General features: G+C 51.7%; 52 protein-coding genes, 1 rRNA gene and 1 other RNA gene (1 of these 54 running past the window's edge). 12 read left to right on the forward strand and 42 right to left on the reverse strand.

Going from position 1 to position 57032, the window contains the following annotated elements; all coding sequences use genetic code 11:
- The 7 genes from MUB23_RS14820 to ffs all read right to left on the reverse strand — a co-directional run.
- Window positions 1-61, reverse strand: a 16S ribosomal RNA gene (locus tag MUB23_RS14820); the annotation flags it as partial.
- 448 nt (window positions 62-509) lie between these two features.
- A complete protein-coding gene (locus MUB23_RS14825) occupies window positions 510-1217 on the reverse strand; it encodes a CvpA family protein (protein ID WP_244801428.1) in 708 nt (235 codons plus the stop codon).
- 166 nt (window positions 1218-1383) lie between these two features.
- Window positions 1384-3615: a tetratricopeptide repeat protein gene (locus MUB23_RS14830; protein WP_244801430.1), complete on the reverse strand. Its 2232-nt coding sequence runs from the start codon at window positions 3613-3615 to the stop codon at window positions 1384-1386.
- Between the two features lie 24 nt (window positions 3616-3639).
- Complete coding sequence (recR, locus tag MUB23_RS14835) at window positions 3640-4239, reverse strand: recombination mediator RecR (RefSeq protein WP_244801431.1); 600 nt, start codon at window positions 4237-4239, stop codon at window positions 3640-3642.
- A complete protein-coding gene (locus MUB23_RS14840; protein ID WP_244801432.1) occupies window positions 4239-4589 on the reverse strand; it encodes a YbaB/EbfC family nucleoid-associated protein in 351 nt (116 codons plus the stop codon). The genes recR and MUB23_RS14840 overlap by 1 nt, the downstream gene beginning before the upstream one ends.
- A gap of 11 nt (window positions 4590-4600) precedes the next feature.
- The gene (gene dnaX, locus MUB23_RS14845; protein WP_244801434.1) at window positions 4601-6175 is read right to left on the reverse strand and encodes a DNA polymerase III subunit gamma/tau; all 1575 of its coding nucleotides are present in this window, start codon (window positions 6173-6175) and stop codon (window positions 4601-4603) included.
- A 76-nt stretch (window positions 6176-6251) separates the two neighbouring features.
- An RNA gene (ffs, locus tag MUB23_RS14850) (signal recognition particle sRNA large type) lies at window positions 6252-6514 on the reverse strand.
- Between the two features lie 163 nt (window positions 6515-6677).
- Between ffs and MUB23_RS14855 the strand changes: the two genes are divergently transcribed.
- Complete coding sequence (locus MUB23_RS14855) at window positions 6678-7364, forward strand: anaerobic ribonucleoside-triphosphate reductase activating protein (RefSeq protein WP_244801435.1); 687 nt, start codon at window positions 6678-6680, stop codon at window positions 7362-7364.
- Window positions 7365-7412: 48 nt separating this feature from the next.
- Here the strand turns inward: MUB23_RS14855 and MUB23_RS14860 are convergent, their stop codons facing one another.
- From MUB23_RS14860 to MUB23_RS14870, 3 genes are all read right to left on the reverse strand, one after another.
- Window positions 7413-8543 carry an aldo/keto reductase gene (locus tag MUB23_RS14860; RefSeq protein ID WP_244801436.1) on the reverse strand — a complete coding sequence of 377 codons (1131 nt, stop codon included), beginning with the start codon at window positions 8541-8543 and terminating at the stop codon, window positions 7413-7415.
- A gap of 42 nt (window positions 8544-8585) precedes the next feature.
- Window positions 8586-8996, reverse strand: a complete 411-nt coding sequence (locus MUB23_RS14865) for a MerR family transcriptional regulator (RefSeq protein ID WP_244801437.1) — start codon at window positions 8994-8996, stop codon at window positions 8586-8588.
- Window positions 8997-9313: 317 nt separating this feature from the next.
- Complete coding sequence (locus MUB23_RS14870) at window positions 9314-10222, reverse strand: BRO-N domain-containing protein (protein WP_244801438.1); 909 nt, start codon at window positions 10220-10222, stop codon at window positions 9314-9316.
- Between the two features lie 465 nt (window positions 10223-10687).
- Here MUB23_RS14870 and MUB23_RS14875 point away from each other — a divergent pair, with 465 nt between their 5' ends.
- Window positions 10688-11905, forward strand: a complete 1218-nt coding sequence (locus MUB23_RS14875; RefSeq protein ID WP_244801439.1) for a hypothetical protein — start codon at window positions 10688-10690, stop codon at window positions 11903-11905.
- A gap of 22 nt (window positions 11906-11927) precedes the next feature.
- On the opposite strand, the gene MUB23_RS14880 is transcribed toward MUB23_RS14875, so the two are convergent.
- The 11 genes from MUB23_RS14880 to MUB23_RS14930 form a co-directional block, all read right to left on the reverse strand.
- On the reverse strand, window positions 11928-12878 hold the full coding sequence (locus tag MUB23_RS14880; RefSeq protein WP_244801440.1) for a hypothetical protein: 951 nt from the start codon (window positions 12876-12878) through the stop codon (window positions 11928-11930).
- Between the two features lie 10 nt (window positions 12879-12888).
- Window positions 12889-14451 carry a COG1361 S-layer family protein gene (locus MUB23_RS14885; protein ID WP_244801442.1) on the reverse strand — a complete coding sequence of 521 codons (1563 nt, stop codon included), beginning with the start codon at window positions 14449-14451 and terminating at the stop codon, window positions 12889-12891.
- Window positions 14448-15122: an ATP-binding cassette domain-containing protein gene (locus MUB23_RS14890; RefSeq protein ID WP_244801443.1), complete on the reverse strand. Its 675-nt coding sequence runs from the start codon at window positions 15120-15122 to the stop codon at window positions 14448-14450. Before MUB23_RS14890 ends, MUB23_RS14885 begins: the two co-directional genes overlap by 4 nt.
- Window positions 15123-15131: 9 nt before the next feature.
- On the reverse strand, window positions 15132-15773 hold the full coding sequence (locus MUB23_RS14895; RefSeq protein ID WP_244801444.1) for an ABC transporter ATP-binding protein: 642 nt from the start codon (window positions 15771-15773) through the stop codon (window positions 15132-15134).
- A gap of 14 nt (window positions 15774-15787) precedes the next feature.
- Window positions 15788-16699: a hypothetical protein gene (locus MUB23_RS14900; protein WP_244801445.1), complete on the reverse strand. Its 912-nt coding sequence runs from the start codon at window positions 16697-16699 to the stop codon at window positions 15788-15790.
- Window positions 16692-17456: a hypothetical protein gene (locus tag MUB23_RS14905; protein ID WP_244801446.1), complete on the reverse strand. Its 765-nt coding sequence runs from the start codon at window positions 17454-17456 to the stop codon at window positions 16692-16694. The genes MUB23_RS14900 and MUB23_RS14905 overlap by 8 nt, the downstream gene beginning before the upstream one ends.
- Window positions 17457-17591: 135 nt before the next feature.
- Window positions 17592-19025: a DUF6034 family protein gene (locus MUB23_RS14910; protein ID WP_244801447.1), complete on the reverse strand. Its 1434-nt coding sequence runs from the start codon at window positions 19023-19025 to the stop codon at window positions 17592-17594.
- A 68-nt stretch (window positions 19026-19093) separates the two neighbouring features.
- Window positions 19094-19621 (reverse strand): peptidoglycan-binding domain-containing protein, encoded by a 528-nt coding sequence (locus tag MUB23_RS14915; protein WP_244801448.1) that lies wholly within the window; start codon window positions 19619-19621, stop codon window positions 19094-19096.
- Window positions 19622-20020: 399 nt separating this feature from the next.
- A complete protein-coding gene (locus tag MUB23_RS14920) occupies window positions 20021-21391 on the reverse strand; it encodes a M56 family metallopeptidase (RefSeq protein ID WP_244801450.1) in 1371 nt (456 codons plus the stop codon).
- The gene (locus MUB23_RS14925; RefSeq protein WP_244801451.1) at window positions 21375-21755 is read right to left on the reverse strand and encodes a BlaI/MecI/CopY family transcriptional regulator; all 381 of its coding nucleotides are present in this window, start codon (window positions 21753-21755) and stop codon (window positions 21375-21377) included. The genes MUB23_RS14920 and MUB23_RS14925 overlap by 17 nt, the downstream gene beginning before the upstream one ends.
- 199 nt (window positions 21756-21954) lie before the next feature.
- Window positions 21955-22857, reverse strand: a complete 903-nt coding sequence (locus tag MUB23_RS14930; protein ID WP_244801452.1) for a DUF6034 family protein — start codon at window positions 22855-22857, stop codon at window positions 21955-21957.
- Between the two features lie 268 nt (window positions 22858-23125).
- On the opposite strand from MUB23_RS14930, the gene MUB23_RS14935 reads away from it, so the two are divergent.
- The 3 genes from MUB23_RS14935 (at window position 23126) to MUB23_RS14945 (ending at window position 25748) form a co-directional block, all read left to right on the forward strand.
- A complete protein-coding gene (locus MUB23_RS14935) occupies window positions 23126-23326 on the forward strand; it encodes a DUF2508 family protein (RefSeq protein ID WP_244801454.1) in 201 nt (66 codons plus the stop codon).
- A gap of 78 nt (window positions 23327-23404) precedes the next feature.
- On the forward strand, window positions 23405-25324 hold the full coding sequence (gene glgB, locus MUB23_RS14940; protein ID WP_244801456.1) for a 1,4-alpha-glucan branching protein GlgB: 1920 nt from the start codon (window positions 23405-23407) through the stop codon (window positions 25322-25324).
- A 187-nt stretch (window positions 25325-25511) separates the two neighbouring features.
- Entirely contained in the window at window positions 25512-25748 is a 237-nt protein-coding gene (locus MUB23_RS14945) for a helix-turn-helix domain-containing protein (RefSeq protein WP_244801458.1), read from the forward strand.
- Between the two features lie 337 nt (window positions 25749-26085).
- Here MUB23_RS14945 and MUB23_RS14950 read toward each other — a convergent pair whose 3' ends face one another.
- From MUB23_RS14950 to MUB23_RS14985, 8 genes are all read right to left on the reverse strand, one after another.
- Window positions 26086-26412 (reverse strand): type II toxin-antitoxin system RelE/ParE family toxin, encoded by a 327-nt coding sequence (locus MUB23_RS14950; RefSeq protein ID WP_244801459.1) that lies wholly within the window; start codon window positions 26410-26412, stop codon window positions 26086-26088.
- Window positions 26409-26717: a type II toxin-antitoxin system RelB/DinJ family antitoxin gene (locus MUB23_RS14955; protein WP_244801461.1), complete on the reverse strand. Its 309-nt coding sequence runs from the start codon at window positions 26715-26717 to the stop codon at window positions 26409-26411. Before MUB23_RS14955 ends, MUB23_RS14950 begins: the two co-directional genes overlap by 4 nt.
- Window positions 26718-26868: 151 nt before the next feature.
- The gene (locus tag MUB23_RS14960; protein ID WP_244801462.1) at window positions 26869-27642 is read right to left on the reverse strand and encodes a ZIP family metal transporter; all 774 of its coding nucleotides are present in this window, start codon (window positions 27640-27642) and stop codon (window positions 26869-26871) included.
- A gap of 10 nt (window positions 27643-27652) precedes the next feature.
- Window positions 27653-28189: a chromate transporter gene (locus tag MUB23_RS14965; RefSeq protein ID WP_244801464.1), complete on the reverse strand. Its 537-nt coding sequence runs from the start codon at window positions 28187-28189 to the stop codon at window positions 27653-27655.
- Window positions 28176-28745 (reverse strand): chromate transporter, encoded by a 570-nt coding sequence (locus tag MUB23_RS14970; RefSeq protein ID WP_244801466.1) that lies wholly within the window; start codon window positions 28743-28745, stop codon window positions 28176-28178. Before MUB23_RS14970 ends, MUB23_RS14965 begins: the two co-directional genes overlap by 14 nt.
- 116 nt (window positions 28746-28861) lie before the next feature.
- Complete coding sequence (locus tag MUB23_RS14975) at window positions 28862-30208, reverse strand: glucose-6-phosphate isomerase (protein WP_244801468.1); 1347 nt, start codon at window positions 30206-30208, stop codon at window positions 28862-28864.
- Window positions 30209-30286: 78 nt separating this feature from the next.
- On the reverse strand, window positions 30287-30916 hold the full coding sequence (locus MUB23_RS14980; protein ID WP_244801470.1) for a hypothetical protein: 630 nt from the start codon (window positions 30914-30916) through the stop codon (window positions 30287-30289).
- Window positions 30917-31034: 118 nt separating this feature from the next.
- Entirely contained in the window at window positions 31035-31736 is a 702-nt protein-coding gene (locus tag MUB23_RS14985) for a 5'-methylthioadenosine/adenosylhomocysteine nucleosidase (RefSeq protein WP_244801471.1), read from the reverse strand.
- A 264-nt stretch (window positions 31737-32000) separates the two neighbouring features.
- Here MUB23_RS14985 and fic point away from each other — a divergent pair, with 264 nt between their 5' ends.
- Genes fic through MUB23_RS15000 form a run of 3 tightly spaced genes read left to right on the forward strand, consistent with a single transcriptional unit; the run spans window position 32001 to window position 33973 of the window.
- Window positions 32001-32606, forward strand: a complete 606-nt coding sequence (gene fic / locus MUB23_RS14990) for a protein adenylyltransferase Fic (RefSeq protein ID WP_244801472.1) — start codon at window positions 32001-32003, stop codon at window positions 32604-32606.
- Window positions 32607-32633: 27 nt separating this feature from the next.
- Complete coding sequence (locus MUB23_RS14995; RefSeq protein WP_244801598.1) at window positions 32634-32882, forward strand: TIGR03905 family TSCPD domain-containing protein; 249 nt, start codon at window positions 32634-32636, stop codon at window positions 32880-32882.
- 11 nt (window positions 32883-32893) lie between these two features.
- Window positions 32894-33973, forward strand: coding sequence for an undecaprenyldiphospho-muramoylpentapeptide beta-N-acetylglucosaminyltransferase (locus MUB23_RS15000; protein ID WP_244801474.1), 1080 nt, complete (start codon window positions 32894-32896; stop codon window positions 33971-33973).
- 101 nt (window positions 33974-34074) lie between these two features.
- Here the strand turns inward: MUB23_RS15000 and MUB23_RS15005 are convergent, their stop codons facing one another.
- The 3 genes from MUB23_RS15005 to MUB23_RS15015 all read right to left on the reverse strand — a co-directional run bounded on the left by MUB23_RS15005 (window position 34075) and on the right by MUB23_RS15015 (window position 39213).
- Window positions 34075-34905 carry a helix-turn-helix domain-containing protein gene (locus MUB23_RS15005; RefSeq protein WP_244801476.1) on the reverse strand — a complete coding sequence of 277 codons (831 nt, stop codon included), beginning with the start codon at window positions 34903-34905 and terminating at the stop codon, window positions 34075-34077.
- Between the two features lie 200 nt (window positions 34906-35105).
- The gene (locus tag MUB23_RS15010; protein WP_244801477.1) at window positions 35106-37949 is read right to left on the reverse strand and encodes an acetate--CoA ligase family protein; all 2844 of its coding nucleotides are present in this window, start codon (window positions 37947-37949) and stop codon (window positions 35106-35108) included.
- A 64-nt stretch (window positions 37950-38013) separates the two neighbouring features.
- On the reverse strand, window positions 38014-39213 hold the full coding sequence (locus tag MUB23_RS15015; RefSeq protein WP_244801478.1) for an aminotransferase-like domain-containing protein: 1200 nt from the start codon (window positions 39211-39213) through the stop codon (window positions 38014-38016).
- Window positions 39214-39639: 426 nt separating this feature from the next.
- Between MUB23_RS15015 and MUB23_RS15020 the strand changes: the two genes are divergently transcribed.
- The 3 genes from MUB23_RS15020 (at window position 39640) to MUB23_RS15030 (ending at window position 44480) form a co-directional block, all read left to right on the forward strand.
- Window positions 39640-41751, forward strand: coding sequence for an acetate--CoA ligase family protein (locus MUB23_RS15020; RefSeq protein ID WP_244801479.1), 2112 nt, complete (start codon window positions 39640-39642; stop codon window positions 41749-41751).
- A gap of 80 nt (window positions 41752-41831) precedes the next feature.
- Window positions 41832-43052, forward strand: coding sequence for a hypothetical protein (locus MUB23_RS15025; protein ID WP_244801480.1), 1221 nt, complete (start codon window positions 41832-41834; stop codon window positions 43050-43052).
- A 51-nt stretch (window positions 43053-43103) separates the two neighbouring features.
- Window positions 43104-44480 carry a sodium-dependent transporter gene (locus MUB23_RS15030; RefSeq protein WP_244801481.1) on the forward strand — a complete coding sequence of 459 codons (1377 nt, stop codon included), beginning with the start codon at window positions 43104-43106 and terminating at the stop codon, window positions 44478-44480.
- A 116-nt stretch (window positions 44481-44596) separates the two neighbouring features.
- Here MUB23_RS15030 and MUB23_RS15035 read toward each other — a convergent pair whose 3' ends face one another.
- The 9 genes from MUB23_RS15035 to MUB23_RS15075 all read right to left on the reverse strand — a co-directional run bounded on the left by MUB23_RS15035 (window position 44597) and on the right by MUB23_RS15075 (window position 55625).
- A complete protein-coding gene (locus MUB23_RS15035; RefSeq protein ID WP_244801482.1) occupies window positions 44597-46219 on the reverse strand; it encodes an FAD-dependent oxidoreductase in 1623 nt (540 codons plus the stop codon).
- A 15-nt stretch (window positions 46220-46234) separates the two neighbouring features.
- The gene (locus MUB23_RS15040; RefSeq protein ID WP_244801483.1) at window positions 46235-47521 is read right to left on the reverse strand and encodes a TRAP transporter large permease; all 1287 of its coding nucleotides are present in this window, start codon (window positions 47519-47521) and stop codon (window positions 46235-46237) included.
- Window positions 47518-48039 (reverse strand): TRAP transporter small permease, encoded by a 522-nt coding sequence (locus MUB23_RS15045; protein WP_244801485.1) that lies wholly within the window; start codon window positions 48037-48039, stop codon window positions 47518-47520. The genes MUB23_RS15040 and MUB23_RS15045 overlap by 4 nt, the downstream gene beginning before the upstream one ends.
- 24 nt (window positions 48040-48063) lie before the next feature.
- Window positions 48064-49155, reverse strand: coding sequence for a TRAP transporter substrate-binding protein (locus tag MUB23_RS15050; RefSeq protein ID WP_244801486.1), 1092 nt, complete (start codon window positions 49153-49155; stop codon window positions 48064-48066).
- A gap of 174 nt (window positions 49156-49329) precedes the next feature.
- Window positions 49330-50769 carry an aldehyde dehydrogenase family protein gene (locus MUB23_RS15055; protein WP_244801487.1) on the reverse strand — a complete coding sequence of 480 codons (1440 nt, stop codon included), beginning with the start codon at window positions 50767-50769 and terminating at the stop codon, window positions 49330-49332.
- Complete coding sequence (locus MUB23_RS15060) at window positions 50762-51562, reverse strand: N-acyl homoserine lactonase family protein (protein ID WP_244801489.1); 801 nt, start codon at window positions 51560-51562, stop codon at window positions 50762-50764. Before MUB23_RS15060 ends, MUB23_RS15055 begins: the two co-directional genes overlap by 8 nt.
- A 125-nt stretch (window positions 51563-51687) precedes the next feature.
- Window positions 51688-52866, reverse strand: a complete 1179-nt coding sequence (locus MUB23_RS15065) for an iron-containing alcohol dehydrogenase (RefSeq protein ID WP_244801492.1) — start codon at window positions 52864-52866, stop codon at window positions 51688-51690.
- A 36-nt stretch (window positions 52867-52902) separates the two neighbouring features.
- Window positions 52903-54066: a mandelate racemase/muconate lactonizing enzyme family protein gene (locus tag MUB23_RS15070; RefSeq protein WP_244801493.1), complete on the reverse strand. Its 1164-nt coding sequence runs from the start codon at window positions 54064-54066 to the stop codon at window positions 52903-52905.
- A gap of 308 nt (window positions 54067-54374) precedes the next feature.
- Window positions 54375-55625, reverse strand: coding sequence for a DUF362 domain-containing protein (locus tag MUB23_RS15075; RefSeq protein WP_244801494.1), 1251 nt, complete (start codon window positions 55623-55625; stop codon window positions 54375-54377).
- A 335-nt stretch (window positions 55626-55960) separates the two neighbouring features.
- On the opposite strand from MUB23_RS15075, the gene MUB23_RS15080 reads away from it, so the two are divergent.
- A complete protein-coding gene (locus MUB23_RS15080) occupies window positions 55961-56653 on the forward strand; it encodes an IclR family transcriptional regulator (protein WP_244801495.1) in 693 nt (230 codons plus the stop codon).
- Window positions 56654-56740: 87 nt separating this feature from the next.
- Here the strand turns inward: MUB23_RS15080 and MUB23_RS15085 are convergent, their stop codons facing one another.
- On the reverse strand, window positions 56741-57032 hold the 3' portion of the coding sequence (locus tag MUB23_RS15085) for a LarC family nickel insertion protein (RefSeq protein WP_244801496.1). Its footprint extends 524 nt past the window's final position; only the last 292 of its 816 coding nucleotides appear in the window; its start codon lies off the right edge, out of view; the stop codon is at window positions 56741-56743.

Below are 57032 nucleotides of genomic sequence, written 5' to 3' on the forward strand. Positions count from 1 at the left end.
CTTGCATGTGTTAAGCACGCCGCCAGCGTTCATCCTGAGCCAGGATCAAACTCTCATGTTTAAGTTTGCTTCCTTCCAGAATCAACTTGCTAGCTAATTCTTTCCGTCTTTACCTTTTTAAAGGTTTTTGTTCTTCCGAATAATTCTTTTCGAATTTTCGGGGTTGGATACATTGTTCATTTGTCAAGGTTCTGTGTTGTTTTGTTCTGAGGCGAACTTCTCAATGTTACCATATTTGGTTCGCTCTGTCAAGAACTTTTTTCAACTTTTTTTTTGCTTTTCTGCGCCGCTCTCGCGGAGCTTCTATAGACTACCACGAGGAAACGCCTTTGTCAACCATTTTTCCCGAAAAATTTCGGATTTTTTTGGCGTCTTGTGTACCTTCCAATTTCTTCCACAATCTCTTGTGGTTCGACGCTTTCTCCCTAGAAACACTTTGCGACAACATTCCGCCGGGCAGCATTCGAGGCGTCATTCCGGACGCCATCCTTTCCGCCTTCGGCGATGTCTTACAGGAACGTTTTTCCCAGATTCAAGACGTTCCCAAGGGAAAGGCAGCCGTCGTAGACCATGCTGAGCAGAGAATTTTTTTCAATGGTCTGCAGCATCTCCTGTCCCAGCGAAGTTCCGGAAAACACGGTAACCAGAAAACAGAACAGCCAGATCAGGACCAGGCCCTGGAAAAATCCCAGTATGCCTCCTCCTATCTTATTCAAAAGATGGATGCCCGGCAGATTCCCAACCGTTCCCAGCAGCAGGAACGCCAAACGAAGGATCACAAAAGACAGCACAAAAGTCAGCAGTACGCCGCAAATGTTCACGACAACTCCGGCTAAATATTTGCTGACGTATCCGAGGAAGCTGTCAACTCCCAACATTTGGTACATCCCTTCATTATTATTTTCCAAAAGTGTCTCTTTTAATACATTGGGAAGGGAAGAATTTTCCAAAGCCTTTTGCTGCTCTTCTTTCGTCTCCTCCGCTTTTACTTCCAGCATCTCCGCCATCACTTCTTCGATGGTCTGCGACGTCTTTTCATAGAGGGGTGTCTCGGTCCTCAAAAGACGGCTGACCGTCGGGCTGAACAGCACCACAAAAACCAAAGCCAGGACCAACGCCAGCATCCCCAGCGCCGTCTTTAAAAAACCCTTCCACCAACCCCGCAGCGTGGCCAGCGCTAAAACCGCCCCCACAAAAATCAATAAACCCATTTCCATTGCTCAATCCCCCGTTTTAAAGCCAAATCCGCCTGTCCTCGCGTTGCAGAAATGAAGATGCCATTCTGAGGGCATGTTCTACCCAGGAAACCAAAAAACGGTCTCTCTGCCCAAAAACGGGCTCAGAATGGCAAATGATTACCATGAAATGCAGCGCATAAGCCGCTTAATACTGAAAGTGCTTCTCCTTTAGGATCAGCCTGCCTTCTTTATCATATTTCGATCGGAATAGCCCTGTCAAAGAATGCTTTTCCGCCGCGTCGGCCGCGTCTTCAATCATTTCCTCAGCCTCTTTCATAGTCAGGGGGATCCCCTCCTGCTTCATCGCGTCGATTTCATCCTCCACCGCCAGCATTCCGTCTTCCTCGATCACGCAGTCGATATCCTCGGCATACCGCTTGACATACTCCAAAAACTCCGCCTCGCTCATCGGCGCGTTTTCATCCGTTCCTCGCTTCTCCGGCTTCGAAGCCTCCCGTCTCTTCATAACAGGGATGGGCTTTTCCTCCGGCGCCGGTGTTTCCACCTTACGCACCGGGCGTTTCGCCGGTTTTACCTCCTCTGCCGGGATTTCCCGGCTGCGGGCCGCCCGAACCTTCGGCTTCTCCTCGGCAGTAAAGTGGATTTGAGGCAGCGGTCCCTCCGGCTCCGGTTCCAGCGGAATCTCTTCTTCCTCCGGTAACGGCAGATCCGTTCTGCGGAACGGCTTTAGATCCCGCCAGTCCTCCAGGGCAGACATTGCGCTCTCCGCCTTGCGGAAACGGGCTTGCAGCTCGGTCAGAGCTTCCGGGGTATCCAGCATCACAAAATATTTTTCAGGCTCCAGATCTTTTTCCACCCGCAGCAGTTCTTCCAAAATATCGTCGTTTACCTCTCCGGCATGGTCGATGATTAAATCTTTCCCTTTCAGATTGGGCAGGGATTTAATCAGCCCTTTGGCATTTAAGCGGCCTCCGGATATTTTCGCCACCTGAGAAATGGTCTCGTCCTTCTCCTCATAAGTTTTCCGCAGGGCATCCACCGCTAAATTGATTCCCTCCGCAGACGTATGGGTTGCAATATAAATCGGCTGATGGTAATTCCGTTTCTTCGGAGCAGGCTCCGGCTCAGGTTCCGGCTCTTCATCAAAATCGTCAAACGAAAATTCCAGCTGCTGAGGCTCCGCTTCCGCCTCCTCCCCGGTCAAAGCCGGCTCCTCATAGGGGATCTCCGGTTCCAGAACCACCGGCTTGGAACTGTGAAGATGGAACGGCGATTCCTCCTCCTCTTCCTCCACGGCCCCCTCTTCCTTGGGCAGGAACATTTCTTCGCTTTCTTCATCCTCCGCCACAGGCACCGCCATCAGTTCCTGGGCCACTTCCGGATCCTCGGTCATAACCGTCCGATTGTCATGGGTTACCGGGTCGTCCGGATGCAGATCGATATCCAGGCCGGTCACATCCTCATAACCAGAAAACGGCTCCACCGCGTCTGATTTCATTTCTTCCTCCAATCCGTCCTCCGGTTCGGGGACAGGAATTTCTTTCGTCATTCCGCCCTCTTCCGGTTCCGGCTCATAAAATTCTTCTTCATAGAAGCCGGGCTCTTCTTTCTCAAAAGCAGCCTCATCAAAACCGCTGACAAAATCATCCGTATAGGAAACCCTCGGCAGATCTTCCTCGCCGTCAGAATCAAAGACAGCCTCGGCTTCTCCAGCGCCATATGCCGGAGTCTCCTCCTGCTTCGGCTCTTCCGCCTTCTGCGCTTCCTCCAGCTCTTCTGCCACGCGGCGCAGATTCTGCTCATAATATTCCCGGTTTTCCCGGCGCGCCCTTTGTTCTTCCGTCAAAGGCACATAGTTTTCCTTTAGTTCCATCGCCTTATCTACATATGGGCCAACGCCAAACCACAGGATAATTTCATCACAAAGCGAAATGCACTTTTCCTTCAAATCGGCCTTGTAATACAAGACCGCCAGCTGAAAAGCCCATTCCTCCTCAAACTCCTTGCGTTTATATGTCTCCAGAATGGCAATTTTTTTATCCAAAGGCTCGCCCTTTGCGTCCGCCAACAGATAACGCAGAATATAGCGGCTGTTGTCGTCCGGAGCCTCCTCTAAAAACATCTTGTAAAATTGCTCCGCGTCCTGGAGCGCTCCTGCATAAATCGCATTCTCCGCCAGCTTATACAAAATCCTGCGGCCAGAGGGTGCTTCCTCATAAGCCATCAATAAAATATCCATCGCAGCTTCATACTGCCTGGTCTTCTCATAGGCCGTGGCCACGGTGGTCAGCATCCGGAGGCTGTGGATCTGTTTCCAATCAATGGTATCCGCAATCTTTGCCGCTGTGACATAATCCTTTTTATTGACCAGCTTCTGTATTTTATCCGCTTTGATATTATAAGTATTCTTATCCATTTTTTCACCCCAAAGGTAAGATTCTTATAGCTCCACGCGCCCTTCTAGAGCCCGCAACAATGTTACTTCATCAATATATTCCAAATCTCCCCCCACCGGCACGCCGCTGGCGATCCGGCTTACCTTAATTCCGGTCGGCTTAATCAGCTTGCTGATGTACATGGCAGTCGTCTCGCCCTCCAGACTGGAGTTCGTCGCGATAATCACCTCGGAAATTTCTTCGGTCTGCAGGCGCTGCATCAGTTCTTTCAGCCGGATATCGGCCGGGCCGATTCCAAGTGCCGGAGAAATCGCGCCGTGCAGCACATGATACAGGCCTTCATACTGTCCCGTCTTTTCATATGCGGCCAGATCCCGCGGATTTTCCACGACCATGATCGTCGAAGCGTCCCGCGCCGGACTGCTGCAAATCGGACAGAGCTTTGCATCCGTCAACGTGCAGCACTTCTCACAGTAGCGCACGCTTTTTTTCGCGTCCAGCATGGTGCCCGCCAGCTTTTCCACCGCCTCCGTGGGAAGATTGATCAGATAAAAAGCCAGTCTCTGCGCAGATTTGGGGCCGACGCCCGGAAGCTTTGACAGCTCTTCAATTAAAGAATTAATCCGGGTGCTGTAGTAATCCATTAGAAACCAAGACCTCCCAGCCCGCCCAGTCCGCCGGTCAGCTTACTCATTGCATTCTGAGACTCGCTGTCCGCCAGGCGATATGCCTCATTCACCGCGGCAACGATCAGGTCCTGAAGCATTTCAATATCCTCCGGATCCACCACTTCCTCCGCCAGTTTCACGGAGATCAGCTCCTTCTTCCCGGATACCACAACTTCCACGGCGCCGCCGCCGGCTGTCGCCGTATACTCCTTCTGCTCCAATTCTTTTGTCGTCTCTTCCATCTGACGCTGCATGCGCTGAGCCTGCTTCATCAAATTATTCATATTTCCCGGCATTCCGCCCGGAAAGCCACCTTTTCTTGCCATAACAAAACCTCCTAATCTTCTATTTCGATCTCCGTATGGAATACAGCTAAATCTGCATCGCTGACATAGGCAGGCACCGTTTCATCGTGTACGGCCAGCCTAGCATCAAAGGTCAGAGTCTTTTGGTAGGACTGTTCCACGAACTCCTTCACCTGTTCCAGCGCTCCGACGGTTTTACTCATATTAAAATTCAGGTTATCGGAAAATACCACACACAGGGAACCGGCGCCTTTCGGCTCCACACGCGTTCCCGCCAGAGAAAGCGTGGCGATCCGCTCCAAACTGCCGCAGATCCTGGGCCACTCCTGCTGAATCAGATTCAAATCCTCCCACTCAGCCTGGGGAAGAATCACCGGCTCCGCAGCTTCCGCAATCACTTCCGGGGCAGCGGCCGCCGCTTCCTGCCTGACAGCCTGCGCCGGAACCGTTACGCCTTCCGCCACTTTCTGTTCCAAGGTCTCCAAGCGGGCGATCACTGCATCCAAGCTCTGCTCCATGGCCGGCCTGGTCGCCTGAATCACGGCAACTTCCAGGCGGACCCGCTTTCCGACGCCGCTCCTCATCTGATTATACAGCTCGGAAAACAGGCGGATCAGGCGGATCAAGGCGTCCGGGGAAATCATCCGTCCCTCTTCTTGCAGGCGGAGCCAATCTTCCTCGGTCAAGTCAAGCACTTCGCTGCCGACCTCTGAGGTCTGAAGCAGAAGCAAGTTTCTCATATACCAGATAAAATCCTGAACAAACTGTCCCAGCTCCCGGCCGCTCATCACAATTTCTTCCACCTGGAGCAGGGCGTTCGTGGTGTCCGATGCCGCCAGATGGCGGAGGAACCGGCTGAACACCTCATTGTCCACGGCCCCCAGCACATTCAGGACCATCTCATAGGACAACGGCTTTCCAATATGAAACGCAATGCACTGATCCAGCAGGCTGATCGCGTCCCGCATGCCCCCGTCCGCTTTTTTTGCAATGTAGCGGAGGGCTTTTTCATCAATTTCTACATTCTCATAGGCAACCAGCTCTTTCAACCGGTCCACCAGGACATCGCTGGTCATCCGCTTAAAATCATAGCGCTGGCAGCGCGAGAGAACCGTCACCGGAATTTTGTGGGGCTCCGTGGTAGCTAAAATAAAAATCACATAGGCCGGAGGCTCTTCCAGTGTTTTTAATAACGCATTAAAGGCCCCTGTTGATAACATGTGGGCCTCATCGATAATGTATACACGATATTTTCCTTCGGCAGGGGAGTATTGAACTTCATCGCGGATTTCCCGGATATTATCCACGCCGTTGTTGGAAGCGGCATCGATCTCCACCACATTCATAGAAGCGGCTGACTCCATGGCGAGACAAGTTGGACATTCGCCGCAGGGACTGCCGTCGATGGGGCGTTCACAGTTCACGGCTTTTGCGAAAATCTTCGCCACCGTGGTCTTTCCGGTTCCGCGGGTGCCGCAGAATAAGTACGCATGACCAATACGCCCTGTGGTAATTTGATTTTTTAATGTTGTGACAATGGCTTCCTGGCCTTTTACATCGGAAAATTCAGCCGGTCGCCACTTTCGATAGAGGGCGGTGTAGGACATGGTAAATAGGGCCTCCTCCGCGCTAGTCCTGCCGTGCCAGGTTCAGTGAGAACACGGCTCGTAGCTTAACAAAAATCCGCGCATTCTGCTTTGTATTCTTCTCCATGGGCGTTACCTCTGCAGTTAACTCAGCCCCGGCGCCCTCACGGCACACGGAAGGTTTCGCTTAGTGCTGCTTCGTTCCCGACCTGACACGGTTCACGAATTCCCGTTGCGTGAGACCAGAACATCAACGTCACTTACAAAGGGCAGCCCCACAAATAAGAATCCTAGGCAGAATATCACCCCTGCTATAGCGGATTGCAGGTTCAGGGCACCGCTAACTCCCCGGCTGCGCGGAAACTTTATGGCTTATTTGTTGTGCGGGCAAATTCCCGCTTTCTTATTATACCGTCATGATAGGTCGACTGTCAAATGATTTTTTCTTTAAGCCGGAGATCCGACAAAATCTCCTGTTTTTTTCGCCCTTTCTTTCCGAAAAAGTCTGTGTTATAGTATTAATATGAAAATTGGTGGATTTCAAAAACTAACTTTATTGGATTATCCTGGGAAGCTTTCGGCCACGGTTTTTACCGGAGGCTGTAATTTTTGTTGTCCGTTTTGCCACAACAGTGAACTGATCCTGCCGGGGGACACGCTTCCGGAGGAGGAAATCCTCTCAACCTTAAAAAAACGCAGACGAATGCTGGAGGGCGTCTGCATTACCGGAGGGGAACCGACGCTGCAAAAGGATCTGGAAACATTTATTGAAAAGCTGAAAGAAATGGACTACCTGGTGAAACTGGACACCAACGGCTACAAGCCGGACATCCTGCGGAGACTCTGTGAGAGGGGAATCGTCGACTATGTGGCGATGGACCTGAAAGGTCCGAAGAGCAAATACGCCGCCATTGCCGGACGGGAGGAGCTCTCCCTGGATCGTATCGAAGAAAGCGCCGCCTATCTCCTTAAAGGGACGGTGGACTACGAGTTTCGGACCACGGTTGTGCCAGAACTCCACGAAGAAGCGGATTTTCCGGAAATAGGCGAATGGATCCGCGGGGCAAAGGCCTACTATCTGCAGGCCTACAAAGACTCGGAATACGTTCTGGACCGAAGATTCACTTCTCCATCCGAAGATTTTATGGAGACGCTCCGGAAATTGGTCCTTCCTTTTGTGCCGAACACCGCGCTGCGCGGCATTGGATGAAGAAACCCGGAAGCGCTTCCAGACGGCAGGCGCTTCCGGGTTCGTCTCTTATTTCAGTTTTTCCACAAAATCAGCCATGGCCTCTGAAATCTTAATCTGCTGAGGACATACCGCCTCGCAGCTTCCACAGCCGATGCACGCCCCCGGCTGTTTATCCTCCGGCAAAGCCGACAAAGCCATGGGCGCGAAGAATCCTCCGCCGGTAAAGCAATGCTCGTTATAGAGCGAAAGCAGGGAGGGGATATCAAGCTGCTGCGGACAGTGGCTCGTACAGTAGCGGCATGCGGTGCAGGGGAGAGCGATCTGCTGCACCATCTCTCCGGCAATCTTAAGCAGCTCGCCAAACTCCGCCTCATTCAAAGGCTTCTCCTCTTCGTAGGTGCGGATGTTCGCCTGCATCTGCTCAAAATTCGACATTCCCGACAAAACGACCGTGACATTCGGAATCGTCTGTAAGAACCGAAACGCCCAGGCCGGCACGCTCTCTTCCGGCCGCAGCGCTCTCAACGCTTCCGCCGCCCCGGCAGGAAGGTTCGCCAGTTTTCCGCCCCGCAGAGGTTCCATGACCCACACTGGAATCCGGTACTCTTCCAGAAGTTTTAATTTGGCCTTTGCATCCTGGAAATCCCAGTCAATATAGTTTAGCTGAATCTGGCAGAATTCCATGTACTTTCCATAGGCTTCCAGAAAACGCTTTGTCACGTCATAGCTGCCGTGGACGGAGAATCCCAGATAATGGATCCGGCCGTTTTGTTTCTGCCGGAGCAAATACTCCATCGTCCCGTACGTTTCGTCCAGATAGGCGTCGATGTTCATCTCGCAGACATTGTGGATCAGGTAGAAGTCAAAGTATTCCACGCCGCATTTTTTCAGCTGCTCTTCAAAAATTTCTTCCACATGGCCCATGTTCGCCAGATCGTATCCCGGAAACTTATCGGCAAGATAATAGCTTTCGCGGGGATAAGCCCGGAGCGCCTTTCCCATGGCCACCTCAGACTGTCCTTCGTGATAGCCCCAGGCGGTGTCGTAGTAATTGACACCGTGCTCCATCGCATAGGCCACCATCCTCTGCGTCTCCTCCTCATCGATTTTCCCATTTTCATTGTTTATCACAGGCAGGCGCATGGTCCCCATACCCAGACCGGACAGCTTTAAATCCTGAAATTCCTTATAGATCATCTTCCTTTTCCTCCGTTTTCCTTCTCTGTGAGAAAGGGTCTGTCAAACAGCTTTCTCTAATTTTTTTGAATCGTGGAGCTGCTGCAGGTCATTCTCCGCCTGCAAAATTTTTTCATCATAGTTTTTGATCTTATTGTTCAGGCGGTCCAAAGATGCCTGCATATCTGCCATGCGGTCAATCAGCTGATTCCTTTGCTCCACCAAAATTGCTTTCCTGGCCGCCGCCGTCGATTCTCCCCGATAAAAAAGGGCAACGTATTCGATGAGGGCTTCGATCTGCACTCCGGATTTCCGCATACATTTCATCATCTCAATCCACCGGCAGGATTCCTCATCGTAGTCCCGGATTCCGCTTTTTGTGCGGGGAACAGGCGGTATCAGGCCGATCCGTTCATAGTACCGCAGCGTATCCGCAGATAGCTCAAATTTTTTGCTGACCTCAGCAATCGTCATATCTCTGCCTCCTTTTTATTTTGTCGGCCGGACTTTGGTATTCAAAATTAGGCTGCTAAAAAAGCCGCCGGTCTTGGTATCCTTTCTATATAGAAGTGTAACACCTGGAGTGGGCTCCAAGTCAAGAGTTTTATGCAATTTCTCCCGAAAATAATGTTACATCCATAACCCCGTAAAAAACGTGATTCCATGAACGGTAACACGCTGCGCGATGCACAGAAACCATGAAAAACATCGTTTTACGTCATTAAACGCGGGTGTTGTCAAGGTTTCAAGACCAATTTTTTAAGTTGGAAAGAAAACTCATAAGGGCGACATTAATCCTTTTTTTTACTTTTATTTCCGTCCTGCGCCGTATTTTCCGGCAACACCGACACATCCTCTACAATGTCGGTGATAAGCTGCCGAAAGTCTGACGCGTTCTTCGCTGTGATGACAGGCGTCCCCATTTCCGTTTCAATATCTTTCCGTGCGCGGCCTGCTACGCCGCCGCCGCGCTGCGCTACCTTGCGGCTTTCTTCAAAACCCGTAGGCTGCTCTTGCTTTGAAATACCTGTAGTTGTCGCTTCCGCAAGCATCGTCAACACAAGCTCCAAGTCGCTCATGTTATCCCGCAGGTTTTCCTTTTTCAAGCCTTTCAACCGCTTGTATTGCCCGGTACTCATGCCAGCCCATGCGCGGGTGATCTCGTCGGTGAGGATGGCGTATTCCTTACCCTTCTCCACACCGCGCTTTTGCCATTCTTCGGTCAGTTCATTTCGGATGCGGATTGCCAGAAGCCGCTGATGTACCCATTCTTCTGTGTACCCTTTTTTCAAATAGGTTTCAAGGGCGCGATCTATGGCCTGTTCGGGATCAATCGTTTCCTCAATGCGTTCCCTGCCAGCCCTCGCTAACCAAGCCTTAAACGGCTCTGCTTTGGGCGACGGGATGGACTGGACGATGCGCAAAAGCTGTTCGGTGTCGGCAACATCCGTTAAGCGTTTTTTGCCGTCAGCAGCGGTCATTTTCAAACGATTACAGTTTATAACCGTTTCATTTCCCTCGTCTTTCAAACGTTTTTTGGCAACTTTCCAATAGTTGCGGGCTGCCTGATGATCGGGCTGGTCTGTCAAAACGGCAATGACATCAACGACGGAAAAATACCATTCTTCCTTTTCCACATCCCATGCCGTGCGAATTTTTCTATCTTCAAAAAGCTGTATGTTGTCTTTCAACTCTCCCATGCTATGTACCTCTCTTTCAACTGTACGATTTTTGTGGACACTTCTTTTTATTAATATGTAATTTAAAGACTGGCCTAAAAGAAGCGGCCGCCAACCGGTTACACATTGTAACCGGTTGGATTTCAGCGCTCCCGAAATCCTAAAAACATTATAAATTAAAGTATATGTATTTGTCGATAGACCGTCACAAGGTTTTTCAATAGAGCCGCATGATTCGATTTGGATTTTTTAACATTCACAAAAATATGTCAAATGTCCGGCGGCTTCCGGCCCACCGGTAAGAATCAGAAGCAGGCGTCACAGCCATACTATGATTCATAAGAAAAAGGGAGTAGGCGGACCAAAAGGTCAGAGAATCATAGGTTTCGTCGAAAAAAGGCGAGAGAACCGGAAAACTGTCTGTACATCCCGAAAATGTTGTGATATGCTTGTTTATAGAAATTTCATATCTCAAGGAGGTACGCCATGGCGGAAGCTGGTGTTGACAATATTACATTTCTGGAAGAGGCCAAGGCAGCGGTCATTCAGATGCGGCGGGCCCAGGCGGTGACGGATGAACAAGAGCTGCAGGCAAAGCGCTTGGAAAAAGCGCTGTTCTCCGAAAAAAAGGCGGTGGCCGACAGCATTGAGATGACGATCCGCAAGCGAAAAGCAGAGATCACGGACAGCTATGATTCTCAGATTGAAGAGCTCCAGGGCCATCTGCGAAAAGTAAAAAACAAGCGGGAGAAAGCCAAAAACGAAGGGATAAAAGAACGGATTGCGGAGGAAACCGCGGACCTGATTGAGGAAAACCGCCGTCTGAATACGGAGATCAAAACCGTGTTCCGGCAGGACCGGGTGCCTGGATTTTGTAATTCCCTGTTTTTTTACTCTCTGTATTACACAAAAGGAATCAAGGAAATTCTGGTTTTTATCCTCACCCTTGCCGTCTGCTTTTTCGGCGTTCCGGTGGGAATTTACCAACTGATCGGCGTGGACAGCACGATTGTGTTGATTTTGTTGTACTTAGTGGACATCTTCTGCTTCGGCGGGCTCTACTTTTTCCTGAACAACCAAATTAAAGTGCGCCATCTGGAAGCTTTGAAAAAGGGCCGGGAAAACCGGAATGCCGTTGCCGCCAACAAGAAAAAAATCAAGGCGATCAAGAACGCGATTAAAAAAGATAAGAACGAGGAAATGTACGGCCTGGAAAAGTTTGACCGGGAAATACAAAAGCTGGAACAGGATAAAGTGGACATTGCCAATCAAAAACAGGAAGCGCTGACCAATTTTGAAAATTCCGGAAAAGTGTTGATCACTCAGGAGATCACGGAGAACAACCAGGAGCGGATCTCTCAGTTAGAATCTGATTACAACCACTCCTCGGAACAGCTGGCTGAATACCGCGACCGCCAGCGGAAAACCGCAATGATTTTGGCGGAACGATTTGAGCCTTTGCTGGGGAAAGAATTTATGCAGGAAGAAAAGCTGGACGCCTTGATCCAGGCCATCTCTTCCGGGCAGGCCGCCAATATCACGGAGGCGCAGGAACTGGTTCGCGCCGGCACACCGATCGGAATTGTGGAACCTCCCGCAGAGCCTGCTCCGAAGACAGAGATATTGACCGCCGTGGAGGAAGAGCAGAAAGTGGAGGCGTTCGTGCCGAAGCAGGAACAGGCGGAGGAGCCGGAAGCGAAATAAAAAGAAACCGGGGGCGGTAATCTCACGCCCCCAAAAGCCATCCGGCGCAAAACCCGATCGCTCCGCCCAACAGCACCACGATTCCCCACTGCCAGAAAATCACTTTTCGTTTCAGATGAAGTCCCATCCATACCAGGACATGTTCGGTCTGGTTCCTCTGCACAGCGCCCAAACGTAATTGGTAGCCAAAAAGAAGAAGCGACCAGAGAAAAGCAAAGGTTCCCACGCCGAGATACAGGACTTGCCGTTCGATTCGGACGGACCATTCCGCATCCTGGGCCTCTCCCTGATCCGTCATCTGCATACCCAGAGAGGTTAAATTTTTGACTGCCTGCCCTTTTACGCCTTCCTTTTTCAGGCGAATCCAGAAGGTCAGGGCCTCCTCTTCCTCCTGACCGCCGCCCTGGATCCACATCCATTGGCTGAGGCTCAGGTAGGCTCTGGCATCCTCGGCCCCGTCCTTTAAAATGCCGCAGACCCGAAGCTCCGTCTTTAAGCCTTCCAGTTGAAAGCTGTCCGACAGCCAGTCCGGCTGCTTATCCTCCGGAATCCTTGCTTTCTTTTTATCCTGAAAGCCTTTTACAGCCGCCTCGTTCAGGACCACATAGGGCATGGCCGTCTCGTTCGGATATGCTTCCCCCATCTGCCATTTCCCGTTTAAATATCCGGCGTCCACACCGATCAGACGAACTTGAGATTGATAATCATCAAAAAGAAGCACACCCTCCGTCTCCTCGATCCGGCTGATGGAAAGAACTTCTTCCAGATTCCGAATTTTTTCCAAAGCTTCATTGTTCGCCGCCATGGTCCCTTTGACTTCGCACGGCTGTGACTTTTCTTTTAAGATCTCCGCATATCCGCGCCCGCCGATGGTCAGGCAGACCACAGCGGCGGCAATCCCGGCCACCGAGAGAAGTGTCTGCCATCCCGGCAAGGTTCGAAATGCCAGCCGGATCCGTTCTATCCCATTCATATGCCGCCCCTTACTCTTCTTCCTGAACCGCCTTCTTCTTTTTCCAGATCAAGATTCCAGCAAGTCCTGCCAAGACAACCGCACCGATTGCAATGGAAATCCACCAGGCGCTGGTCTGGTTCTCCTCTTCTTTTTGGACCTCTGACCCAGCCGAAATCACCAGTTCGTTGATCTTTGTGTTAAAATAGGACTCTTCTTTGTATTCCGTCCCGTTTTCATCCTCGTAGATCAGCGTAATCGTCCCGCCGGTCTGGCCATAAAGCTCTTCCCCCTCCGCCAAATCCCGGTTCATGTTCTTCGCTCCGACAAATACCTTCATCTGGGCCTCCCCGGCGGATCCGCTTTCCAGATTTCCAATAAAGGCGCTCCCGGTCGGGATCAAACCAGCGGCGTCCAGCTCAAACCGCACATTGTAAGCGGCGCTCTTTCCCATATTGGCCGCCTGGAAACTGAGTGTGATCGTATCGCCGGCATTCACGGAAGTCGCCACGGTTGGCACCGTGCCCTCCACACGCATGGGCTGGGTCACGGCAATGTCCATCGTTCCGCTTGCGGACAGGGTCATCGCATTCTCATTGTCATAAGAAATCGCCAGCTGCACATGATATTTTCCCACTGCAATTGAGGATTCCGCCCGGTAATGCAGCACCAGCTCCCTGGATTCCTCTTTCCCCAGCTTTTCCCAGAAAGTAATGTTACTGTCATCCAAAAGCGTCAGCCCTTCCGCGTCCGTTGTGGCGGTCAGGGTCAGGTTCTGCACCTTTTGCTTTTTGTTGGTATTCTTGATGACCGCCCGTATTTCAAATTCCTGCCCGGCCTCCACAGTGCCGGGGGTGACCGTGTATTTCTCGACAAACAAGACAGGCTGTGACTCCGGTTTCGTCTCCTCTGGCGCCTGGGGCTCCGTCACCGGCACATCCGTGCTTTTTCCGTCCGTCACCGTGACATACGTGGTGAAACTCTGACTGACAGACTGTCCCCTCTCATCCTTGGCCGTCAGGTTCAGCACCAATGGATATACGCCGTTGTACCGGTCTCCGGAAAGTTCCAGGTCTAAACGAACCAAATACAGAGTCCGCGCTTCCCCGGTATCCAGGTCGGTCTGTACCGATTCCGTCACCGTCTTTTGATAGTTTCGATAGACAAAGGGACTCCCCTCGGTCCCGCCAAGCTCCGGAGTAATCATCACGGAATTTCCCCGCACCGGACCGTCGGCTGTCAAAGGCAGTATCACCACAGCGATTCCATTTTCCACCGCAGGCAGGTAGCCCGCCTGATAACTGCTTCCCATGGCGTCATACCGATGGCTGTCGTCGATGGAGAAGGTCAACTGCTCAATCGGTTCGTCATCCGCTCCGGAATCCCCTTCTCCCGCCTGGGTTTTATCCGATCCAGAATCCGATCCGTCCCCCTGGCTTTTATCCTGTCCGGCATCTCCCTGGTCTTTGTCCACGCCGGAATCGATTCCTCCCGCCGGATCACCTCCAACCGGTTCCGCCCACACCAGCGAACTTGCCGCCAGCATTCCTGCACACACAGCCGCCGCCAGAAACTTGATCCCTCTCGTCCTCATATGCTATCCCCCTGTTCCAATTTCCCATTGTAAAGCGTCAGGCTCCGCAAGGTCCGCCCGGCAGTCCGGCGGCAGCCCGCAGTCTGTATCAACGTCATATTCCCCTGGCGAAGAATCGCCGGAAATAAATCCCAGACTTTATCCTCCTCCGCCTCCGTCAAATCTGCCGTAAACTCGTCCGCCAGCACCAGTTCCGGCCCGTGAAGCGTTCCCCTTGCCATATTGCCGAAACTGCTTTCCAGGGCGGTCAATTGCCCGGAAAGTCTCCCCCGCACAGAACGAAGCCCCAAAAGTTCCAGGCGCTCCTTGGCTAGTTTCCTTGCTTTTACTCCCGGCATTCCCTTTAGTATAAGCGGCAGCGCAACATTTTCCTCCAATGTCAGCAGCGGCAAAAATCCGGGATTCCGGGGCAATATCCCCAGATGCTTTCTCCGAAAGGCCTCCCCAGCTCCCCGGTCCGCGCCCGTCCGCTCCTTTTCCAGCACATATACTCTCCCTGCGCTGGGCGTCCGGAAACCGGACAAGATTTCCATGAGCAGTGTCTTCCCGCTGCCCGGTCCGCCCAAAACGGAGACGGATTCGCCTGCTTGAACCACAAGGTCAACTTCTTCCAGTATCCGCCGGTTTGGAGGAAACCACTGTACGATTTTTTCCGCCCGCAAAATTTCCATAATTCCTCCTCAGCGCACCATGGTCATCACACCGGCGTCCATTTCACAGACCGTGTCACAAAGTTCATCGATATCAACTTGATTGTGGCTCGCGAGGAGGATCGTCTTCCCCTGCACTCGCAATTCTTTAATCAAATCCCGCATCTGGGCGACGCCGTGCTTGTCGAGCCCATTAAAAGGCTCATCCAGAATTAGTATAGAAGGGTCCTCCATGATCGCCTGGGCAATTCCCAGCCGCTGCCGCATGCCCAGAGAATACTTCCCCACCGGCTTTTTGCTGTCCGGATCCAGGCCGACCCGGCGGATCGTATCGCGGACCACGCCCCGGTGGATTTTTTTCTGGAGAGAAGCCAAAAGTTCCAGGTTTTTCTGGCCGCTCAGGTTCGGAAGAAATCCCGGCGTTTCAATGATCACTCCCACATCCTTCGGGAAATCCACGTCTTTCCCCACCTGCTGAAAGTTCACAAACACACGCCCTTCCGTGGGCTGCAAAAAACCGCAGATACACTTCATCATCACGGTTTTGCCGGAACCGTTGTTTCCGACAATCCCGTGAATCTTTCCCTCTTCAAATTCCCGGTTTACTTGTTTTAACACCAAATCTTCCCCAAACGATTTGGAGAGATTCTCTAATTGAATCACTGTCTTCAAAATGCCGTCCCCCCTTAGTTTTCCGTTCCGCGGAAGTGGAAGCTGTACCGTCTGATTGCCCAGAGGCTCAGAACCATCAAAATCAGCAGCAGCCCTCCGAATATCAGATAGGTCTGCCAAAGCCTGGGCAGCCGGTCGTACCCGAAGTTGTGCATATGGTAAGTCGCCTGATTCAGCGGGGACGCCCAACCGACCCAAACCCTGGCCTTATAGGCCAGTTCATCCGGCAGCCGGAACAGGTTCTTCAGGTTCTCCGGATTCAGCAAAAAACCGGACACGCTGAAAGCGAAAACAGAGATGACTCCCGCCACCTGGCCCTTCCAGATATTAAAAAATAACATCAGGAAGACCATCACTAAGGTGTATAAAAGCATGAGAAGAAAAATCGTCGCCATACATGGATATGGCTTGCTCATCTCCAGGGTTTTTACCAGCGCCGGAAGGGCCACGGCCTCCCCTTCACCGGAGTAGCCGAGGATAGCGGCCGTCTTGCTCCACATATTGGCCGGAAAAGCGTTTGTCATGCAGACCAGGCTGGTCGCGGCCAGGATAAAGGTCAGGTAAATCGCGGTTGCGCTGATAATATACAGCCCTTGCCCCAGAACCCAGGTTTTCCGGTCGATCCGCATCAGGTAAAACGGCGTACCGGCCGACAGAAAGGGCATGTCCGCAAAGAGCAGGATCAGCAGCATGGAGGAGAGCAGAATCGAGTTGCTGTCCCCAAAGGTCCAGACAAAGGGTTCCACAATCTGCATGATGGTGTCGTGCTCCTTGGCAAAATTCACAGCCTTATCCGACAGCAGGAAACAGAGGATGAAGGCAAGAAGAAAGGTGATGATGATTCTCGGATTTTTATGCCACTGGCGGAAGTTATAGACGGCCACGGCCCCAATTTGGCGGAGCCTTTGGAAAAATCTCTTAAACACGTTCCAGCCTCCTTTCCGCAGACAGCACAAACAAAACCATCCCGATCGCCAGCAGCTCGCCGACCCACAAGATCACGCCAAGGATACCTGCGAACCAGCCGTTTCCCGGATTCAGCCAGACCAAAGGGTAGAACAGCACCACATAAGGGAAATAGCGTTCATACAGAATGATTAAAAGATAGTAAAAGATAAACGGCGCGGTGTAGGCCACGTACCGGCTTCCGGTAAACGTAGCGGTCCAGGCCCCGAACACAGACCAAAAAGCGCCGGAGAAGAAGAAAAGCAGGATCTTTTGCAGCAACTCTAAGATCTGCGGCTGAAGGCTCATGCCTTCCTCCGCCGCTTTTTCCAGAGGCGACAGAACCAGCCAGGACAGGCCGCCGGACAAAACGATGCCAGCCGCCAGCACCAGGCCGCCGGAGACCGCGCAGGCCGCGGCTTTTCCCCAGAGATATCCCCGCCTGGTGGTCCGGGGCAAGATCGATTTGATCACGCCGCACCGCACGTCTTCCACAAAGCTGGCGGCATAGGGGAGGGCGCAGAGGATCGGCATCAGGAAAGACATGGTGTTGCCCTTCAGACCATCCAGGATGAACTGAAGGAAATTGCCGTAGGTTTGAGGATCCTCAGACTGGAAAAGCTTTACCAGAGTGTCCAGCTGGGAGAGGAACAGGAAAAGAGGAATGACCAGTACGCCCAGGAGAAAGCCTGGGGAACGAAGTGCTTGTTTTAGGTTTGTGGTAAAAATTGTTTTCATATGCTTTCAATCATCCCCTGTTCTTCCTGATAATGGCATAGATGTCGAACTGTCTTATGTTTATTAATAAGAGTTTAGCAGGGAATTGCATCTGAGTTGTTACTTAGTATGGAGAAATTATTGCATGATGGGAATTCAGTACCCTAAATAGGTATTGATTACTGTGCCATCCACTGCGTTCAATGTCAACAATGGAGAGTCCAAGCTTGTAATCCCCCCCTCTTCTTCTGCTTCCTGGCCGTTGATAGTTCCATAAAAATTCCAGGCAGGGACAAGATAAAACTCCTTTTCATTGTCAGGAACCTTAATTCGAACCAATTCTTGTTCAATCCGATTAACCTGAATCAAATACCTTCTATTTTCGTTTTCAGACAACTCTCCTTCGCCAATGTTATTCTCGGTATATTGCACCTCCATCTGAGTCTGAAAACGTTTCATAATCTCTTCAAATGACAGGGTAGAGACATTTTGATTCTCAATTGCAATCTGATCCATCGGGCTTTCCCAAGCAACAAAACCTATTTTTCCGTTACTTACATCAAATTCCAGACTCTCATAATAATACCTTGCCGCATATTCCTCTCCACCAATATTTTCCAGCTGTGGAAGTACTGTAACTGGAAATCCATCATAAGAATTTTGACATAAAATGTGATAATAAGCAACATGGTTTTCTAATTCTATAGGTGTGCAGGAATATATCTTCCAGTTATTCATTCCCAGTGCTTCTAAGGTGTCCTGAACTAGCACCTTTGCACTTTCCTCACTATATGACAGATATTCCCACTCATAATTTTCATCTGGTATCGTAAACCAGATGCTTTGCCGCATAAAATCATCTGCTTGACGGTTTGTCGCCCAAATTTCATAAATACTATTTCCAATGTCCGCTTCAATTTTTAGTTTTTGAGTCTTGTCAAGTTCCTGTTCCTCCTCGCTATTCAGGCTTAAATCGATTTTCGTGTCATAGTAAGTAGAGGGGTGAAATTCCCAGCTTGTCTCCTTCCTCTCTACTGTTACCGGCGCCGTCTTATACAGTTCTTCATATAAGGCCAACTGTTCCAAATAATATTCTTTAGCAGCGTTCAATATTTCCGGATCTTCTCCATATTCCGCTTGCAAGCTTTCATCATTCATTTCACTCCTAAGCTGTAAAATATAATTTTCTATCTCTGTTTTTGACATCTCCCCTCTTTTATCATAAGCAGGATTTCCCTCAAAAAATATTTCAGCCCATTTTTGTACATCTTCTTGGCTAATAATATGGGGAGCTACCCGGTAAACTGGTAAATTTCCGGTCCATGCTTTCACATCAGCATTCACTTTAACAGTTATTGCTCCTGTATTTCCTTTAAACTCCATCTTATATGGAAACTCATTTACGCTGACATCCGTTGAGAGCTCTGTTGAATTTATGGCTTCTGTAGCTTGCAAGATAGCTTCAAATTTTTTCGCATCTTTACCCGCAACAATCTCATCTTCTGGATTTGCTTGGCAGCCTGTTAATAATAAAGTTAATATCGGAATCATTAAAAGGGAATACAATTTAAAGGAATTATCACTACGCATTTTTACCTCCAAACTGGTTACCGGGGCACCATAAAAATCTTATGGGCCCCGGTAAAAGTCAAACGGCATTAACGATAATTAAATGTTTGATAGGTGCCATTTGTCGCTTCTGATGTCCCGGCAGAACTGGTTCTCACCGACCAGTTACCAGATCCAGTCCCTCTTCTAATCACAAAATTTGTGTAATAACACCCAGTGCCTTTATACATATCAAAACTTCCATCGTTTGAAAAATACTCTGTGGAATAGTAAGAGAGAACATCATCAAGTTTCCCCCAGGTTTCCGGCCCTACTATACCGTTAACTTTATTACAACCTTTCGAGCGCTGGAACACTATCACTGCATTGTGTGTTTTAGTACCAAAACTTCCATCTACACCTCCATTGTCACCAATAAGATCCCTGCACTCTACGTTATAATCCCTTACAATACGTTGTACGGCTTTCGTATATCCGGAGTAAGAAGTCCCTTGGGCAATCTGCTGAAAATTCTGCCACTGCGACTTATACCCCGTAGACGCCATCACCGTTAGAGACGAGGCTACACATAACATTACCGCCATTCCTGTTGCAATTAAGGCTTTCATTCTTTTCATACGTTACCTCCTACTTGTTTCGCTTTGGTTTACAAGTCACTTCAATCCTACTTCAAAATGAACTTGGCCAGTATTCATCCATTGTAGAATTAGTATGAAAAAGCAACCTTTGCCGGCGCAATTACTATCCATGGAATAGAATGAAGGTTACTGATTCATTTTACAGACCGAAGAAACTTATATTGGATCCAAAACACCTGGATTCAATATCCATTATGAATAAAGTAAACATACATGTAAATTCATCGTCATAGCTTGTCTGACGGTTCCGTGCCTTTTTGTATAAATTTATTGTTAGCTTTACAATCCCCACAAATAAATGTCGCGCATACTACGACACTCTATTTGTAGATGTTTCATCTTTAAAATATAGGGGTAAACACCCCTATATTCTTTTTCTTACCGGACGTTATAACTCCCCGAAGCATAAACAGTAGTACCAGTCTCATTCTCTATATAAACGCGGTAATATCCAGATTCGTCCAACGCAAATGTATGGAAGACCGTATCGCTCCCCTTCACATATCGGCGTGTGCCATCTGGCTCAATAATTCCTACTTTAACCACTTTATCAATCGGGTCAATATAGGCTGTTACACTAATGCTTCCGCCTGATTTTGCAGAAAACAAACTAGTCTTCTTTATGTAATCAGTCGGAACCGTCCAATCAAAGCTTACTGCTGATCTGGCTAGATTGCCCTGGGTTTCCCCAAGCTCTTCCACAATAGCCGGATTCACTTCGGTTTCCACATATTCAATCAGTTCTTTTCCTTCCATCAGAGATTCTTCCGCTTCTACCTCAGTTGCCTCATACAACTTCACATAGCCTTCCGCCGCTTCCGTAGAAGCTGCGTAAACTGAAACCGTGCTAGCCGCAACCAGCAGTATGCTTGCTAATCCCATCTGTACCTTCGTTCTCACCTTGATATTCCGGTAACGCTCCATTCTTTTTACCCTCCTTAATAATTCGTGTTTGTCCTCAAAAAGCTGAGTACTCAAAAACCCCTTCATTCTGTTGTTCCCCTCTACGCAATTCAGAATAATTTGAAAGTAATCCTTCATCCCTCCCATCCTCATACAAACATCATAATCGCAGGCATACTCACACCAGCGCCGGACGATTATGTTATACCACCAAACTACCGGATTCCAACAATGGATAATCAATATCAGCATCGCTGCATCTTTCAGCCATAAATCCCGGTGCAGATAATGAGTCAATTCATGGTGAAAAATTGTCCTGAGCGCCGATCCGTCATACTTGCCCACCGGCAGAACTACCATCGGGCGAAACGTGCCTATGAGAAAAGGAACCTCTGTTCTATAAGAAAATCTCAGCCGTACCCGCTTTTCCTTTATGCCAAGTTCTTCACATATCTCCCGGAAACAGTCTCGCTGCATTTTATCACAGACAAAACACCCTCGCAGATTAATTTGCAAACGAATCCACAAAACCACACACCGGATAAACATAAGAAACGCCAAACAAATCCATAAGGGAACGCAAAACTCCATGGCTGTAACCGTCTGCGGCGTCTGCAAAAAGAGAACACCCCTATAAATCGCATCTCCTCCATCCATTGTCAGGAAAAAAAGATAAACCACCGGAACGACAAAAAATATCGTCAATATTTTTAAAAATGTATACAAAATATTCCGGAAGCCCAGACGGTCCAGAACCAAACCAAGCAAAAACCACAAGAATAAAAATACGCTGCCGGTAAGCGACGTCAACACCAGCACTACCAAAAAGTTAGTCGTCCAGATCATCCAAAATCGCCCTTATCTCTTCCGCATCTTTTTTGGTTAGCTTATGGTTGGCAGCCAAGGCCGAAAGGAAACCTGCCGCCCTGCCCCGAAACCAGAAGTCCGTCTCTTCCGTTGCCAGCTTTTGCTTAAACTCCTCCTCCGTTCTTACTGCATGTGCATAAGAAAGCTTCCCTTTTCGGTAGGTTTTTGCATATCCCTTATCGGATAGCCGCAAAAGGAACGTAACAACCGTCGTTCTTTTATAGTCTTTATCAAACCGTACTCTCAATTGCTCTGTCAGCTCCGGAATCGAGATATCTTCCTCCGCATCCCAAATCACCTTCATAATTAAGGATTCGCATGCGCTCAATTTTTTCTCTTCCATATCGTTTTTCATCTCCAAATCACTACGTTATTCGTCTTGTATACAGAATTATATTACTACAAATTTCCATTTTTAGCAAGTCTATTTTTCGTTTTCACTCTATTCCTCCATCATTTGACTACGCACAGTAACATTTTGATCACCATGCTCTAAAATCCTGTCTGTTCATGGGACTCACCTCCCATTAGTAATCTCGAAATCAATATCCGAGTCTCACGTTAATGTAAGTTCCGTCTACTGCATTGATCGTCTGATAGACATGCTCCGTTCGGCTAAGAGCATCTTGATCCAGATCTTCATACCAGTAATGTCCTCCCCCTGTATCCAAAGACTCTATCCCGCGGAAACTCCAGGCCGGAACCAAGCGAAATTCATCATAGTTGTTTGGAATCTGAATTCGTACCAACCCAAACTGAATATCTGTCACATGGATTTCACCTGCCTTTATTCCCGCCAGAACTTCTTGATAATCTGAATTCTGCGGGTTTTCCCTAGAAAGCCTCCCCAGAGTATACTCAATCTGCATCTGGCTTTGAAATCTTTGGCAAATCTCAGAGAAAGGAAGCACCTGTACGTCTCCGTTTTCCACTGACGTTACTTCTAACGGGGCGGTCCATTTAAATTCTGTAATTCCATTTTCCCGTACTGTGACTCCAACTTTTTCGTAATCATACATAGCGCCATAGCTGTCATCCGGATAGGAGGACATTTGGATCTGTTTTGTCACTTCCACCCCTTCATAAACAGGGATGTACACCAGCGAGTACGCATAAATGTCTTCCTCCGTTCCCTCCTGCAGCCGCTCCCGCCGGACATCCTCCACCGTCAAGTTACGCGGACGCACGCGAAGGACCGGCAAATGATTCGTCTGCCAGACGCCGGAAGCATCTACTTTTACCGTTACCGTATCTTCTGCCCCGCTGAACTCATCCTGATAGGAGAACTCTTCCCAGGTAATTTCTTTCCCACTGTCTATAATTTCTGAATCAGACCGGCTTTCCTGCCCTTGATAGATGGCGCTCTCCAACTGTCCGTCGTTCTTACCCTGAACAAGTTCTTGTTCCGGGGACTTTTGGCAAGCCATCAAAGATACTATTATCATACACAATCCGCTTACATAAAGTGTAACTTTCGCTCTCTCCATATCTCTCCCTGCTTTCTGATGAGAAGTTTCATCACTTTTACCGCATGGCATTATGTATTGTTAAACCCCCCAATTATAATTTATATTAACACCAAAATGTAACCGTTTTGTAACACCCCTTCCCCTCCGCCTCCCGCCGCGAAAAAAATCCCGCCCCCAGGAATACTTTCCCACAGCCTGGACTATACTTAGATGACTAGAAATTTCTTCTGAAAGGAGCCGCGGCATGATTGAAAATCAGTCAGAGCGACATCAGCTGCTCTCCGAGCTGCGTCAGACGCAAAACGAGTTGGAAAGGGCCATGAATCATCTCAACCAGGTCGTGGATCCGATTCTCGTGGACTGCACGATCCATGAGATCGAGGCCGCCCAGCTCCGATACCAGTTTCTGCTGAACCGGGTCCGAAGCATGGACTCCGGCTCTTGATTCCCCTTGACCCTTCCGCCCTGATTTGTTATCATTAGTATAAATTGTTTTACAGTAAACAAGGAGGAGGGTGTACGGATGGCGTATCAAAAAATCACCGAGACCGACCGTTACCTGTTTGGAAAGGGAACCCACTACGAGATATACGAAAAGCTGGGAGCACATCCCGCCGTGTCCGGGAAGAGACACGGCGTTTCTTTTGCCGTCTGGGCGCCCCACGCCGCGTCCGTTTCCGTGATCGGAGACTTTAACGGATGGGATCCGAATGAAGCGCCGATGGAACCGCTGGCGGACTCCGGAATCTGGGAGACGTTTGTTCCCGGAGCGAAGAAAGGCGACCTGTACAAGTTTTACATAACCGATGAGACAGGCAAAGGCTTTGCCAAGGCGGATCCCTATGCGTTTTACTCGGAACTTCGTCCCGGCACGGCTTCCCGTATTTTTGATCTGTCCGGCTTTTCCTGGCAGGATCAGGAATGGATGACGAAACGTCCCAGGAAAAAACCGGTCACCGAGCCATATGCCATCTACGAGGTACACCCAGGATCCTGGAAAAAACATGACGGCGAGGGCGACTCCGCCTTTTATTCCTACCGCGAATTGGCAGAGAGCCTGTCCGGCTATGTCAAAAAGATGGGATACACCCATGTGGAGCTGATCGGAATCGCAGAATATCCTTTTGACGGTTCCTGGGGATATCAGGTGACCGGGTATTACGCCCCCACCTCCCGCTACGGAACCCCGTCCGACTTTATGTATTTTGTGGACTACCTGCACCGGCAGGGCATCGGCGTCATTCTGGACTGGGTCCCGGCGCATTTTCCGCGGGATGCCCATGGGCTGGCAGATTTTGACGGACAAGCCCTCTATGAGTATGCGGATCCCCGAAAGGGCGAGCATCCGGATTGGGGCACCAAAATCTTTGACTATGGCCGCACGGAGGTGTCCAATTTCCTGATTGCCAACGCGTTGTACTGGCTGGAAAAATTTCATATCGACGGCCTGCGCGTCGATGCGGTGGCCTCGATGCTTTATCTGGACTACGGGAAAAAAGAGGGGCAGTGGATCCCCAATCAGTACGGAGAAAACAAAAATCTGGAAGCCATCGAATTTTTCCGCCATCTGAACAGCATCATCAAAGTCCGGGTCCCCGGCGCAATCACGATTGCCGAGGAAAGCACCGCCTGGCCCGGCGTTACCGCCGATCCCAGCAAAGGCGGCCTTGGCTTTACCTTCAAATGGAACATGGGGTGGATGCACGATTTTCTTTCCTATATGAAAGAAGACCCTCTGTTCCGGAAATACCACCACAATCAGATGACCTTTGGCCTGACCTACGCCAGCAGTGAAAATTTCATCCTGGTGCTCTCTCATGACGAGGTGGTGCATCTGAAATGCTCCATGCTGGAGAAAATGCCGGGAACCGGCGAGGACAAGTTCGCCAACCTCAAAGTTGGTTATACCTTCATGATCGGCCATCCGGGCAAAAAGCTGCTGTTCATGGGACAAGAATTCGGTCAGAAACGGGAGTGGAGCGAGGAGCGGGAGCTGGATTGGTTCTTGCTGGAGGATCCCGATCATAAAAATTTACAGAAATTTTTCCACGACCTGCTGCATCTTTACCGGACCCACCCGGCCCTCTACCGAAAGGACCAGGATGGTGACGGTTTCCAGTGGATCAACTGTGACGACGCCGAGCGGAGTATTTTCAGTTTTGCCCGATTCAGCCCTACCGGGAAAAAGAATCTGCTCTTCCTTTGCAATTTCACGCCGGTAGAGCGGAAGGATTACCGGGCCGGCGTCCCCTGTCCCGGCGACTACACCTTGCTTTTGGATCAGAGCGCCGGTCTCTATGGCCGGGGAATGAAAAAACCGGTTCAGCATGCGGTCCGATCCGAATGCGATGGGAAGGAATTCTCCATCGCGCATCCGCTGGCCCCCTACGGCGTGGCGGTATACGAATTTGCCGCCAAAACGGATGCCAAAAAGAAGAAATAAACATTCTTCCTTATCTTTAAAACCACATCTACGGAGCCCCTTTTCCAGGGGTTCCGTTTTTTATTGTCCTATACTTGACGAGTTTTCTCCTACATTTTCCATCTTCTGACCTTTAACACGTTTTTCCTTTTTGCATATGCTAATGTCAAGAAAATTGCAGATGATTATCACTTAAGGAGACAGCGAAATGAAGATCTATACCTATCAGGGCCGCAAAAATATTTGCGGCGAAAAGATCCGGGAGATGCGGGTTAAAAGCCGCCTTTCTCAATCTGAGTTAGCAGCCAAGGTTCAGACCGAAGGAATTACCCTTGAAAGGGACAGTATCAGCAGGATTGAAAATGGAACAAGATTTATCGCAGATTATGAATTGATGGTATTCGCAAAAGTTTTAAACGTTGACGTCAAAACATTGATGAACTAGGCCGGCCGAACAAAGCGAGGATTCCGTTTCCTATGAATCTCTCTCTTTTTTTATAGCCCAAGCATTTCGTGCCTGCTTTCAGGCGCTTAGATGCAAAGCGAACTGCCTTCCAGATGGATTCCGCCTACCATCCGATGCCCGGAATCCATCCGGTTCTCGGTTTATCAATGACTTTTTCAGCCGGGACGTCTGCCCGGTTTTTTGTATTGCTGATCTTTCCCACATTTATTTAGTATACTTTAATCCGGGATCTTACCTGCCAGTAATCCACTGATGGCATCCGCGGCGCTTACATAAAGAAAGCATCCCCGAAGAGATGCTTCCCATTCCCACTATACTATATTGTCGTTTTTCTCAACTGCACATCTATATTCTGTCCCCTATATACAATCCGGAGGACCGTAACTGTTTTTTCCTCATCATCCGGAATATAGAACACGATAAAATGATCCACTGGCATTTGGTGAAGCCCTCTGCTCCGCCACGGTTCTTTCTCATATAGCTTAAACTTTCCCGGCATATCTGTCAATTTTAAAATGTTCTCTTCCAGACGGTCAAGCTGCCCTGCCGCATTTTCAGGTTCCAGGAGACTGAATGCAATGTATTCATAAATCCCCCTCAAATCAGAATTCGCCTGCTCCGTAAGGGCCACATGGTATGTCATAGGCCATAATCCTTACGAATTTCAGCAAACGCCTGCGCTGCTGGTTTTGTTTTCCCCTGCACGAAATCCGTGTACCCTTTCTCCAGTTCCTGGTTCATTTCTGCTTCTGTCAATGCACCGGCTTCTACAGGTTTTGCGGCAGGCAGCTTCACATCAAAGGGAATCCCCCTTTGCATGACTACCTGTTTTAAAAAAATATTAACCGCATTGGACACCGGAATCCCAAGCTGTCCCAGCACACTCTCTGCCTGCTCTTTCAGACCTGGTTCCAAACGCACAGATAGATTTGTCGTCTTTGCCATCATGGTAGCCTCCTTTCCTGCTATTAGTATACGCCATTGTCCGTACAATAGCAATACAATGGCAAGAATTATTTTTCTGGATTATGGGAGGACTTTACGGTACGATTTCATCGTTTTACATCCAATCAGGCGATTCTCTCTTTCCGCGTTCCGCTTACCCCAACGCCACATCTAAGATCATCATCAGCACAAACCCTGCCGCAAACCCAATGGTCCCGATATTGCTGTGCGCCCCCTCGCTGGCTTCCGGAATCAGTTCCTCCACCACCACATAGATCATTGCCCCGGCCGCAAAGGACAAGAGATATGGCAGAACCGGCGTGATAAACGATGCCAGGAGAATCGTAAGCAGAGCGCCGATGGGCTCCACGACGCCGGAAAGCGTTCCATAGAGAAAGGCTCTCCCCTTCCCCGCCCCCTCGCTCTTAAGAGGCAGAGAGATAATGGCGCCTTCAGGGAAATTCTGGATGGCAATCCCGATGGAGAGCGCGAACGCGCCTGTCATCGTGATATCCGAATTCTGCGCCATCATACCGGCAAAGACTACGCCGACCGCCATTCCTTCCGGAATATTGTGCAGCGTCACGGCCAGCACCAGCATTGTGGTCTTTTTCCATGAACACTCCGGCCCTTCCTTCTCTCCTCCCATATGAAGATGAGGAATCAGACGGTCCATGGCAAGAAGAAAACCAATGCCAAGCAGGAACCCCACGGCCGCCGGTACGAAGGCAAATTTCCCCATGGAATCCGACATGTCCATCGACGGAATCAGCAATGACCAGACCGAGGCGGCCACCATCACGCCGGAGGCAAATCCCAGCAAAGCCTTTTGCACCAGCGGACGGATTGCATTTTTCAGCAAAAATACGCAGGCGGCTCCGGCCGTCGTTCCCGCAAACGGGATCAGTAATCCAAGAAATGTTTCCATAAGATTCCTCCTAGACTAAAATCAGTCCCAAAACAGCTGCAATCGCGATCAAAACCGGTACGCTGGCCTTTGTCTTCCAGGAAATCAGGCCCACCACGATGGAAATCAGCACCGGTTTGAAGTAAAAACTCTGCAAGGTGCTTTCCGGGAAAAAGTTACTCTCACACAGAGTAAAGAGTGCATAGAGAACCATACCGATGCAGACCGGGCGGACGCCGTACATCACATGGCCCATCAGTGGATTCCCTTTCACCTTTTGGATAAAGATGGCGGCCATCAGGCACAGCGTCAGCGACGGGACCAGAACGCCGAACGTAGCGCACAGCGCGCCCAGAATCCCGGCCGTTCTCATTCCGGCAAAGGTGGCGCAGTTGATACCCAAAGGGCCCGGCGTCATCTCCGCAATCGCCACAATATCCGCCACTTCCTCCAGGGTCATCCAACCATTCTGCATCATTTCCTGGTTGATGACCGGAATCATGGAAAGGCCGCCGAAACTGCAAAATCCAATCCGGACAAACGCCAAAAACAGATTAAGATAAACCATCTTTGTTCCCCCTTTGCAGAATCAATCCGGCTGCCGCGCCGGCCAGCACAATAAAAATATTGTGCAGCGGCGTAAACACGCAAAGCAGAAATGCAGCGGCCGAAATCAGATAGCCTTTATAATCTACCCAGGCTGTCTTACGCATCTTGAGCGCCGCGCCGCCGATAATCGGAATAACGGCGGCCCGGACTCCGACCAAAGCTTTTGCCACATAGATGTTATCTTTAATCTGAGTGTAAAATCCGGTTACAATGGTCAGTACAATCACTGACGGGGACGCAATCCCGGCCACCGAGCAGACGACGCCTGGTATCCCTCCGATTTGGTAGCCGAACAGAACGCTGACGTTCATCACCATGATGCCGGGCATGGAACGGCCGACCGAAATGATGTCCACCAGGTCCTCCTGCGTCATCCAGCCTCTCTTTTCAATAAACTCCCTTTGCAGCTGGGCTACAATGCTCCAGCCCCCTCCCCACGTAAAGAAGCCCACCTTGAACATGACCCGAAGAACCGTCAAGGCGCGCTTCCAACTGGCTTTTTTCTCTTTCTTCATTGTTTCCTCTGTTGGTATTTATTTCGAATGTCTGAGATCCGGCCCCGCCCCACAGACAGCAGGAAAGCCCAAACTCTGCCTCCGCTTGAGTCCGGGCCAAATCTCCTGCCATGCGCTTATAATCTCTTTTTCAGCTCTTCCCGCTCTTTCTCATAACCAGGTTTTCCCAGGAGGGCAAACATGTTCTTCTTATAGCTCTCCACGCCCGGCTGATTAAACGGATTCACGCCCAGGAGATAACCGCTGACGCCGCAGGCAAATTCAAAGAAATAAAACAGCTGTCCCAGCGAGCGCTCATCCTGCGCCGGAATATGAATCATCAGGTTCGGAACCTGGCCGTCGGTGTGCGCCAGAATCGTCCCGTCCATCGCATTCTTGTTGACAAAATCCATGGTCTTCCCGGCCAGATAGTTCAGCCCGTCCAGGTCCACCGCTTCCTCCTCCAACACCACCGAGGCACGGGGAGTCTCCACCTCAAGAACCGTCTCAAACATCAGGCGGCTGCCGTCTTGGAGGAATTGTCCCATGGAGTGCAGATCCGTGGTCAGATCCACGGAAGCCGGAAAGATTCCTTTCCGCTCCTTGCCTTCGCTCTCCCCATAAAGCTGTTTCCACCACTCGGCAATATAGTGAAGGCTCGGCTCATAATTTGCCATCACCTCAATGGACTTTTCCTGCTGATAGAGGAAATTCCGCGCCGCCGCATAGAGCAGGGCGTCGTTCTCCTCATAGGGAAGCGTCAAAGCCCGGTTTCTGGCCTCTGCTGCCCCCTCCATCAGAGCCCGGCAGTCGGCTCCGCTGACTGCAATCGGAAGAAGTCCCACAGCGGTCAGAACAGAAAAACGTCCTCCCACATCATCCGGAACCACGAAAGTCGGATAGCCTTCCTCATCGGCCAATTTTTTCAGCGCACCTTTTTCCTTGTCCGTGGTCGCATAGATCCGCTTGGCTGCGCCTTCTTTTCCATATTTTTGTTCCAAAAGCTTGCGGAAAACGCGGAATGCAATCGCGGGTTCCGTGGTCGTCCCTGATTTGGAAATCACATTAACGGAAAAATCCTTCCCTTTTAAAACATCCATCAACTCCGACAGATACGTTCCGCTGATATTATTTCCCACAAAATAGATTTCCGGGGCCTTTCGGACCTCAGGCGAAACCATATTATAAAAGCTATGGCGCAAAAATTCAATGGCTGCGCGGGCCCCCAGATAGGAACCGCCGATTCCGATCACCAGCAGCACATCCGAATGCGCCCGGATCTCCTCCGCCGCCTTTTCAATCCGGCCGAATTCTTCCTGATCATACTGAACCGGCAGATCCAGCCAGCCGAGAAAATCATTGCCCGCCCCATTGCGGGAAAGCAACGTTTTCTGAGCAAATAAAATCCCTGGCTTCATTGCCTGCAAATCGTCCCCGGTCAAATAATCACGGGCCCGTCCATAATCAAAATGTACAATAGACATGTTTTTCCTCCTCTATCCTCTCATTGGTATCTCATTTCCGCTGTCAAACCGGCGGCGCTTTCCTATCCTCTGTTTACCTTAAGTCAGATATTCCCGGAAAATATCCTCCAATACCTTTTCCTCCTCCGGTCCCAGCGTGACCGGCGGCTGTACCGGCTTGGGAGTAAGCGATCCCCGGCGGAAATGGCGGTTGCGCTCGATTCTGGGGAGCAGCTGCTTTTCGAAACTTTCCACCAGGGCCTCCAGGGCCAGCGCTTCCTTCCCACGGTTGTCCAACAAAATCTGAAACAGAATCCCGGCCCCGCCCAGGACAATACCGGCCGAACCGTTCATCACGATGATACGGTAGTCCAGGTTCAGCAGATACGAAGCGGCCGCGAGCCCCAGCCCGCCCAAAATGGACAGAACCGTGGCGGCTCCCGCCAAATGACGCCATAGTCTCAGCGGAAAGCCCAGAGCCCGGCAGCGGCGGAAACACTTCTCCAAATATCCGGCCGGACTGGTAATCCCATTTCCAATCTCCGACAACTCCTCAAACTGCGTCTTCCAGCGCTTCAGCTGTTTATCTTTTGTAGTGTTCAAATCCTCCGATTGACGAATCAGCTTCCGGCAGCGGCGGTTCACCACCAGCCGGCAGCAGATGCCGAGGACAGCGATTCCGGTGAGGATAAAAATCCCCAGGCTCCGCTCAAGAAACACTACTGCCATGTATCTTCCCCCTATCTTCGATTTCCCGCGGAACAACTGCGGGCGTCAGTTTTTGACGTTATCTATAGTATAGAATGAAACATACACTTTTGGAAGATATTTTCTATAAAATCGTTCGTCATTTCCCGACGCCGTTCGAGAAAAGATTCATCAAAATGTCAGTTCCGGTGCGGATCGCAATGCCTTTGAATGTTTCAAAATCCATGGGCGAGTCTTCATTCGCCCCGTCGGATATGGTACGAAGGATCAAAAACGGCACTTGATTGCAGTACGCCACATGGGCAATGGCTGCGCCCTCCATCTCCGTACAGCAGGCGTCAAAGGTTTCATAGATCCATGTTTGCTTTTCTTTCCCCTGAATAAATTGGTCCCCGCTGACAATGCGCCCTTCATGGCAGGCATGATCCGGGAGCAGCCCCCGGCAGGCGCGGACCGCCATCTCCCGCAGTTTTGGATCAGCGGGAAAAACCGAATTCTCCATATAGGCAATCTGTCCCAGAGGAGTCCCCAGCGCCGTGGTGTCAAAATCGTGGTACATGGCGTCCGTGGAGATCACCACATCGCCGACGTGGACACCCGGAGCCACCCCGCCGGCCACTCCGGTATTGATCAGCGTGGTCACCCCGAATTCGCTGATCAGGATCTGGGCGCACATGGCTGCGTTCACCTTGCCGACACCGGCGCATGTCACCACAACGGGAATCCCCTTAATCACGCCTTTATAGATGCCGAGCCCGGCCCGGCGGAATTTCTTTTTATCTTCCATAGCCTCATGGAGAAGCTCCACTTCTTCCGGCATGGCTCCGATGATTCCAAGCATTTTTCCCTCCTAATTGCAGCGGTTTCTTCCTTATTAGTATACTGTTCCATCCGGCAGAATGCAAGCGGCAAAACCGTCCGGGTCCGGATTTTCCCGGCAGGCCGGATTCCTGGCCGATTCCTCGGAAAAATTCGAGATAGCCTTTGCTGAACAACGATTTTGTGATATACTGATACGGTAGCATTTTTACAACAACCAACCCGGCTGATTTGACACGAAGCCATGGAACAAGGGTGAAAAGGAATCCAAGCGAGGTGTATCAGAATGGCTCTTGAAAACAAATTAGGAATCACAAGCGCACCCGAACTGGCCGAGGCAGAGGAGAAGATCAGCAAAAAAGAGGCCGTTGAACTGTTCGAGTGCGGTATCCTTGACAGGCTGGAAGCCGGTAAATTTTCATCTTTAAAAGCAATCCATCACTATTTGTTTGAGGATATTTATGCCTTTGCCGGTCAGCTGCGCTCCGTGAATATCGCAAAAGGCAGCTTCCGTTTTGTACCCCGGATATATCTGGAAGCAGCGCTGAAAAATATTGAACAGATGCCCCAGTCTACATTTAATGAAGTAATAGAAAAGTATGTGGAAATGAACATCGCCCACCCTTTCCGTGAGGGGAACGGCAGAAGCATGCGGATCTGGCTGGATTGTATCCTTAAAAAAGAAATCGGCAAGGTTGTGGATTGGAGTCTGGTCGATAAAGAGGACTACCTTCTTGCGATGGAACGGAGCCTCATCAAAGATATCGAAATCAAACACATCCTAAAGGTAGCCTTAACGGATCAAATCAACGATAGAGAAATTTATATGAAGGGGATCGACCACAGTTACTACTATGAAGGCTACACTGCTTTTAAGGCAGAGGACTTATAACGAAACAACATGAAGGAGGATTTTATGATGAGATACAGACCCCACGGCGTTTGCTCCCAGGAAATTGAATTCCAGGTGGAGGCTGGAAACCTGACCCAAGTGAAATTTACCGGAGGCTGCCACGGCAACCTTCAGGGCATCAGCCATCTGGTGGAAGGGATGCCCGTAGATGAGGTAATCCGCCGCCTGGAAGGGATCCGGTGCGGTTTTAAAGCCACATCCTGCCCGGATCAGCTGGTCCAAGCGCTCCGTGCCTATCAGAATGCCCAATCCTGAGGAGGTTTTCTATGAAACGCATCATCCTGACGGGCGGCGGAACAGCCGGACACGTCACCCCGAACCTGGCCTTGCTCCCGCTTTTAAAAGAACATGGCTACGACATCCGCTATATTGGCTCAAAAGAGGGGATTGAAAAAAACCTGGTCGGGGCTGCCGGTATTCCGTATGACGGGATATCTTCCGGCAAACTTCGCCGTTATTTTGACTGGAAAAACTTTACCGACCCGTTCCGCGTGATCAAGGGATTCGGAGAAGCAAAAAAACTGCTGAAACAATACCGCCCCGACGTCGTTTTTTCCAAGGGAGGATTTGTCTCCGTCCCTGTGGTGCTGGCCGCGAAGAAGCTGAAAATTCCGGCTGTGATCCACGAGTCCGATATGACTCCGGGCCTTGCCAATAAGCTGAGCATTCCCTCAGCCGCCAAGGTTTGCTGCAACTTTCCGGAGACGCTGGAAAACCTTCCGAAGGAAAAAGCCATTGTCACCGGATGTCCGATCCGCGGAGAGCTATTGTCTGGTTCCCGCGTAAAAGGCCTTACCCTTACCGGTTTTTCCCCGGACCGTCCAGTTCTCTTGGTCATCGGCGGCAGTCTTGGTTCGGTTCGCGTAAACGCGGCAATCCGTCAGGTTCTGCCGAAGCTCCTGGAGAATTTTCAGGTCATCCATATCTGCGGCAAAAAAAATCTCGACGAGAATTTAAAAGGTACGCCCGGCTATCTCCAGTATGAGTATGTAAACGATCATCTGAAGGATCTTTTCGCTATGGCCGACGTGGTGGTCTCGCGGGCAGGCGCCAATGCCATCTGTGAGCTTTTGGCCCTGCGAAAGCCCCATATTCTGGTACCGCTCTCCGCCGCCGCCAGCCGTGGGGATCAGATCCTCAACGCGGGCAGCTTTCAGAAGCAAGGGTTCAGCGCGGTGATCCCGGAGGAGGAGCTCTCCGACGAAAGGCTCCTTGACACCATCGACGAAGTGTACAAAAACCGAAGCAGGTACATAGAAGCCATGGAAAAAAGCCCGCTGGGAAATGCCGTGGAGACCATCGTCGGCCTCCTGGATGAGCTGTCCGGGAACAAACACAACGCATAGTGTTCATTGACCCGGTGTAACTTTACACTTCAGAAAAAACCGGATGAACAATAAGCGCCGCCGCCTATCTGATAAAGGTAGGCGGCGGCGCTTCCGTTCTCTCACCTGGCAACCGCAGAATGAACCCACAAAAGCTTGGCCGGTTTCGAAGATATATTTCTCCAGCAGTGAAGGTCCGAGCCGCGGTGATAAAAAGTATCGCCCGGATGGAGAATATACGGCGGATCATCGTTCAGCCGGTACTCCAGAACGCCGGATATCAGGCAGATCAGTTCCTCCCCGTTGTGGGTGTGTGGAGCCAGGCTGCCGGCGCCCGGCTCCACGATGCAGAGCACCGGGTACATCATGTGCTCCCGCATGGCAATGAGGGAAAACATCTCCATGCCGGGGGCCGAAGATAGCTTGATCGGATCGCCGCAGCCCTTGCGGACCAGATGATTCTCCTGTGCCGTTGGTTCCATAAAATACAGAGGGTTTTCCCGATAAAAATGGGCCAGCTTGTTGAGAATATCCAGGGATACATTTCCTCCATTTTCCAGCTTGCTTAAATGAGCGGTGGAAATATCCACGGCCTTGCTGACCTCCTCCAGCGTATATCCCTGCTGTTTGCGGATTTCCCGCCACTTCTTACTGATCAGTTTCTTGGAGTAGTAAACTTCTTTCTGCTGCTCCACATACTGTTCGATATCCGAATCGCCATTGTTTGGCAGCAGCAGCTTGATGGCGCGGGCGCCCATGCGCTTTTCGACAGAATACTCTTTAATCTTCTTTAATATCTCTATATCATCCAGTGTAAAAACACGGTAATTGCTGCTGGAACGCTTCGCTGTGATGAGTCCGTTTTTCTCCCAATTACGGATCGTCGCAGGCACCACCCCCAGCATCTTTGCCACCTGACTAATGGTAAAAGTCATGTTATCATCATGATCCATGATTATTCCTCTTCCGGAAAGCCCTATCAAATGATAATAGCCGCAAATCAAGGCATTTCCGGCTTCCTCCTGTAATATTTCTATCATATGAGAGGAACCGGCGCAAGTCAAGCTTTTTCTGAACGGCAAAAATGAAAAGAAGATGAAGCCTTCTGCGCATGGGACAGAGAGTAACGATAACCTTCGACCAAACCGTCCGGTTAAGCAATCCTGATGCGGGCATCCACCGCAAAGAATCCTCCGCGGGCAGAATCATAAATCAACGGATTAATATCCATTTCGCTGATAACCGGAAAATCCAGCAGCAGACGGTTCACACACATAATAATGGTTTTAAACGGTTCGGTATCTACCGGCTTGCTGCCGCGGTAGCCGGTAAGCAAAGGTTTGCAGCGCAGGCAGTCCAGCATTCGGTCCGGATCCGCCGGGGCCAGCGGCACATGCCCAAAGGCAACGTCCTGGTACAGCTCCACCAGTGTTCCGCCAAGGCCAGTGAGAATACTGTGCCCCAAAGCCGGGTCCTGTGAAGCGCCAATAATCATTTCCAGTGAGCCGGTGATTTGCTGCTGGACTTGAATCCCTCGAAGTCCGGGGAATTTCTCCGTCCACTCTTCCAGCACTTCCGCCAGCTCCCCGGCATCAGAAATGTTCAGCCGGACACCGCCCACATCGGATTTATGTATGATGTCCGGGTGATCCACCTTCGCAACCACCGGATAAGGCAGATCCAGCGCTGCCGGATCGCCGCCGCAGGGCAGATAGGCGTTTTGCGCCATCGGAATGCCGTACAGAGACAGCAAACGGAAGCAGGCATCGGCGTCCAAATATGCGTTTGAGCGGGCCGCCTTGACAATACGCCTTGCAGCCGCCCGGTCTCCCATGGAAATCCGGCATTCCCGAACCGGAGCCTCCCTTTTAGGGGTCTCCACCATATAGCGCATGGTGCGCACCATCTGATCTGGGAAATTGAAAGTGGGAATCCCTCCCTCCTTCATCACCCTGCGTCCCCGCGCCCCCAAGGTCGGCCCAAAGAAGCAGGAAAAAATAGGGATCGGTGTGGAATTCAGGATATCCACCATGGCCTGAGCCACCTCCCCGGTATCGACAGTGGCCGGAGGCACACAGTCTACCACGATGGCATCATACTTTCCGCTGTCAATCATGGCATGAGCCGCAGCAGCATAGTGGGACGGCGGAGCCGGCGCCACCAGATCCAGAGGATTGTGGGTGGACGCTTCCGGCAGAAGCTCCTTTGCCAGGCTCGCCTGTTCCTCCGGATCCAGCTCCGGCAGTTCAAAACCGTTTTTTACCAACGCGTCGGTAGTCAAGGTACCCAGACCGCCCGCATTGGAAATGATGCCGGCACGGTTGCCGCGAATACGAGGCATTTTTGTCATGCTGGAAGCCAGCAGGAACGCATCTTCCAGGTTTTCCGCCCGTATAACCCCGCACTTTTTCAGCAGTGCATCCGCCACATTGTCGTTTCCGGCCAGACTGCCCGTATGGGACCCGGCGGCAGCCGCCCCTTTCGCGGTGCGGCCCGACTTGACCACGATCACCGGCTTGGTGATCTGAGCCATCACCCGCTCGAAACGGAATGGTTCAGGAATCGTCTCCATATACATGCAGATAATATGGGTATTTTCATCGGCCTGAAGCAGCGGCAGCAGGTCGCAGGGACTGATGTTTGCCATATTGCCCAGAGAGGCCACCACCGAAAAACCCACATCCAGCTCTCCGGCGAAATCAATGAGGCTGGCCCCCAGCGCGCCGGACTGAGTCAGAAAGGCCACATGGCCTTCTGGCGGCGTATCTGCCAGAATCGTGGCGCTTAAGCGTACATCTGCGGCTGTATTTGCCACACCCATACAATTCGGACCAATGACACACATATTATACCGGTCCACAATGGACAGCAGATCCTTCTCTCGCTGAATCCCGTCGCCGCCGATCTCCCGGAATCCGGCTGTGATGCAGACCAGGGCCGGAACCCCTTTTTGGCCGCATTCCTCCGCCACAGTCAGAGCACTGCTGGAGGGTACAGATATCACACCCAGATCCACAGGATCCGGAATATCTAAAATAGAGGCGAATCCGGGAAATCCCAGCACGTCCTCGCCCTTCCGATTGACAGCGTAAACTTTCCCTCGAAAACCGGAATCCAGCAGATTCTGCACGATGGCTTTGCCAATGCCAGGCCGGTTAGAGGCTCCAATGACCGCAACGGAGCTGGGACGCAGCAGCTTCATGCGGTCACGCTGAAAAGTTGGCTTGTTCTCCTCCCAGCTCTCCACTGTCAGCCCCTTCGGCGCAGGTTCTCCTTTATAATAGAGATGATTCTCATCATCCACCGCGAAGTTGCCCAGCGCCAGCTCCAGTACGGCACGCGCCCCCACCTGACGGTTTTGCTCGTTAACCAGCTTCAGATAGTGACGGAAACGCGACTCATAATCGTCATGGAGATGATAGTCCACCGGAATTTTGGGAGAGCGCACCAGCAGAGGCCCGGCATCCAGCTCTTTGGTGGCCAGGTGGGCGCTGGCCCGCAGATAATCCATGTTCAGATCAAAGGCAGACTTGATGCCGTTGGCTCCAGCCAGCAGGCGATGTCCCGCTTCATCGGTAACCGCCAAATCCGCCGGGTGAACGTTCACCACCAGATAATTGTCCAACACAATATCGGTAGTTGCCCAGACATAGCCGGCCAGCAGAATCATGTCCGCATCAAATTTTTCCAACAGGGTAATGGCCTCCGCGTCAAATTCTGCGCGGACGGCCCGATCTTTCAGCGGCTTTTGCCTGTCCTCATAATATTTCCTGATATCAATTGCTTCCCACGGTACGCCATACTGTTCGGCAGTGGCTACCGCTTTGGAATCCGGCTTATCGGCGAAAATACCTACGATCTCGAAGGGGCAGCCCTCCGGCGTTTTCTCCATGTCCTTTTGCAGCTCATAGGCCTTCCACAGCGTATTGCCGGAGCCGGAACAATACCCCAGCACACGCAGTTTTCCCTTGGCGGGATTGATAATTGGTTTCAGCATATCCGATGCCTCCTCGTTGTATCCTAATTTTTTAAAAAAATGCTCTTTTACCGCCAGGCCCTGATTATCTGCCGGTCAGATAATCATCAACGGCCTCCGCCAGCCGCTGAATTCCCTTTTCCATATTATCGTAAGAAGGGGTGGAAAAATTCAGACGGAAGTCACGGCAGGGAGCGTCGCTGTCTACCATAAAATCACGTCCAGGCACAAACGCCACGCCTTTTTTCAGCGCAAGCTCTGAAAGTTCCTGGGAATCACAGCCCTCCGGCAGAGTGCACCACAAGAAAAGTCCGCCGTCAGGACGGGTAAAGGTGACGCGCTTATCCATACAGCGGTCCAGCAGCTCCAGCATAAAATCACAGCGCTCCCGATAGATTTTACGGATTTTTTCTATGTGTCCGGCAACATCGGCGTTCTTCAGCCACTCATCGGTTAGGATCTGGAAAAAGATATTGGTATGGCAGTCGCTGAACTGCTTGGCCACCGTCAGCCGCTGTAGCAGTTCCTTGTGCGCCATGAGAAATCCAATGCGCATGCCGGCAGACAGAACCTTGGAATAGGAGCCGTTGTAAATCACGATGCCGGCATCGTCCATGGACTTAAAAGTAGGGATATCCTCGCCCCGGAAGCGCAGTTCACCATAGGGATTATCCTCTAAAATCACAACGCCTTTTTCTACACACAGGTCATAGATGGCCTTGCGGCGGGCCAGGCTCATGGTTTTTCCGCTGGGATTCTGGAAGGTTGGAATCAGATAGAGCAGCTTGACGTTCGGCTCGGTTTCTATGGCCTCCCGAAGCTTGTCAAAAATCATTCCCTCTTCATCCATATCGATTCCTACTACATTGGCGCCCTGAATCCGCATGGCGTTGATCCCGCTGACAAAGGTCGGCGCCTCGACAATTACTGTGTCGCCGGGATTGCACAGGACGTTAGGCGTCAACGCCAGCCCCTGCTGGCCTCCGGTAGTGATGATCAAATCGTCAAAATCCCGGCCAATGCCAAACTCCTCTTTCAGGCGCTTCTTCGTGGTCTCCCGCAGGGAAGGATAACCCTCGGTCATGCTATATTGCAGACCTGCCAGCGGCATTTCCCTATAGATCCTGTCGGAAATGGCGCGGATCTCCTCGACCGGAATCGCCTCGTTGGAGGGGCTGCCGGTGGAGAGCGCAATCACATCGGGGTGGGCATTGGTGTACTTTAGGATCTCACGAATGGCGGACGGCTTGACATTGCGGATCCGATCAGAAAATTTGTACTGCATACTGGCACATCCTTTCTTTATTTGGTCCGGTGCTTCTCCGGCTCCTCTGTCTGATGCCTCAAGTATATTACTCTCCTAAAAGCTTGTCAATATCTTTTATAATCTTAAAAGAATTATATTAATTAGTCATAATTAAAAATTTCTTGTTAGGCCAAATTAGCACTCTTTTATTAATCTATTTATAGTTTAGTTATTTGCTAATATTTCCAACAATCAATTTGTACATCTCATATAAACAATTAATTCATGCGGAATATAGAGTGCAGATTCCATATCCACGTCTATTACCAGGTCAAAAGCACTTTCATAGTTTCAATAAAATATTTCCAAAAACTTATAATAATGAATTGACAAGGTTAAGAAATTATTATACGATGTAAGCGCAATGCAAACCAAATGGTTGGAAAGGATGTGCCAATGGAGTCTATGGAAACCATAACTGAATTTTTGGAACCCACGGCAGTTGCCATCATCGGAGCCAGCGAAACACCGGGCCGCGTCGGAAGCGGCTTGTACAAAAGCATCCGCTCCAGCTTTCCCGGACCTGTTTACTGCGTGAATCCCGGACATAAGATTCTGTGGGGAGCGCCATGCTATGCCTCGGCAGCCGAGCTGCCCGAACCGGTCTCCCACGCGGTAATCGCTGTGGCATCGAATCTGGTTTTGCCCAGTCTGCGTCAGTGTGCCCAGGCAGGAATCCGCAGTGTAGTTGTAGTCAGCTCCGGCTTTAAGGAAAGTGGAGCCGAAGGCGCTTTTCTGGAAGCTGAAATGCGGACGTTCTGCCGGAAACAGAACATTGCGCTGCTCGGCCCCAACACCTTAGGATTTATCAATACTTCCATTCCCTTCAACGGAAGTTTTCTCCCGGCGCAGATTCTTCCCGGCCCGATATCGATCATCAGCCAATCCGGCGGCGTTGGCATGGCCCTTATTTCGTCCCTTCGGGATCAGGGCTGCGGAGTAGCCAAATGGATTGGCATTGGAAACGAAGCCGTTTTAAGTGCTGCGGATTTTCTGGAATATCTTGCCCAGGATGAGCAGACCAAAGTCATCGCCGTCTGCTTCGAGGGTTTGCAGGATCTGCCCACATTCTTCCGTCTGGCCCGGCAGGTCAATCAGATAAAACCGGTGGTTCTTCTTCGGGACGGCAAAAGCGCCGTAGGAATGCAGGCCGCCGCATCCCACACGGGAACTATGGCTCAGTCCGCCTCCGCAATGGCGGGCCTGGCGGAGCAGTTTGGTCTGGCAGAGGCCAAAAGCTGCCGGGAATGTGCGGCCATGTGCAAGGCACTGTCCCTTGCCCCGGCAGCCGGTGGAAACCGGGTTGCCATTCTGACCAATACCGCCGGCCCGTCCATCCTGGCTGCGGATGCCATGGATGGCTCTGGGATCTGTCTGCCTCAGCCGTCAGCAAAGCTGCAAGAAGCCATCGACCACGAAACCGGCATATCTATGAAGCTGAAAAATCCGGCGGATATCTCCTCCAACGGATTATCTCCCAAAAACTACGGCGTTGCGGCACGGAAGCTGTTGAGTTCCGGGGAATATGATGTTCTTCTCGGCTTTTTTACGCTGAACCCCCATCTGATTCTGCCCGAAGAAGAACTGATGGAGGCCGTCCGCTGTGCTGGAAAGCCTGCCGTCGCCTGTTTTTTGGCCAGCAGCAGTGAGTTTTCTCAGTACAACCCGTTGCCGGAATCGGCCGGTATTCCTTGCTTTTTTGATCCCCAGGACGCCGCCTCAGCGGTAACCGCCCTGGTGCACCGAGGAAAGATTCTGCGGCGGCCTCTAAAAGATGCCGCGCCGGTGCTGACTGCTTCCCAGCGTGAGGCAGTCGGTCAGTTCTTAGATCAACTTGCTTTGACAGAAAGGACGCTTCTGCCGGAACGAAGCGCCAGACAGCTGCTGCAGCTGGCCGGCGCCGGAATCGTAACGCCTATTTTAACTTCATCAGCGAAGGAAGCAGCGGAGGCGGCCTCCCGGTGGGGGTATCCGGTCGCACTGAAGCTTCATTCAAAAAAAATCAGCCATAAAAGCGATGTGGGCGGCGTGCGCCTAAATCTTTCCACAGAAGAAGCCCTGACAACAGCCTACCAGGAAATGCTGCCGGCCATGAGGGCCCTGGACCCTGAAGCGTTGCTGACCGTTCAGCCGATGGAACCCGACGGCTTTGAAGTAATCCTCGGAGCGGTCCGTTCCCCCGGCGCCGGTACGCTGGTGATGGCTGGCATGGGCGGTATTTATTCTGAAGTTTTAAAAGATACCGCATTCCGCATGACGCCGCTTCCGGAGGGCGAGGCAAAACGGATGCTGTCTGGTCTGCGCTGTGCCCCAATTTTAAATGGATACCGCGGTCCGGCTCTGGATCAAACCGGCATCTGCCGGCTGCTTGTGCTGCTGTCAGATTTGATGGAAACATTCCCGCAGCTGCAGGAAATTGATCTGAATCCCTGCCGCGTCTACCCAGACCGCACGGCAGTGCTGGATGCCCGCATCACGGTGGAACCGTTGGAGGCTTCCCCCGGACTTTCGCATTAAGATATGCTATTCACAGTTTCTCCCGGCACAAAGCTTTACATCCGCCGGAAAAGCTGAAGGAAAAATAAGGAGGTATCATTATGAGCTACAAAGAAGAAGGAAAATGGTGGGTAAGCCCCGCCAACTTCCTGGACGAGGTTACAAAGAATTTTGATTTCCCTGAGAAAATCGAGATTCTGGACACCACCCTGCGGGACGGCGAACAGGAGCCCGGCATTATCTTCACGAAAGAGGATAAAATCGAAATTGCCAAAAAACTGGACGCCGCCGGTGTGCACCGAATTGAGGCAGGCTGCCCTATGACCTCGGAGGAAGATGCAAACGCCATCAGAGCTATCTGTAAACTTGGTCTCAAAGCGAAGATTTACTGCTTTGTCCGCGGTGTCCTGGCCGATATGGACGTAGCGAAAGACTGCGGTGTAGACGGTGTCGTTATCGAAGTTCCCGGCAGTGAGCAGATGCTTCAGGGCGGCATGCGCTGGGGAATGGAAAAAGCCATCAAAGCGGCTTCTGAGGCTACCAAGTACGCCCACGAACTGGGGCTGATGGTTACCTTTTTCCCTTCCGACGCTTCACGCTCCGACATCGATTTTCTTACCACCCTGCTCAACGGCGTGCTGGAAAACGGCGGACACTTTGACTCGGTAGCATTGGTAGATACCTTCGGCGCATTCTCCCCGGAGGGCGCGGCCTACATGGTCCGTGAACTGCTCAAACGGGTAGGGAAACCGGTGGAAGCACATTTCCACGAGGATTTTGGTATGTCCGTTCCCACCACGATCGCCGCGCTTCAAGCAGGTGCCTTCTGCGCCCATGTAACGGTCAACGGAATCGGCGAACGCGCCGGAAGCTGTCCTTTGGAGCCGCTGGCCATGAGTCTCCAATGCCTGTATGGTAAGGATACCGGCATCCGCTATGAGAAGCTTCTGGACCTTTCCCATGAAGTCGCCCAGCGCTCCGGCAAACCCGTACCGCCCACCAAGGCCGTGGTCGGCGACCGCCTGTTCGGCTGGGAAACCGGCCTCCCCACCGGTTACTGGCAAAAATCCAGAGACATCAATCCGCTGATCATGATGCCCTATCATTTCTCCATGATCGGCCAGTCCGCGCCCCACATTTACATCGGCAAAAAGAGCGGCGGCGCCAATATCTCCTTGGTCAATGAACGCCTGGGCCTGGCTCCCATTGAAGATAAAGACAAGGTAAAGGAGCTGCTGAAAAAGATCAAAGAATTATCCCTTTGTGTCAAGCGTGATTTAACCGACGAAGAATACACAAAGCTCTACCATGAGGTTGTATAACCCCTGATATTCCCCACAACGAAATACAGGAAAGAGAAAAGGAGGATTACTATGTCTAACCACTCAACTGGAGCAGAAGCTCCGAAACGTGAGCAATGGAGCGGACGCCTTGGTTTTATCCTGGCCACAGCAGGCTCCGCAGTCGGCCTCGGCAACATCATGAAATTCCCCTATATGACCGGTATGAACGGCGGAGCGGCTTTCCTGATCGTCTACATCATTGTCATGCTGGTGGTAGGCGTCGGCATGCTGATATGCGACTTTTTGATCGGACGTCACGGCAAAGCCAATGCAGTGGCCAGTTATCGCAAGCTTCTGGGCAAAAATTCCTTTAGCTGGATGGGTTATCTCGGCATTTTCAGCGCTATGCTGGCGCTGTCCTACTATGCGGTATTCGGCGGCTGGATGCTTTATTACATTATTAACTCCTTCGGTACGCTCGCCAATATCGCGCCTGACGCGGTAGGCGGCTTCTTTGGTGATTTCACAAGTTCTGTCGCAGGCCCCCTGGTAGGTACGCTCATCTTCTTGCTCATGACGATGGTCATTGTAATGGGCGGGATCAAAAAGGGAATTGAGCGAGCCAGTAAAATAATGATGCCGGCCTTGCTGATTATCCTGGTGGTTTTGATTTTCCGGGCGGTCACCCTGCCCGGCGCGGCGGAAGGAATCCAATTTTACCTGCAACCGGATTTCTCACAGATCAATTTTGGCGTTTTTGCCGCCGCTGTAGGTCAGGTATTCTTCTCCCTGAACGTAGGTACCACCGGCATGGTCAATTACGGAAGCTACCTCAGTGACAAGGAGAATGTACCGAAATCCACTGCTTGGATCGTCCTGACTGACTTTGCTGTGGCATTTTTTTCCGGCCTGATCGTCATCCCCAGTGCGTTTGCCTTTGGCATCGAACCCGGTTCCGGCCCGTCCCTGCTGTTCATCACCATGCCCTCTCTGTTTTCCCAGCTGCCGGCAGGCGGATTCTTCTGTCTTTTGTTCTTCCTCCTGCTGCTGTTTGCCTCCCTGACATCCTCGGTCTCTATCCTGGAGATTTTTGTTCCCTACGTCACCGAGTCCTTCCCCAAACGATTTAACCGGAAAAAGGCATCGGTTCTGGGCACTGTGATCTGCATGATCCTGGCCGTCCCTGTCAGCTTCAGCTTCGGCATATGGGGAGATGTCCGCATCTTCGGTATGGATATCTTCTCTCTGTATGACAACTTCATCTGCATCATTGCCTATCCGCTGATTGCCCTCTGCACCGCTGTTATTGTCGGCTGGCTGTGGGGCAAGAAAAATGCCATGAACGCCATCACCAACAATGGCGCAATCGAGAGCCGTTTTTGCAGCATTTGGTATTTCCTGGTCAAGTGGGTTTGTCCGCTCCTCCTGCTGCTTGTGCTTCTCACCGGATTCGGTATTATCAGCTAAGTAAGCACACTTTCATAAATACAAAAAAACCGGGGCGGTAAGCCCCATAAAGCAAACAGGCCCTGGAATTTTTCCAGGGCCTGTCCGCGTATATGATTTTATGGTTGGAGCATATTTCATTTCAGCCGGTTGAACAAGGTCCCGCCTTCCAGCACCTTTGTCCCCGTATAGCCGTAATGCTTCAAGCGGTTTTGGGCCAGATACGCCCGCCTCCCTTTTTTGCAGACCAAGAGCAGCTTTTCGTCCTTTCCGAGGCCTTCCACCTCGCCCTCGATCTTGGTCAGATCCACATAGGCCGCGCCTTTTAGGGAAGGTTTGACCGAGACATCAATCAGCTTGTATTCCTCCGCATCACCGGCCCGGTAAGAGGCCGGCGTAATGGAGTCCATCTTTCCTCTCATCTTGTTCATCAAAATATGGACCGCCTGGGCAAAGGGGTGAAGCGCCGTGGAAAACGGCGGCGCATAGGCGAAATCCATCTGGGACAACTGTTCCAGGGATGCGCCCAAGGAGAGAGCCGTCACCGCAATATCGATCATTTTGTCCACGGCTCCGGGGCCCAGCACCTGGATTCCCAGCAATTTTTCCGTCTTCTTTTCCGCCACCATCTTGATCATAAAGTGCTCAGAACCCGGAAAGTATTGGGCTTTATCATCCGTCACCGCCACCACGGTTTCCACCTCAAAGCCTGCGGCCTCCGCCCCGGCCTGGCTGAGACCGGTGCGTCCGGCGTTTAAACCGGGAAGCCGGCAGATGCCGGTCCCAACGACCCCCTGAAATGCGACGTCCCGGTTATTCAAGATCTGCGCCAGCACCCGGCCTTCGATGTTGGCCGAGGATCCCATGGGTGACCAGGCTGCCTCCCGGCTCAGGGCATGGAACACACAGGCGCAGTCGCCCAGCGCATAGACGTCCGGATCATTGGTCTTTAGCTGGGAATTTACTTTTACCGTTCCGTTGGGCATCAGCATGATGCCGCTGCCTTTTAAAAATTCTGTATTCGGCTGAATGCCGGCGGCAATCACCACCAAGCCGGCCGGAATTGTGCGCCGGTCCGTCCGGACCGCCTCCACACGTTCTCCGCCTAGGATTTCCAAAAGAGCGGCGGAGGTTTCGATATGGACGCCGAGCCCCTCCAAATGTTCTTCCACATATCCGGCGATTTCCCAGTCATAGCCTGGCATCACCTGGGGAGCAAGATCCAGCATGGTTACCCGGATCCCGCGTCCAATCAGGTTTTCCGTCACTTCCATGCCGATCGGTCCCCCGCCGGCCACGACCGCCTGCCGGCATACGCCGTCCGCCAGATCCCTTCGGAGCAGCTCCGCATCCCGCGGAGTATGCAGAAAATGCACGCCGTTTTTATGGCTTCCGGGAATCTGCAGCCGTTTACTATCCGCCCCGGATGCGATCACCAGTTTGTCGTAATCATACACCATTGTCCGCCCGGTATAAAGGTTCAGCGCCTCCACTGTCTTTTCCACCCGGTCCACCTTGGTAATTTCCGTCTTTGTCAGTACCTTGACGCCAGTCAGGGCTTCAAACTGCTGCGGTGTATGGACAATCAGCTGCTCTTCCTCTTCGACAACCCCGCCGACATAGTAGGGAAGGCCGCAGGCGGCATAGGAAACTTCATCCGCCTTGGTCAGAATCATCACGTCCAAATCCCAATCTTCCCTCTTCAGTTTCGCGGCGGTTTTCGCTCCGGCAGCCACTCCGCCGATGATCAGCACTCTCATGCGCCTAAGGCCTCCTTAATACCCCAAGAGCCGCGGCAGTCCTGTAACAAGGAACGGCAGATAAGTACAAATCAGCAAGATAATAATTTCTGCTCCCACAAGAGGAAGCACGGCCTTGAATATCTTTCCCAACGGCCTCCCCGTCTGGTTCGCCCCGATAAAGAGGCAGATTCCAAACGGCGGGGTCGCAACGCCCATCATCAGGTTCAGCACGAAGATAACGCCGATGTGCAGGGGATCCACTCCCATTGCCGTAGCGATCGGAATCAAAAGCGGCGCGAAGATCAGGATATTCGCCGTGGATTCCATCAGGCAGCCCAGGATCAGCAAAATCAGGTTCAGGATCAGCAGCATCACAAACTTGTTATCGGTGATGGCTGCCATTCCGGCGGAAACCGTGTCGGCCAGGTGAGTCATGGCCACCAACCAGCTGAACGGCTTTGCGATGCCGATGATCAGATAGATCCCGGCCGCGCTGACCATGCTGTCGCGCAGGGTTCTCCAAAGAAGCGACGGCGTTACATTCCGATAGTAGAAGAAGCCGATCAAGAGAGAGTACAGACAGGCGATGGCCGCAGCCTCCGTCGGCGTAAAGGTACCGCTGAAAATACCTCCCAGGATGATCACCGGCATCAGGATAGCCGGGATCGCTTTCAGAACGATCTTGCCTTTTTCCTTGTTCGGAATCTTTTCCCCAATCGTACCGTACCCGTGTTTCTTACAGATAAACCGGGAAATCACGCAGAGGGATAGGCCCAGCAGCACGCCGGGAACAACGCCGCCCAGGAACATGGCCCCCACCGAGGTGCCCATGATCGAGGCATAGACCACCATCGGGATGCTCGGCGGAATAATCGGCCCGATTACCGAGGCCGCCGCCGTCAATGCCGAGGAGAAATCGGTGTCGTACCCCTCTTCCTCCATCTTCGGTACCAGCAGGGTGCCGATCGCAGACATATCCGCCACCGCGGAACCGGAGATCGCCGCAAAGAACACATTCGCTACGATGTCCACGTAGGCCAGGCCGCCGTGGAGCCGTCCGACCAGGAGCCTGCAAAAATTCAAAAGATCATCCACAAGGCCCAGTTCCATCATCAAGTTTCCGGCAAACATAAAGAGCACGATGGCAAGCAGCGCATAGCTGTCGATTCCCTGATAAAACTGCTGGAAGATCACGGACAGGGAAATCAGGTTCCAATGTTCCGCTGCCAGGAGTACTGCCAAGCCGATCCCGACAAACACTGGCACTCCGGCAAACATGAACAAAAACATAATCGGTACTAAAGCAACCCCGTAGTTCATACGCTGCCTCCCTTCTCCTGCGTCTGCCGGGACGTCAGCGCTTTGACATCGTTCAGGATAAAGTCCGCCAGGTGCACCAGGATAAACACCCCGCCCACCAGCAGGAAGAACGCGGGCACGGCCATGGTGATCGGCATGGAATTCGCGCGGTATTTCTGATAGTTCGGCATCGCGTTGAAACCGGCGATCAGGAAATAGACCATAAACACGCCTGTCAGCAGGTTAATCAAGATATTTACCGCATAGTTACTTTTCCCATGGAACAGACCAATCAGGAAATCGAAACAGACCAAAGATTTCGACTTCATTGCAACGCTTCCGCCGACAAAGGCTCCGGCTACCATGCTGAAACGGGCCAATTCTTCCGGCCAAAGGAGAGACCAGGAGGTGAACAGTCTGGAATAAATTCCGATCAAAATGGAGCCAAAAATCAAAACCAGGCAGATGACGGAAAGCACGGCTCCAATCTTGCGGCAGAATTCACTGACAGCATCCGCAATCTTGCATATCAGATTCATAATCTTCCCCCTTACTATCCGTTTTTATTTCAGAGCTTGAATCTTATCAAGAAGTTCCTGGGAAACCGTCGTTCCAACGAACTGATCCCAGATATTGGCGGACGCCTGATCCCACTGCGCCTTTTCTTCTGCGGTCAGCTCCAGGACCTTTACTCCGGCATCCTCAATCTGCTTGTAATATCCAACCATCGCGTCTTCCCACAGGCCGTCTTTGTATTCCTCGGCTTCCTTGCCACATTCCAGTACGATGTTGTAAAGCTCTTCGCCCAGGCGCTCTTCGGCATCCTTGCTGAGGATCTTGACGGAAGTAACCCAGGACTGGTTGACCGGCACCGCATAGTCGATGGTCTCTTCAAACCGGTTGTTTACAATATAAGCGCTCTGGAGATAGAAGGCGCTGACCAGGTTCTGCTGCAGGGCAGAATACATTTCGGAGAATTCTACCGTGATAGCGTTGGCTCCCCACTCTTTAAACAGAGCGATTTCAATCTGAGAACCCGTGGTACGGATCTTCACCCCGGACATGTCGGAGGGGACGCGGACTTCCTTTCCGCTGACGCCGATCAGACGGGGCTCGCCGCCGTCCACGTCAAACATGACCACCGTTACACCCAGCTCATCTTTGATCTGCTTTACAATATCGTCCCGGATATCGCTCTGCCATACTTTACGTACATGGGACAACGAGTCAAACAGGCCGGGCATATCCGTGAAATCCGTCGCATGGCTGAAATCGGAAAAGTTTCCGCAGGAACATTTGCCCATATCCAGCGTACCTTCGATGACCGACTGCGCCAGCATCTTATCGCTTCCCAGGCTGCCGTTGTTGTAGTATTCCACCTTTACTCTGCCGTTCGTGCGCTCCGCTACCAAATCGGCAAAGTATTTGTTTCCGATCGCGTCGCAGTTCTCGTCGTTGGCCGTGTCGCCGAACCGCAGGGTAATCACCTCATCCGAGGAGGCCCCGCCTCCTGCCTGCGTTGTCTCCGCCTGCGTATCGCTTCCTCCGGTTGTACCGGCGGCGGCCTGTGTCGTAGCCGAGGCATTCCCGTTTCCGCATCCGGTCAAACCTACCATAAGTGCTGCCAAGAAGATACCCATCGCCTTTTTCCGCATACTACTTTTCCTCCTTCTGATTGAACTTCTTTATTTCCCTTTTCGGGTTCAGGGAAAGCCGGCCCCTTCGCTCAGCTTTCCCCGATATTCCAAGATAGAATTTCGCAGAGTGAAATTCTGCGCCGCAAATGCGTCGCGTCAGCGACATCTTCCTTTGCATTTGCGTGTGCCTGATTACGGCTGGATCGAAATCCGGCGGATATCGTAATACTCTTCCAAAGACCACTGGCCGCGGTCGCAGCCCAGCCCGCTCTGCTTGATGCCGATGTGGGGCATATTGGGTCCCGCTCCCGGCATATTAACTTGAAGCTCGCCGACCTCCAGGTCCTCGACACAGCGGCCGATGACGCGGGAGTCGTGGGTGAACAGATAACCGGTCAGCCCCGCATCCGTATTGTTGGAGCGTTCCAGCACTTCATCCAGATCTTGAAAGGTCAGTACACCGTAGAGCGGCCCGAAGATCTCGTTCTTTGCCATATCCATCTCGTCGGTCACGCCGTCCAGGATTCCCGGAAGGATCCAAGCGCCGTCCTTGTACTCATCCTCCATCTCCGGCACCACGCCGCCGTAGAGAAGTTTCGCCCCGCCCTGGACCGCATTGTCCACGAACGCCAGCATTTTATCTCTCGTTTTTACATTAATCATCGGTCCCATGGTTTCCGGATGATCCGGGCTTCCCACGCCGACCGGAATCTGTTTCACCAGCTCCACCAGCTTTTTGACGAACTCATCATGGATGGATTCATGGACAAAAATCCGGTTGATGTTCGCACAGCCTTGGCCGGAGATCCGCACCTTGCGGTTAGCAATGAACTTCACAACCTTGTCGAGATCGCAGTCCGGCATCACGATGGCCGGAGCATTGCCGCCCAGCTCCATGGAGAAACGCTTGACGGAGGTCGCGCCCTGGTTCATCACCTCACGGCCCACGGCGATGGAACCGATCACGGAGATCAGTTTCGGAATCTTGCTCTCGCTCAGCGCTTTTCCGATGATCTTCGCCGGTCCGAACACAATGTTAACCGCGCCGGCCGGAAGACCGATCTCCGCGGCAAGCTTTCCGATATAGAGGCTGGCCAGAGGGGTCTCGGTGCTGGGCTTCAGCACGCAGGTGCAGCCGGACGCCATGGACGGTGCCATTTTGAGCCCCAGGTTGCTGACCGGCATATTCCAGGCCAGATGTCCGACCACCACGCCGACCGGGCGCTTTAACACGGTATGGAAGGTGTCGCGGTGTCCGCCGTACTCCGGAATCCCGGTGTCGTAGATGTGTTTGGCTTCCTCGCCATAATAAACCAGATAGTTTAAAAACGCCTTGAAGTCGTTTCCGGCTTCCACAAAGGTCTTTCCTCCCTCATCGGCCATCAGCTGAACAATCTCATCCTGATGGTCCTGACAGGCTTTTCTTAATTTCAGCATCCAGCCGATCCGGTCATTCAGGCTGGTGCGGGACCAAGCGTAAAATCCGTTCTGGGCCGCCTGAAGGGCTTCGTTCGCCTGCTCTACGCTGGCGCTCTTTACCGTGGTAATTACTTTCCCGGTGGCCGGATTCGTGACAACGATCGGCTCGCCCTGCCCTTCCGTCAGTTTTCCGTTGATATATAACTCATACATCGTCTTTTTTCCCTCCCGTTCCAATCTTCTCTGATTCCACCGTTTGGAACCAGTCAAATACGACAAAATCGTGGCTCGGAAGAATCTTCGCCCCCTCCGCCTCAAGCTTCTCCAGCCGCCGGAAAGATTCGTAGTAATCTGTCAGGCTGTTGCAGATTCCTGCGGGGATCCGCCTCTCCCAATTCTCCACACAATTAATCAAGTCTCCCGTAATCACAAAACTTCCTTCCGCCGTGTCCACCACGACTCCCTGGGAGCCGGGGGAATGGCCCGGAAGCATCACAACTGAAATTCCATCGGTAATTTTCTGTTCTCCGTCCAGCAGCCGCAGCTGATGGAAATATTTCAGGAAATAGGGAATGTCCTCTTTCACATTGGTCTCATAATGCTTAGCGTCCGGCGGACACGGGGAAACGGCATAGTAGAGTTCCGTCCTCTGTACCAGCACCGGAATCGTATTCGGAAGCTCCAGGACGCCTTTGGCGTGATCCCAGTGGAGATGCGTCAGGATGACCATCTCGATCTCCTCCGGCTTTACCCCGTACTGCGCCAGGGCCGGCAATAAGTACATATCCGGATCCCGGCGGACCGGGTTGTGGCGGACAGAGCTTTCCTCCAGATTCCCGCTGATTCCGGCGTCCACCAGAATCCTTCTGGATCCTCCGTCTTCCTTTAACAGCCATGCCACATGGGGAACCTCAAATCGTTCGCTTGCCGCGAGGCCCTGCTGCATTACAAACCCGCCTCTCCAGACGGTAGTTACTCCTAATTTTAAAGGAATGATCGTCCACATAGCTCCACCTTTTTTCGAAAGCCCCTTTCAATCGGCTTTGGAACGCGTCCGGCATTCAGGACCGGACGCATTCCCGGCCATATCTCAGGGGAAGAGATAACAAGTAGGATTCCAACAACCGCTTTTTAGTAAGCGCTCTGATAAATATGGATCAGATCTTTCACTGTTCCCTTGCAAGGGTTCAGGAAGAACGGCTTGTTCTGGATTGCGTCCTTCGCCATCTGTTCAAATTTGTCCTCCGTAACTCCCACTTCGCTTAAGTGGGCCGGAAGTCCGATGTCTTTGCACATCTCGGCCATGGCGCCGCAGGCTGCCTTGGCCGCCTCGATCTCCGACATGTCTCTGGTATCCACGCCCATCACCTCGGCAACCTTGGCGAATTTCGCCGGGTTCGCCCGCCAGGTGTACTTTACGACATGGGGAAGCATCAGGGCGTTGGCCATGCCATGGGAGATATGGAAGTGGGCGGACAGCGGTTTCGCCAGCCCGTGTACGATGCCGAGAGCCGCCTGGGACAGGCACATGCCGCCCAGCGTCGCACCGATCATCATGGCCTGGCCTGCCTCGGTGTTGCCGGGGTTCGCCACAAATTGACGAATGTGTCCGGAGATCAGCTGCATTGCTTCCAGAGCCATAAAGTCGCTGAATTCCCACGCGCCCTTGGTGGAAATATACGCCTCAAAGGCATGCACGAAGGCGTCAATCCCGCACCCGGCCGCTACCGACGCGGGCACGGTGGCCATCATCTTCGGGTCCAAAATCGACATCACCGGTACATAGTGAGGGTTCTGGGTCCGGACTTTCAGCGTATTGTCGGTGTCGTTGATGGCGATATTCCAGCTGGCCTCGCTTCCTGTGCCGGCCGTGGTCGGAATCGCAAAGCAGGGAACCGGGGTCACTTGATAACGGTTTACGCCGGTATAATCCCCTTTGTAGTCCAGGATATGGGTTCCCGGATTGGCAATCAGGATGGAGGCCGCTTTCGCCGAATCCATGGAGCTGCCGCCGCCTACGCCGAGCACGCCGTCCACTTTTTCCTCGATACCCAGCGCGCCGATCTGATCCATCAGATGGGCGGAAGGGTCGGCCTCGATTCCGTCGAATACCACGTAATCCACTCCGGCCTCTTTCAAAGAATCGAATACCACATCCAGGACTCCCAATTTCACCAAAATGGCCTCGGTGACAACCAGAACCTTTTTGATTTCCCTGGTGGAAAGCTCGCTGCCAATGGTACCGGCCAGGCCAACTCCACAATTCAATCTTCCCTGCATATGGTAATGTCCAGCATTCGCGTTAAACATTTGAAATCTCCTTCCTTTTCTAAAAAACAGCTTTGTTTATTTGTCTACACGGGTCGCCGCAATGACGTCCTCGTTGATTTCATAGCCAAATCCAGGCTTATCCTGCATCGTGATCATGCCGGTGGCCGGATCGTAGTCCATGGGCAGCGGAGTCAGATCCCAGCGGAGCGGGTTTCTCTGATCCTTCGCCCAGTCGGCCTGCATATGCTCGAACATGTAGCAATCGGTAAAGGCTGCGGCGATGTGCAGCGTGGAGGCCAGGCAGACGGCCGAGCAGCTTCCGGTGTGGGTCAGGTACTTCACGTTGTAGGCATTGGCCAGGCCGTGGATCTTGATCGCCTCGGTCACGCCGCCGGCGCGGCAGATATTGGGCTGCACGATGTCGATGCGTCCTCTGGTGATCAGTTCCTTCATGCCCCAGCGGAGGAAGTGGGCTTCGCCGCCGGCAATCGGAACGCTGAGGCTCTCGGACAGGAGACGGTATCCGTCGAAATCGTCCGGGCGGACTGGCTCCTCGAACCAGCGGATGTTGCACTCCTCCAAGACCTTGCCGACCCGAAGGGCGGTCTTCACGTCATAGCCGCAGTTGGCGTCCACGGTCAGCTCGATGTCCGGCCCCACTACTTCGCGGACGGCGCGGACCGTAGCCATATCGTTTTCAGGGATCTGTCCGATCTTGATCTTCATGGACTTGAACCCGTTGTCTTTAAATTTCTGAGCAGTCTGTTTTACGACTTCCAGGCCGCGGAAGCGGATCGAAGAAGCATATGCCAGGAAGGAAGGACGGCCGGCGGCACCGAGAAGCTGGTAAACCGGAACACCTAAAGCTTTTCCCTTAATGTCCCAGAGAGCAATGTCGATCCCGCTGATGGCTTCCACGAAGAAGCCCTGGTAATGTCCGCGGTTCATCATCGAACCAAACATCAGCTCCCAGATCTTCTCGGTATCAAAGGGGTCTTTGCCGATCAGCAGAGGGGCAATGTAATTGACAATGTCTCTCGTGGCAGTAGGCGCAAACCGTACCATGCACTCGCCCCAGCCGGTGATCCCCTCGTCGGTCTCAACCTTTACCAGCGTTGCGCGGTACTCTTTGAATACCAGGCCTTCCAGCTCGCTGGCATAGGGGATGCTGATCGGAGCCTTGATGGCGTTTTTGATCGGCTCAACTAAGGTGATCGCTTCTACTTTCGTTATTTTCATTTTAAGAATCCCTCCTGATTTTGGCTGATAGTTTCCCAGCCTTGATAAATATATCTAACATCTTGTTTCCGCGCGGTCACTTTACATATACCATAATCATATTTCGTTTTTTTGTAAAACACTTATTCAAGAAGAACCATATAAGTTTTTCCTTAAGTATGCGGATAAAGCACGCATTTCCGCGCCTTTTTTTCGATGAGGAACCGTAATCCGGTGTGAAATAAATCCGGTGTCAGACCAAGATATTGCTGAAATAAAAGCCCGCCGCGAGAGGGATTCATTCTCGCGACGGGCCAGTTACACGTATCCTACTGATCTTCTTTTTTACTTCTCATGCCGTCCACGGCCTGAGCTCCGGCAGTAAAGAACATGGGATCACTCCGGTCAAAGTTGTAGACCTCGCGGATCCGTTCTTCGATCTCCAGAGCAGCCGGCGCACATCCCGCGATATAGTGAACCTGATCCGGGTATTTGGCGTGCTCCTTTTCGTAGATCGCTTTCGCACATTTTCCGATGTAAAAGAAGTTCTTATATTCTTTCAAGTTCGCAGGCTTTCCGGTACCGACGCAGACTTGGATATCTTTAAAGTGAGGGAGATCGCCGATGGCGTTCAGACGGCCAAGGGTGATCATCAAAGCCGCAATACATCCGCTGCACGCATTGCACTCGTAGATCTCAACGCCGTCGAACTCTTTGATATCCGTGGTGGCCGGGCGGAATTTCCGTTTGATACCATCGATCCCGTCCCCCAGAATATCAATGTCTTTCAGGTCGATGCTGCCAAGCCCCATCTCGGCCGCCAGTTTTATGTGCTTCACATCATCCGGACTCATCTGCATGATTTCCAAAATCACGCCGTCCATCGCCACCGGATTCTCCGAGGCCATGATGATATTCAGCGGAACCGGCGTCCCCTCGGCAGGCCCCAAGCCTTCCTGGGCAATCAGGCCGTCTGTGATGGTCAGATACGGCGGCAGGGCCAGCTGCAGGTCGGCAATGGCCTGATGCAGATGGATCTTGTGAAAACGGCGTTTTTCCGCAGGCGCAATACATCCCTTCATGTTTTTCATCGCCGCTGTCGCGCCGCACATTGCGTGGGTCTTGATCACCGGCACATTAATGACCAGGTCCGCGTCCAGCACAGCTTTCGATACCTTCACCGATTCGATTTCCCGATAGCCCTCGTGCTTCACTTCCACCATCGGGGTCGTATTCAGGTCCAAAGTCTTTACGCCGAGCTTTTCCGCCAGGGCGGTCACGCCAACCTCGTCCATAATTTTCTGGGTTCCAATATGTACCGTTCCGCAACCATCGGCGATGGTAATATCCGTGATTCCGTGTTCCTGAAGAAACAGGGTAATCCCTTCCAACGCCAAAAGGGAGGTGACGGCGCCGGTATCCGGCGACAGAAGGCCGGTATAATTCGGTTTTAGCATAACAGTCTGTCCGGGCTTTACAAATTTCTCGATACCGCCGATCAGTTCGACCGCTCTCGCTACCGTGTCCTTTACCTGACAGCCTTCCCGGTGTTTTACAACAGCAACTTGATATTTTTCCATGATAATCTTTGCTCCTTTATCGTTTCTTTCTTCCAGTTTCTCCAGTGACCCCGCGAAAAGCAACTGAACCTGGACGACATTCCTCCTCTCATAGTTCAATAATATCAAATAATAAAACAATATTCTAAGATATTTTTTATATTATCATATGATCTTGAATTGTCAATAGGGATTTTCGCTTTTGTAAAATTTTATCAAAATTGCTTGTTTTTCTAAATTTATCTGTTATACTAAAAAATAACTTCACAGCAGGTATCTCTGTGGTTTTATTCCAATGCTTAAAAACAGATACCTCTGTGTAAGCAGCATGAGAAAGCAAAGGTGATTGTTCGTTCATGGGGAAAACAAAACCGATTCAGTCCGTGGTTCGGGCTATGGAAATATTGGAATATATGGTTAACCACAATCATTGCCGTCTTCAGGAAATCAGCGAGGCGCTCTCTTTAAATAAAAGTACCACCTACACGCTGCTTTCCACGCTGGAACAAAAAGGCTATGTGGAGCGCGACCCACAGTCGCCCCGCTACTCTCTCTCCATCAGCTGCTGGCAGCTGGGAGCCATCTCAAGGCAGAACCTCTTTCCCAGCGTAAAAAGCCGCTGGCTCCTGGAACATCTGGCGGATTCGGTTCAGGAGACCTGCAGCTTTACCTTTTTGTGCGGCCAGCAATACTTTTTCATTGACGCCTCTGTGCCCAACCGGAGCGTAACGGCGGATTCCCGGATCGGCGAATTCCAAAGTATGCAGAAAGACTGCGCTGTATCCCGCCTGTACCGGATATGGGAGAAAAACCCGGAAAACCTGCCTCCCTATCTTTGGGATATCGAGGAGGATCAAAAAGGCGCCGCCGCTCTGGCCATGCCTCTTTTTTCACGGGATCATTTTATCGGGGTTTTTGTGATATACGGAATTCTTCCCCGTTTCTCACAGCCTCAGTTTGCAAAGGCCCATTCCATTTTCTGCCAGCTTCAAGAAGAGCTGTGCTCCGAAGAACAGCTTTCCCTGTCCCGCTTCTCCAATCTGTCGTAAAAAGCAGCGCGGTAACGCCTGAACCAGGCATTACCGCGCTGCTTTGCTTCAACAAAATATCTCTCCCCTTTGTTCCGCAACGATCTTTTAGGTTTCTTCCACCCACATCACGCGCAAAATATTGGGCGCGTCGTAATTCCGCTTTCCGGCCCCGACTCCGATCCGGCGGATCACAAATTTCTCCGGCAGACGTTCTCTGGTCCGGGACGCGGCGGCAATGGCCGCTCCGGTGGGCGTGACGAGCTCTCCCATCACGTCCGTAATCCGCAGAGGAAGCCCATGGGCCGCTGCGATCTGCGCCACAGCGGGAGCCGGCACGGGGATCCGGCCGTGCTGACAGCGGATCATCCCCTGCCCCTCGGACAGAGCCGATACCACG

The sequence above is a fragment of the Cuneatibacter sp. NSJ-177 genome (assembly GCF_022867805.1).
Classification (GTDB): domain Bacteria; phylum Bacillota; class Clostridia; order Lachnospirales; family Lachnospiraceae; genus Pseudolachnospira.

What these genes read in the sequence shown, in the direction of transcription:
- MUB23_RS14825 (WP_244801428.1), bottom strand. Translation starts at nt 1,217, where the DNA reads ATGGAAATGGGTTTATTGATTTTTGTGGGGGCGGTTTTAGCGCTGGCC.
- MUB23_RS14830 (WP_244801430.1), bottom strand. Translation starts at nt 3,615, where the DNA reads ATGGATAAGAATACTTATAATATCAAAGCGGATAAAATACAGAAGCTG.
- recR (WP_244801431.1), bottom strand. Translation starts at nt 4,239, where the DNA reads ATGGATTACTACAGCACCCGGATTAATTCTTTAATTGAAGAGCTGTCA.
- MUB23_RS14840 (WP_244801432.1), bottom strand. Translation starts at nt 4,589, where the DNA reads ATGGCAAGAAAAGGTGGCTTTCCGGGCGGAATGCCGGGAAATATGAAT.
- dnaX (WP_244801434.1), bottom strand. Translation starts at nt 6,175, where the DNA reads ATGTCCTACACCGCCCTCTATCGAAAGTGGCGACCGGCTGAATTTTCC.
- MUB23_RS14855 (WP_244801435.1), top strand. Translation starts at nt 6,678, where the DNA reads ATGAAAATTGGTGGATTTCAAAAACTAACTTTATTGGATTATCCTGGG.
- MUB23_RS14860 (WP_244801436.1), bottom strand. Translation starts at nt 8,543, where the DNA reads ATGATCTATAAGGAATTTCAGGATTTAAAGCTGTCCGGTCTGGGTATG.
- MUB23_RS14865 (WP_244801437.1), bottom strand. Translation starts at nt 8,996, where the DNA reads ATGACGATTGCTGAGGTCAGCAAAAAATTTGAGCTATCTGCGGATACG.
- MUB23_RS14870 (WP_244801438.1), bottom strand. Translation starts at nt 10,222, where the DNA reads ATGGGAGAGTTGAAAGACAACATACAGCTTTTTGAAGATAGAAAAATT.
- MUB23_RS14875 (WP_244801439.1), top strand. Translation starts at nt 10,688, where the DNA reads ATGGCGGAAGCTGGTGTTGACAATATTACATTTCTGGAAGAGGCCAAG.
- MUB23_RS14880 (WP_244801440.1), bottom strand. Translation starts at nt 12,878, where the DNA reads ATGAATGGGATAGAACGGATCCGGCTGGCATTTCGAACCTTGCCGGGA.
- MUB23_RS14885 (WP_244801442.1), bottom strand. Translation starts at nt 14,451, where the DNA reads ATGAGGACGAGAGGGATCAAGTTTCTGGCGGCGGCTGTGTGTGCAGGA.
- MUB23_RS14890 (WP_244801443.1), bottom strand. Translation starts at nt 15,122, where the DNA reads ATGGAAATTTTGCGGGCGGAAAAAATCGTACAGTGGTTTCCTCCAAAC.
- MUB23_RS14905 (WP_244801446.1), bottom strand. Translation starts at nt 17,456, where the DNA reads ATGAAAACAATTTTTACCACAAACCTAAAACAAGCACTTCGTTCCCCA.
- MUB23_RS14910 (WP_244801447.1), bottom strand. Translation starts at nt 19,025, where the DNA reads ATGCGTAGTGATAATTCCTTTAAATTGTATTCCCTTTTAATGATTCCG.
- MUB23_RS14915 (WP_244801448.1), bottom strand. Translation starts at nt 19,621, where the DNA reads ATGAAAAGAATGAAAGCCTTAATTGCAACAGGAATGGCGGTAATGTTA.
- MUB23_RS14920 (WP_244801450.1), bottom strand. Translation starts at nt 21,391, where the DNA reads ATGATCTGGACGACTAACTTTTTGGTAGTGCTGGTGTTGACGTCGCTT.
- MUB23_RS14925 (WP_244801451.1), bottom strand. Translation starts at nt 21,755, where the DNA reads ATGGAAGAGAAAAAATTGAGCGCATGCGAATCCTTAATTATGAAGGTG.
- MUB23_RS14930 (WP_244801452.1), bottom strand. Translation starts at nt 22,857, where the DNA reads ATGATAATAGTATCTTTGATGGCTTGCCAAAAGTCCCCGGAACAAGAA.
- MUB23_RS14935 (WP_244801454.1), top strand. Translation starts at nt 23,126, where the DNA reads ATGATTGAAAATCAGTCAGAGCGACATCAGCTGCTCTCCGAGCTGCGT.
- glgB (WP_244801456.1), top strand. Translation starts at nt 23,405, where the DNA reads ATGGCGTATCAAAAAATCACCGAGACCGACCGTTACCTGTTTGGAAAG.
- MUB23_RS14945 (WP_244801458.1), top strand. Translation starts at nt 25,512, where the DNA reads ATGAAGATCTATACCTATCAGGGCCGCAAAAATATTTGCGGCGAAAAG.
- MUB23_RS14950 (WP_244801459.1), bottom strand. Translation starts at nt 26,412, where the DNA reads ATGACATACCATGTGGCCCTTACGGAGCAGGCGAATTCTGATTTGAGG.
- MUB23_RS14955 (WP_244801461.1), bottom strand. Translation starts at nt 26,717, where the DNA reads ATGATGGCAAAGACGACAAATCTATCTGTGCGTTTGGAACCAGGTCTG.
- MUB23_RS14960 (WP_244801462.1), bottom strand. Translation starts at nt 27,642, where the DNA reads ATGGAAACATTTCTTGGATTACTGATCCCGTTTGCGGGAACGACGGCC.
- MUB23_RS14965 (WP_244801464.1), bottom strand. Translation starts at nt 28,189, where the DNA reads ATGGTTTATCTTAATCTGTTTTTGGCGTTTGTCCGGATTGGATTTTGC.
- MUB23_RS14970 (WP_244801466.1), bottom strand. Translation starts at nt 28,745, where the DNA reads ATGAAGAAAGAGAAAAAAGCCAGTTGGAAGCGCGCCTTGACGGTTCTT.
- MUB23_RS14975 (WP_244801468.1), bottom strand. Translation starts at nt 30,208, where the DNA reads ATGTCTATTGTACATTTTGATTATGGACGGGCCCGTGATTATTTGACC.
- MUB23_RS14980 (WP_244801470.1), bottom strand. Translation starts at nt 30,916, where the DNA reads ATGGCAGTAGTGTTTCTTGAGCGGAGCCTGGGGATTTTTATCCTCACC.
- MUB23_RS14985 (WP_244801471.1), bottom strand. Translation starts at nt 31,736, where the DNA reads ATGCTTGGAATCATCGGAGCCATGCCGGAAGAAGTGGAGCTTCTCCAT.
- fic (WP_244801472.1), top strand. Translation starts at nt 32,001, where the DNA reads ATGGCTCTTGAAAACAAATTAGGAATCACAAGCGCACCCGAACTGGCC.
- MUB23_RS14995 (WP_244801598.1), top strand. Translation starts at nt 32,634, where the DNA reads ATGAGATACAGACCCCACGGCGTTTGCTCCCAGGAAATTGAATTCCAG.
- MUB23_RS15000 (WP_244801474.1), top strand. Translation starts at nt 32,894, where the DNA reads ATGAAACGCATCATCCTGACGGGCGGCGGAACAGCCGGACACGTCACC.
- MUB23_RS15005 (WP_244801476.1), bottom strand. Translation starts at nt 34,905, where the DNA reads ATGGATCATGATGATAACATGACTTTTACCATTAGTCAGGTGGCAAAG.
- MUB23_RS15010 (WP_244801477.1), bottom strand. Translation starts at nt 37,949, where the DNA reads ATGCTGAAACCAATTATCAATCCCGCCAAGGGAAAACTGCGTGTGCTG.
- MUB23_RS15015 (WP_244801478.1), bottom strand. Translation starts at nt 39,213, where the DNA reads ATGCAGTACAAATTTTCTGATCGGATCCGCAATGTCAAGCCGTCCGCC.
- MUB23_RS15020 (WP_244801479.1), top strand. Translation starts at nt 39,640, where the DNA reads ATGGAAACCATAACTGAATTTTTGGAACCCACGGCAGTTGCCATCATC.
- MUB23_RS15025 (WP_244801480.1), top strand. Translation starts at nt 41,832, where the DNA reads ATGAGCTACAAAGAAGAAGGAAAATGGTGGGTAAGCCCCGCCAACTTC.
- MUB23_RS15030 (WP_244801481.1), top strand. Translation starts at nt 43,104, where the DNA reads ATGTCTAACCACTCAACTGGAGCAGAAGCTCCGAAACGTGAGCAATGG.
- MUB23_RS15035 (WP_244801482.1), bottom strand. Translation starts at nt 46,219, where the DNA reads ATGAGAGTGCTGATCATCGGCGGAGTGGCTGCCGGAGCGAAAACCGCC.
- MUB23_RS15040 (WP_244801483.1), bottom strand. Translation starts at nt 47,521, where the DNA reads ATGAACTACGGGGTTGCTTTAGTACCGATTATGTTTTTGTTCATGTTT.
- MUB23_RS15045 (WP_244801485.1), bottom strand. Translation starts at nt 48,039, where the DNA reads ATGAATCTGATATGCAAGATTGCGGATGCTGTCAGTGAATTCTGCCGC.
- MUB23_RS15050 (WP_244801486.1), bottom strand. Translation starts at nt 49,155, where the DNA reads ATGCGGAAAAAGGCGATGGGTATCTTCTTGGCAGCACTTATGGTAGGT.
- MUB23_RS15055 (WP_244801487.1), bottom strand. Translation starts at nt 50,769, where the DNA reads ATGTATGAGTTATATATCAACGGAAAACTGACGGAAGGGCAGGGCGAG.
- MUB23_RS15060 (WP_244801489.1), bottom strand. Translation starts at nt 51,562, where the DNA reads ATGTGGACGATCATTCCTTTAAAATTAGGAGTAACTACCGTCTGGAGA.
- MUB23_RS15065 (WP_244801492.1), bottom strand. Translation starts at nt 52,866, where the DNA reads ATGTTTAACGCGAATGCTGGACATTACCATATGCAGGGAAGATTGAAT.
- MUB23_RS15070 (WP_244801493.1), bottom strand. Translation starts at nt 54,066, where the DNA reads ATGAAAATAACGAAAGTAGAAGCGATCACCTTAGTTGAGCCGATCAAA.
- MUB23_RS15075 (WP_244801494.1), bottom strand. Translation starts at nt 55,625, where the DNA reads ATGGAAAAATATCAAGTTGCTGTTGTAAAACACCGGGAAGGCTGTCAG.
- MUB23_RS15080 (WP_244801495.1), top strand. Translation starts at nt 55,961, where the DNA reads ATGGGGAAAACAAAACCGATTCAGTCCGTGGTTCGGGCTATGGAAATA.